The organism is Collinsella sp. LCP19S3_F2, from assembly GCF_052121015.1.
Taxonomy (GTDB): domain Bacteria; phylum Actinomycetota; class Coriobacteriia; order Coriobacteriales; family Coriobacteriaceae; genus Collinsella.
On the sequence record NZ_JBQKFA010000001.1, the window covers coordinates 1 to 57,671 of the forward strand.

The 57,671-nt window shown below is 59.2% G+C and carries 49 protein-coding genes, 1 tRNA gene and 2 rRNA genes (1 of these 52 running past the window's edge); 42 read left to right on the top strand and 10 right to left on the bottom strand.

What is annotated here, in order from left to right:
- The 8 genes from ACTQX9_RS00005 to tsaD form a co-directional block, all read left to right on the top strand.
- Positions 1-162: ribosomal RNA gene (locus tag ACTQX9_RS00005) — 23S ribosomal RNA — on the top strand; the annotation flags it as partial.
- A gap of 144 nt (positions 163-306) precedes the next feature.
- Positions 307-422, top strand: a 5S ribosomal RNA gene (rrf, locus tag ACTQX9_RS00010).
- Between the two features lie 175 nt (positions 423-597).
- Entirely contained in the window at positions 598-1,137 is a 540-nt protein-coding gene (gene acpS / locus ACTQX9_RS00015) for a holo-ACP synthase (RefSeq protein WP_427728961.1), read from the top strand.
- Entirely contained in the window at positions 1,138-2,754 is a 1,617-nt protein-coding gene (locus ACTQX9_RS00020; protein WP_154515164.1) for an NAD(P)H-hydrate dehydratase, read from the top strand.
- Between the two features lie 2 nt (positions 2,755-2,756).
- Positions 2,757-3,902 (top strand): alanine racemase, encoded by a 1,146-nt coding sequence (gene alr / locus ACTQX9_RS00025; RefSeq protein ID WP_154515162.1) that lies wholly within the window; start codon positions 2,757-2,759, stop codon positions 3,900-3,902.
- Positions 3,903-3,910: 8 nt separating this feature from the next.
- On the top strand, positions 3,911-4,531 hold the full coding sequence (locus ACTQX9_RS00030) for a uracil-DNA glycosylase (protein ID WP_154515160.1): 621 nt from the start codon (positions 3,911-3,913) through the stop codon (positions 4,529-4,531).
- Positions 4,532-4,543: 12 nt separating this feature from the next.
- On the top strand, positions 4,544-5,050 hold the full coding sequence (tsaE, locus tag ACTQX9_RS00035) for a tRNA (adenosine(37)-N6)-threonylcarbamoyltransferase complex ATPase subunit type 1 TsaE (RefSeq protein WP_427719841.1): 507 nt from the start codon (positions 4,544-4,546) through the stop codon (positions 5,048-5,050).
- Positions 5,037-7,421 carry a tRNA (adenosine(37)-N6)-threonylcarbamoyltransferase complex transferase subunit TsaD gene (gene tsaD / locus ACTQX9_RS00040; protein ID WP_441540156.1) on the top strand — a complete coding sequence of 795 codons (2,385 nt, stop codon included), beginning with the start codon at positions 5,037-5,039 and terminating at the stop codon, positions 7,419-7,421. Before tsaE ends, tsaD begins: the two co-directional genes overlap by 14 nt.
- A 249-nt stretch (positions 7,422-7,670) precedes the next feature.
- Here tsaD and ACTQX9_RS00045 read toward each other — a convergent pair whose 3' ends face one another.
- Positions 7,671-8,078 (bottom strand): type II toxin-antitoxin system RelE/ParE family toxin, encoded by a 408-nt coding sequence (locus ACTQX9_RS00045; RefSeq protein WP_441015903.1) that lies wholly within the window; start codon positions 8,076-8,078, stop codon positions 7,671-7,673.
- Positions 7,969-8,385, bottom strand: a complete 417-nt coding sequence (locus ACTQX9_RS00050; RefSeq protein ID WP_370513641.1) for a type II toxin-antitoxin system prevent-host-death family antitoxin — start codon at positions 8,383-8,385, stop codon at positions 7,969-7,971. Before ACTQX9_RS00050 ends, ACTQX9_RS00045 begins: the two co-directional genes overlap by 110 nt.
- A gap of 453 nt (positions 8,386-8,838) precedes the next feature.
- On the opposite strand from ACTQX9_RS00050, the gene ACTQX9_RS00055 reads away from it, so the two are divergent.
- Both ACTQX9_RS00055 and ACTQX9_RS00060 read left to right on the top strand, forming a co-directional pair.
- Positions 8,839-10,728: a carbon starvation CstA family protein gene (locus ACTQX9_RS00055; RefSeq protein ID WP_441540157.1), complete on the top strand. Its 1,890-nt coding sequence runs from the start codon at positions 8,839-8,841 to the stop codon at positions 10,726-10,728.
- Positions 10,729-10,911: 183 nt separating this feature from the next.
- Positions 10,912-13,074 carry a hypothetical protein gene (locus ACTQX9_RS00060; protein ID WP_441540158.1) on the top strand — a complete coding sequence of 721 codons (2,163 nt, stop codon included), beginning with the start codon at positions 10,912-10,914 and terminating at the stop codon, positions 13,072-13,074.
- 517 nt (positions 13,075-13,591) lie between these two features.
- On the opposite strand, the gene ACTQX9_RS00065 is transcribed toward ACTQX9_RS00060, so the two are convergent.
- The 4 genes from ACTQX9_RS00065 to ACTQX9_RS00080 all read right to left on the bottom strand — a co-directional run bounded on the left by ACTQX9_RS00065 (position 13,592) and on the right by ACTQX9_RS00080 (position 18,344).
- Positions 13,592-13,666, bottom strand: a tRNA-Gln gene (locus tag ACTQX9_RS00065).
- A 38-nt stretch (positions 13,667-13,704) separates the two neighbouring features.
- A complete protein-coding gene (locus tag ACTQX9_RS00070; protein ID WP_195838517.1) occupies positions 13,705-14,610 on the bottom strand; it encodes a peptidoglycan-binding domain-containing protein in 906 nt (301 codons plus the stop codon).
- 138 nt (positions 14,611-14,748) lie between these two features.
- Positions 14,749-15,762, bottom strand: a complete 1,014-nt coding sequence (locus ACTQX9_RS00075; RefSeq protein ID WP_441049363.1) for a polyprenyl synthetase family protein — start codon at positions 15,760-15,762, stop codon at positions 14,749-14,751.
- A 128-nt stretch (positions 15,763-15,890) separates the two neighbouring features.
- Positions 15,891-18,344 carry a PTS transporter subunit EIIC gene (locus ACTQX9_RS00080; protein WP_441540159.1) on the bottom strand — a complete coding sequence of 818 codons (2,454 nt, stop codon included), beginning with the start codon at positions 18,342-18,344 and terminating at the stop codon, positions 15,891-15,893.
- 224 nt (positions 18,345-18,568) lie between these two features.
- Between ACTQX9_RS00080 and ACTQX9_RS00085 the strand changes: the two genes are divergently transcribed.
- The 5 genes from ACTQX9_RS00085 (at position 18,569) to ACTQX9_RS00105 (ending at position 23,930) form a co-directional block, all read left to right on the top strand.
- Entirely contained in the window at positions 18,569-19,288 is a 720-nt protein-coding gene (locus tag ACTQX9_RS00085; RefSeq protein WP_441069047.1) for a GntR family transcriptional regulator, read from the top strand.
- A 276-nt stretch (positions 19,289-19,564) separates the two neighbouring features.
- The gene (locus ACTQX9_RS00090) at positions 19,565-20,881 is read left to right on the top strand and encodes an ABC transporter substrate-binding protein (protein WP_441535980.1); all 1,317 of its coding nucleotides are present in this window, start codon (positions 19,565-19,567) and stop codon (positions 20,879-20,881) included.
- An 87-nt stretch (positions 20,882-20,968) separates the two neighbouring features.
- Positions 20,969-21,823 carry a carbohydrate ABC transporter permease gene (locus ACTQX9_RS00095; protein WP_152073297.1) on the top strand — a complete coding sequence of 285 codons (855 nt, stop codon included), beginning with the start codon at positions 20,969-20,971 and terminating at the stop codon, positions 21,821-21,823.
- Positions 21,823-22,662 carry a carbohydrate ABC transporter permease gene (locus ACTQX9_RS00100; RefSeq protein WP_441540160.1) on the top strand — a complete coding sequence of 280 codons (840 nt, stop codon included), beginning with the start codon at positions 21,823-21,825 and terminating at the stop codon, positions 22,660-22,662. The genes ACTQX9_RS00095 and ACTQX9_RS00100 overlap by 1 nt, the downstream gene beginning before the upstream one ends.
- A 68-nt stretch (positions 22,663-22,730) precedes the next feature.
- Positions 22,731-23,930: an ABC transporter ATP-binding protein gene (locus ACTQX9_RS00105; protein ID WP_154515138.1), complete on the top strand. Its 1,200-nt coding sequence runs from the start codon at positions 22,731-22,733 to the stop codon at positions 23,928-23,930.
- A gap of 374 nt (positions 23,931-24,304) precedes the next feature.
- Here ACTQX9_RS00105 and glgP read toward each other — a convergent pair whose 3' ends face one another.
- From glgP to galE, 3 genes are all read right to left on the bottom strand, one after another.
- Positions 24,305-26,572 carry a glycogen/starch/alpha-glucan family phosphorylase gene (gene glgP, locus ACTQX9_RS00110; RefSeq protein ID WP_441540161.1) on the bottom strand — a complete coding sequence of 756 codons (2,268 nt, stop codon included), beginning with the start codon at positions 26,570-26,572 and terminating at the stop codon, positions 24,305-24,307.
- 128 nt (positions 26,573-26,700) lie between these two features.
- Complete coding sequence (malQ, locus tag ACTQX9_RS00115; protein ID WP_427728934.1) at positions 26,701-28,218, bottom strand: 4-alpha-glucanotransferase; 1,518 nt, start codon at positions 28,216-28,218, stop codon at positions 26,701-26,703.
- A 206-nt stretch (positions 28,219-28,424) separates the two neighbouring features.
- Positions 28,425-29,486, bottom strand: coding sequence for a UDP-glucose 4-epimerase GalE (gene galE, locus ACTQX9_RS00120; protein ID WP_441540162.1), 1,062 nt, complete (start codon positions 29,484-29,486; stop codon positions 28,425-28,427).
- 266 nt (positions 29,487-29,752) lie between these two features.
- Here galE and ACTQX9_RS00125 point away from each other — a divergent pair, with 266 nt between their 5' ends.
- Positions 29,753-30,958 carry a PcsB-like coiled-coil domain-containing protein gene (locus ACTQX9_RS00125; RefSeq protein WP_441540163.1) on the top strand — a complete coding sequence of 402 codons (1,206 nt, stop codon included), beginning with the start codon at positions 29,753-29,755 and terminating at the stop codon, positions 30,956-30,958.
- Between the two features lie 217 nt (positions 30,959-31,175).
- On the opposite strand, the gene murB is transcribed toward ACTQX9_RS00125, so the two are convergent.
- The gene (murB, locus tag ACTQX9_RS00130) at positions 31,176-32,138 is read right to left on the bottom strand and encodes a UDP-N-acetylmuramate dehydrogenase (protein WP_441015927.1); all 963 of its coding nucleotides are present in this window, start codon (positions 32,136-32,138) and stop codon (positions 31,176-31,178) included.
- A gap of 183 nt (positions 32,139-32,321) precedes the next feature.
- Here murB and ACTQX9_RS00135 point away from each other — a divergent pair, with 183 nt between their 5' ends.
- The 26 genes from ACTQX9_RS00135 to ACTQX9_RS00260 form a co-directional block, all read left to right on the top strand.
- The gene (locus tag ACTQX9_RS00135) at positions 32,322-33,350 is read left to right on the top strand and encodes a LacI family DNA-binding transcriptional regulator (protein WP_118388843.1); all 1,029 of its coding nucleotides are present in this window, start codon (positions 32,322-32,324) and stop codon (positions 33,348-33,350) included.
- A gap of 204 nt (positions 33,351-33,554) precedes the next feature.
- Positions 33,555-36,083, top strand: coding sequence for a phosphoketolase family protein (locus ACTQX9_RS00140; protein ID WP_441540164.1), 2,529 nt, complete (start codon positions 33,555-33,557; stop codon positions 36,081-36,083).
- A gap of 193 nt (positions 36,084-36,276) precedes the next feature.
- On the top strand, positions 36,277-36,420 hold the full coding sequence (locus tag ACTQX9_RS00145) for a hypothetical protein (RefSeq protein ID WP_441540165.1): 144 nt from the start codon (positions 36,277-36,279) through the stop codon (positions 36,418-36,420).
- Positions 36,421-36,487: 67 nt separating this feature from the next.
- Positions 36,488-37,222: a GntR family transcriptional regulator gene (locus ACTQX9_RS00150; protein ID WP_441540166.1), complete on the top strand. Its 735-nt coding sequence runs from the start codon at positions 36,488-36,490 to the stop codon at positions 37,220-37,222.
- A 296-nt stretch (positions 37,223-37,518) separates the two neighbouring features.
- The gene (locus ACTQX9_RS00155) at positions 37,519-38,982 is read left to right on the top strand and encodes a YfcC family protein (RefSeq protein WP_441540167.1); all 1,464 of its coding nucleotides are present in this window, start codon (positions 37,519-37,521) and stop codon (positions 38,980-38,982) included.
- A 10-nt stretch (positions 38,983-38,992) separates the two neighbouring features.
- Positions 38,993-40,555 carry an amidohydrolase gene (locus tag ACTQX9_RS00160; RefSeq protein WP_441540168.1) on the top strand — a complete coding sequence of 521 codons (1,563 nt, stop codon included), beginning with the start codon at positions 38,993-38,995 and terminating at the stop codon, positions 40,553-40,555.
- A gap of 17 nt (positions 40,556-40,572) precedes the next feature.
- On the top strand, positions 40,573-41,430 hold the full coding sequence (locus tag ACTQX9_RS00165) for a sugar phosphate isomerase/epimerase family protein (RefSeq protein WP_441540169.1): 858 nt from the start codon (positions 40,573-40,575) through the stop codon (positions 41,428-41,430).
- 101 nt (positions 41,431-41,531) lie between these two features.
- Positions 41,532-42,500: an SIS domain-containing protein gene (locus tag ACTQX9_RS00170; RefSeq protein ID WP_441540170.1), complete on the top strand. Its 969-nt coding sequence runs from the start codon at positions 41,532-41,534 to the stop codon at positions 42,498-42,500.
- 100 nt (positions 42,501-42,600) lie between these two features.
- A complete protein-coding gene (locus ACTQX9_RS00175) occupies positions 42,601-43,473 on the top strand; it encodes a PfkB family carbohydrate kinase (RefSeq protein WP_441540171.1) in 873 nt (290 codons plus the stop codon).
- Positions 43,474-43,529: 56 nt separating this feature from the next.
- Positions 43,530-44,330, top strand: coding sequence for a fructoselysine 6-kinase (frlD, locus tag ACTQX9_RS00180; protein ID WP_441540172.1), 801 nt, complete (start codon positions 43,530-43,532; stop codon positions 44,328-44,330).
- Between the two features lie 12 nt (positions 44,331-44,342).
- Positions 44,343-45,206: an amidohydrolase family protein gene (locus ACTQX9_RS00185; RefSeq protein WP_441540173.1), complete on the top strand. Its 864-nt coding sequence runs from the start codon at positions 44,343-44,345 to the stop codon at positions 45,204-45,206.
- Positions 45,206-45,634 carry a secondary thiamine-phosphate synthase enzyme YjbQ gene (locus ACTQX9_RS00190; RefSeq protein WP_441540305.1) on the top strand — a complete coding sequence of 143 codons (429 nt, stop codon included), beginning with the start codon at positions 45,206-45,208 and terminating at the stop codon, positions 45,632-45,634. The genes ACTQX9_RS00185 and ACTQX9_RS00190 overlap by 1 nt, the downstream gene beginning before the upstream one ends.
- A 76-nt stretch (positions 45,635-45,710) precedes the next feature.
- Complete coding sequence (locus ACTQX9_RS00195; RefSeq protein ID WP_441540174.1) at positions 45,711-46,520, top strand: BtpA/SgcQ family protein; 810 nt, start codon at positions 45,711-45,713, stop codon at positions 46,518-46,520.
- Between the two features lie 11 nt (positions 46,521-46,531).
- Positions 46,532-48,061 carry an FGGY-family carbohydrate kinase gene (locus ACTQX9_RS00200; RefSeq protein ID WP_441540175.1) on the top strand — a complete coding sequence of 510 codons (1,530 nt, stop codon included), beginning with the start codon at positions 46,532-46,534 and terminating at the stop codon, positions 48,059-48,061.
- A gap of 68 nt (positions 48,062-48,129) precedes the next feature.
- The gene (locus tag ACTQX9_RS00205; protein WP_441540176.1) at positions 48,130-48,789 is read left to right on the top strand and encodes an SGNH/GDSL hydrolase family protein; all 660 of its coding nucleotides are present in this window, start codon (positions 48,130-48,132) and stop codon (positions 48,787-48,789) included.
- 219 nt (positions 48,790-49,008) lie between these two features.
- Positions 49,009-49,497 carry a hypothetical protein gene (locus ACTQX9_RS00210; RefSeq protein ID WP_441540177.1) on the top strand — a complete coding sequence of 163 codons (489 nt, stop codon included), beginning with the start codon at positions 49,009-49,011 and terminating at the stop codon, positions 49,495-49,497.
- A gap of 38 nt (positions 49,498-49,535) precedes the next feature.
- Positions 49,536-50,303, top strand: coding sequence for a GntR family transcriptional regulator (locus ACTQX9_RS00215; RefSeq protein ID WP_441055349.1), 768 nt, complete (start codon positions 49,536-49,538; stop codon positions 50,301-50,303).
- Entirely contained in the window at positions 50,288-51,001 is a 714-nt protein-coding gene (locus tag ACTQX9_RS00220) for a GntR family transcriptional regulator (protein ID WP_427719867.1), read from the top strand. Before ACTQX9_RS00215 ends, ACTQX9_RS00220 begins: the two co-directional genes overlap by 16 nt.
- Before the next feature lie 193 nt (positions 51,002-51,194).
- Positions 51,195-52,310, top strand: a complete 1,116-nt coding sequence (locus ACTQX9_RS00225; protein WP_441540178.1) for an SIS domain-containing protein — start codon at positions 51,195-51,197, stop codon at positions 52,308-52,310.
- A gap of 60 nt (positions 52,311-52,370) precedes the next feature.
- Positions 52,371-53,432: an SIS domain-containing protein gene (locus tag ACTQX9_RS00230; RefSeq protein WP_441540179.1), complete on the top strand. Its 1,062-nt coding sequence runs from the start codon at positions 52,371-52,373 to the stop codon at positions 53,430-53,432.
- Between the two features lie 46 nt (positions 53,433-53,478).
- Positions 53,479-53,898 (top strand): PTS sugar transporter subunit IIA, encoded by a 420-nt coding sequence (locus ACTQX9_RS00235; RefSeq protein ID WP_427719849.1) that lies wholly within the window; start codon positions 53,479-53,481, stop codon positions 53,896-53,898.
- Between the two features lie 57 nt (positions 53,899-53,955).
- Entirely contained in the window at positions 53,956-54,438 is a 483-nt protein-coding gene (locus tag ACTQX9_RS00240; RefSeq protein ID WP_427719850.1) for a PTS sugar transporter subunit IIB, read from the top strand.
- 60 nt (positions 54,439-54,498) lie between these two features.
- The gene (locus ACTQX9_RS00245; protein ID WP_427794525.1) at positions 54,499-55,272 is read left to right on the top strand and encodes a PTS mannose/fructose/sorbose/N-acetylgalactosamine transporter subunit IIC; all 774 of its coding nucleotides are present in this window, start codon (positions 54,499-54,501) and stop codon (positions 55,270-55,272) included.
- Entirely contained in the window at positions 55,253-56,086 is an 834-nt protein-coding gene (locus ACTQX9_RS00250) for a PTS system mannose/fructose/sorbose family transporter subunit IID (protein ID WP_427719852.1), read from the top strand. Before ACTQX9_RS00245 ends, ACTQX9_RS00250 begins: the two co-directional genes overlap by 20 nt.
- 88 nt (positions 56,087-56,174) lie before the next feature.
- A complete protein-coding gene (locus ACTQX9_RS00255; RefSeq protein ID WP_427719853.1) occupies positions 56,175-57,065 on the top strand; it encodes a DMT family transporter in 891 nt (296 codons plus the stop codon).
- Between the two features lie 225 nt (positions 57,066-57,290).
- Positions 57,291-57,671: the beginning of a PTS mannose/fructose/sorbose/N-acetylgalactosamine transporter subunit IIC gene (locus ACTQX9_RS00260; RefSeq protein ID WP_035137735.1), read on the top strand. It continues 393 nt past the right edge of the window; 381 of the gene's 774 nt are visible here — the first part of the coding sequence; its start codon is at positions 57,291-57,293; its stop codon lies beyond the right edge, outside the window.

The window sequence follows — 57,671 nt, forward strand, 5'->3', positions numbered from 1 at the left end:
CGGCGCGGATAACCGCTGAAGGCATCTAAGCGGGAAGCCGTTCCAGGGATTAGTTCTCCTTCCGGTAAGGGCCCAGGTAGACTACCTGGTCGATAGACGGCAGGTGCAAGGCTGGCGACAGCCTCAGCCGAGCCGCACTAATCGCCCGAGCTCTTCCGGAACCGCACCTCGCGGCCCGCGGGACCCAGCGCTTGCGCGGTCCGGGCACGAGGATGCCCCCGAGTCACTCCCCCCTATGCGCCATGCGGCCCCCAGGGCACGCCAGACGACCCAGGACACCGAAGATACGGTGGGCGCCGCCCACCGGTCAGCGGCCAGAGCATGGGGGGCACGCCCGGTCCCGTTCCGAACCCGGAAGCTAAGCCCCATCGCGCCGAGAGTACTGCGGGGCCAGCCCGTGGGAGGCCAGGGCGCCGCTGACCGGTGGACGGCACCGAGCCGTGCGCTTGGACTGAGAAGGGGGAGGCCTCGCGGCCTCCCCCTATTTCGTTTCTCAGGCAATTTGTCTCACATAGTAGCTGTGTTTTATAACCCTCGTTTGTCGCATCTTCTTTGAACGGGCTACAATATCGTAGTCTGTGTAGCATGGAGGTGAACATGGCTGAAGCTGGTATCGGCGTTGATATCGTCGAGATTTCTCGAATGAAATCAATCCTTGAGAAGACGCCGTCGTTTGCCCGGCGCGTGTTTACCGATGAAGAGCGTGCGTATTGCGATGCGTCTTCTCGCCCTGCCGCTCATTATGCCAGCCGCTTTGCCTCTCGCGAGGCGGTACTTAAGGCACTTGGAACGGGGTTTAGTCAGGGCGTTGGACGTAAGGATGTTTCCGTAACACGCGATAGGCTCGGCAAGCCTAAGGCTCTGCTTTCTGGTCGCGCTCTCGAAATCGCCCAGGATTTGGGTGTTGTCGAGGTTGCTCTTTCTATTACCCTTACGGGTGACTTGGCTGTCGCTAATGCCATTGCGATCACCGAGGATGCTCGACCTAAGCCTAAGGAAGAAAAAATGAGCACCAAGGAGCGCGTTGCCCAGACATTTAAAGAGGCTCGTTCTGTATTGGATGAGCTTGAACAGCTGCAACAATCTGCTTTGTCGGAGCATTTGATCGATGATCCGCAAGATACGCAAGGAGCATAGATGAAACCGGTTTTGAGTACCGAGGAAGTCGTTCGCCTCGAGGATATTATCGAGCGCGAGGGCACCTCGAAGGCCGAGCTCATGGAGTTGGCAGGTGAATTTGCCGCCAACGAGATTTTAAAGCTCAACCCTGATCGCGTTCTTGTGCTGGTCGGCTTTGGCAACAATGGCGGTGACGGTTGGGTCGCTGCGGATATCCTAACCCATAAGGGCGTTGATGTTGATATCGTTTCTCCAGTTGAGCCGGATGAGATTCCTGCTGCCCTTGCTCGTCACGTTGCCCGTCGCACCGCCGGTCGCGACGTTCATGTGTGCGTTGGGCCTTCGCGAGACGAGCTAGAGGTTCTCATTAACAAAGCGGATGTCGTGGTCGATGCTATTTTTGGCACCGGTTTTCACGGCAACCTTCGTGCGCCGTTTTCTATTTGGATTCCTACGGTTAACGAGTGCGCCGATCACGTTGTTTCTATCGATGTTCCCTCGGGCCTGAATGCCGAGACGGGCGTTGTGGATGACGACTGCATCCGTGCCGAGCGTACCGTGACGATGATTGCCCCTAAGATCGGCCTCTACAGCGCTGACGGTCCGGAGTATGCTGGCGACCTGGTGTGTGGCGGTCTGTACGACCGCCTCGACGAAGTCATCGATGATGTCGATCATGCTGCCGAGATCGTTGAGCCCGGTGATCTGGTGGACTACTTTGCCCCGCTGCCCACGAATATCGATAAGTATTCGCGCGGCTCCGCGCTCATCGTTGCCGGGTCGGCACAATATCCTGGTGCCGCCATCATGGCCGCAAAGTCTGCCGCTCGTGCTGGTGCCGGTTATGTGGCCGTTGCGACGCCCGATGCGTGCGCCAACCTTATTCGTATGGCGCTCCCGTCGATTCCCGTTTTCGCCATTCCGTCTGATTCCCGTGGATCTTTTGGTGCCGCTGCGCGTATGACAGTGTGCGAGATTGCTAAGAAGTACAGCTGCGTTGTGTGCGGGCCTGGCATGACGACGTCTGCCGGATCGATGCAAGTCGTTTCGGGCCTGCTTGAGCTCGATGTGCCGCTTATCCTAGATGCAGATGCGCTCAACTGCCTTGCCAAGATTGCAATCGACGGCATCGACAGTAATCCCGAGATGTACCGTCGCGAGCAGCCGCTCGTTATGACGCCGCATTATCGTGAGCTTTCGCGTCTTGTTGCCGGCGACGAGGTCAATGATCTTGGCACTGCGATTGCCGCTGCTCAAAAGATTGTCTGGGCTGCCGGTTCCCATAATCTCGTTGTTATCGCTAAGGGCCCGACGACGGCCATTTGCGGCGTCGAGCGCGTGCTGCTGCCGCTTTCGGGCCCAGCGTCGTTGGCGACCGCTGGCTCGGGTGATGTCCTCGCAGGTATCCTTGCAGGAACGCTTGCGACCATGCGTGACGAGATGGACCGTTGGGAGCTGCTGTACTCGTATGCCGTCGCACTCCACAGCTATGCCGGCTTTGCTGCGGCGACGGAGTATGGCGAGAAGAGCGTTATCGCGACCGATCTTATCGACTTGATCGGTCCCGCCATGGAATTGGCGGCAAAGGATGCGCTCGATGATCTGGGAATCATGGACGAAGGGTCGGATGACTAATCATGAATAAAGCCGATTTGACGCGTTGGTCCTGGGTCGAGATCGACCGCGGGGCGCTCCGCCGCAATACGAGGGCCTATAAGAACTTGCTAGATCCGCGTCAGCGCCTGTGCTGCGTGGTTAAAGCCGATGCTTATGGTCATGGAGCCGTCGAGTGCGCCAAGATCATGTATTCGGCCGGTGCCGACATGTTTGCCGTGGCGACGGTCAGCGAGGGTATTGAGTTGCGCCAAGGCGGAATCACCAAACCCATCCTGATTCTAAGCGAGCCTCCCATCGAGGCTATTCCTTCATTGCTCGAGTTCGATATCATGCCCTCGGTCTATACGTCCGATTTTGCTCTTGCGTATGGCGAATGTGCCGTCGCGGCGGGCAAGGTGGGCAAGTATCATCTTGCCATCGAGACGGGTATGAACCGCATCGGCGTTCACTACACGCAGGTGCTCGACTTTGTCCGCGGTATTAATTTCCATCGCGGTATTCAGTGCGACGGCGTATTTACGCACTTTGCCACGGCCGACGAACCGTCGGGTTGGGACTACAAGCTGCAGTGCCAGCGCTTTACCGAGGCCGTTCAGGCCATTAAGGATGCGGGTTTTGAGTGCGGTATCGTGCACTGTGCCAACACGCCGTCCTCGATGCTCGACCCCTCGATGCATTTTGATATGATTCGCGCTGGCGTTGGCTTGTATGGCATGCAGCCGTGCGAGCTGAGCGGCCGCGTGATGCAGCTTGATCCCGTTATGAGCGTTCATGCGCGCGTGACGCGCGTGGCGCATCCTGCGATGGGCGAGGGCGTAGGCTACGGTTTTACCTACCGAGTACCGCGCACACGCGTTCAGATCTGCACGCTGCCGATCGGATATGCCGACGGCCTTTCGCGCACGCTTTCCAATCGTATGGACGTGCTGTATCGCGGTGAGCGCGTGCGTCAGGTCGGAAATATCTGCATGGATCAGTTTATGGTTGCCATTCAGTCCAACCCGGCTCACGAGATTCCCGAGGCCGAACATGGCGACGAGATGATAATTATCGGTCGCGATGGCGATGCCGAGATTACCATGGATGAGATGGCGCGCCTGCGCGGCACGATTAACTACGAGGTCGCCTGCGGCTTTGGCATGCGTCTCGACAAGGTCTACGTGTAGGAGCCGCTATGGGCGTTATGCACATCCCCGGCCATAGCCATCAGGCGCCGCGCGAAGTTGCACTCGAGGAGATCGAGGCCGTCCTGGGTGATTGCCGCCTTTGCCAGCTTTACCAGTCGCGCCACAATATCGTGTTTGGGGTGGGAAACCCCCGCGCTCGTGTGATGTTTATTGGTGAAGCGCCGGGCCGTAACGAGGATTTACAGGGCGAGCCCTTTGTGGGGGCGGCGGGTGAAGACCTCAACGGCATTCTGTCCCTGGCGGGTCTTAAGCGTGAAGATGTCTATATCGCCAATGTGCTTAAATGTCGCCCGCCGGGAAACCGCAATCCGCGTCCCGAGGAAGTGCTTGCTTGCTCACCGTTTTTGCGCGAGCAGATTCGAAGCATCTGGCCCGATATCATCGTGACGCTCGGCAATCCCGCAACGCACTTTGTGCTCAAGACCGAGATTGGCATTACCAAGCTGCGCGGCAGGTTCCATCAGATGGGGCACTTTGTGGTGATGCCGACGTTTCATCCCGCGGCGGCGCTGCGCAATCCGGCGTGGCAGGAGTTGCTGGAGGAAGACTTTAAGATGCTGGGCGACTATCTGGTGCGACATCCCGCGCCAGAGGGCGCCTCGGAATAATAAGGAGCGTATATGTCCCTGGAGCGCCTGGGGCTAGGTACCTACAAAACGGCTCGTACTGCCGATACGGAGCATTTTGGCGAGTTGGTCGCACCGTGTCTAGAAAATGGCGATGTGCTGATACTGACCGGCGGCTTGGGCGTGGGAAAGACCCACTTTACCAAGGGCGTTTCGCGCGGCTTGGGCGACGGGCATATGGTCACGAGTCCTACGTTCGCGCTCATGGCCGTTCACGACCAGGGGCGTATTCCGCTGTTCCATTTTGATCTGTACCGCTTGGAGCATGCCTACGAGCTCGAGGATACGGGCATTTTTGACGTGCTCGGCTATGAGGGCGCTTGCCTGTTGGAATGGGGCGAGCAGTTTCAGGACGAGCTGACGGATGAGTATCTCTCGGTGACGCTTAGGCGCGATGAGGACGATAGCGACGTGCGAACGATCGCGCTCGAGGCGCACGGCGAGCGCGCGACGGAGCTTTTCGATTTGATTGATAAGGCTGTACAAGATGAGCTTGCATAACGACAACGCGCTGGTAGTGGCGCTCGATACTTCGACCGACATGCTTGCCTGCGCGGCAAGCTGGATTGATGAGCAGACGGGCGAGGCGAAGCTGGTGAGCGGGGACCATCTGTGTCGTCGCCATGCCAACGTGGAACTTGTGAATACCGTCGATGGCGTGTTGGCACAGGCCGGGCTGAATCGCGGCGATGTCGGCTGTTATGTGGTTGGACGCGGCCCGGGTTCGTTTACGGGCGTTCGCATTGGCATCTCGACCGCCAAGGGTCTGGCGCGCGGTGCCAACGTGCCGTTGCTGGGCGTGTCGACACTTGACGCTTGCGCCTGGACGGCGTGGAAGGCTGGCGTGCGCGGCAAGCTTGGTGTTCTTGCCGACGCCATGCGTGGCGAGGTGTATCCGGCTCTGTACGTGCTGGGGGACGAAGGCCCCGAGCGTCTGTTTGAGCGCGAACACGTGGTCAAAGCCGCCGTGGCGCTTGATGAGTGGCGCCAGGCCGCGGACTGGGGCCAGGTTAAGCTGACTGGTGACGGTCTCGTACGTTATGGCAAGCTGCTGAGTGAGGACGAGACTGCGCGCTGCGTGGAACGAGACCTGTGGTGGCCCTCGGGCGAGGGCCTTCTGATGGCGCACGCCGCGGGCGACGGTAATCCGGCTCGCGTTTTGCCGATCTACACGCGTCTTTCGGATGCCGAGGAAAATGAGCGCAAGCGCCTTGGGCTTGCCGAGAGCGCCCAGAGCGAGATTACGGGTGTTGCCGACGAGCTCGCCGGCCGCCATCTGCAGTTCCGTCCCATGGGCGCGGCGGATGCCGAGGGCGCGAGCGCATTGGAGGCCGCCTGCTTTGAAGGCGCCGGACACGAGGCGTGGACGCCGGGCATGTTCCTGTCCGAGCTGGGCGAGGGCGTTGCCGCGCCGCGTAGCTGGTGGGTGGCGCACGACGACGGTCAGCTGCTGGGACTTGCCGGCGGCATGGTCGTCGACGGTGACGTTCAGATTATGGACGTCGCGGTTGATCCTGCTCATCGTCGCGAGGGCATTGCCCGCAAGCTGCTGTCGCACGTGAGCTATGACGCTCAGATGCTCGGCTGCACCACTGCTTCGCTTGAGGTTGAGGACGGCAACGAGGGTGCGATTGCGCTCTATAGCGCCTTGGGCTTTACCGAGGCGGGTCGTCGCCGTGGCTACTACGGCGTCGGCAAGGATGCCATCGTCATGACGGCGTCGCTGCCCCTGGTGCTTCCTCTCGACAATGCCTCGCCCGAGCCAACGGCTGCCGAGCAGCGCGTCTGGCCGCTGCCTGAGCCCGAGCGCACCGCCGAGGAGCGTGCCGAAATCGAGCGCCGTCGCCTAGTTCTTGCCATCGAGAGCTCTTGCGACGAGACGGCTGTTGCGATTATCGATGCGGACGGCAATATGCTGGCCAACCAGGTGTCGACGCAGATTGATTTTCATGCTCGCTTTGGCGGCGTGGTGCCCGAGATCGCCTCGCGCAAGCATGTCGAGGTGATTGTGAGTGTCGTAGATGCGGCGCTTGAAGATGCCGCGGTATCGCTTGGCCTTGAGGGTGGAGCGATTGCGCCAAGTGAGCTTGCCGCCGTGGGTGTGACGCAAGGCCCAGGCCTGGTGGGTGCCCTGGTGGTGGGCGTCGCCTTTGCCAAGGGCTTTGCGTATGCTGCCGGTAAACCGCTCGTGTGCGTCAATCATCTGGAGGGTCACCTGTTCGCCAACCTGCTGGCGCAGCCCGACCTTAAGCCACCGTTTATCTTTACGCTTGTCTCGGGTGGGCACACCATGCTCGTGCACGTAAAGGCATGGGGCGACTACGAGGTGCTTGGCGAGACGCTGGACGACGCCGTGGGCGAAGCCTTCGACAAGGTTGCCAAGGCGCTGGGCCTGGGCTATCCCGGTGGCCCCATCATCTCCAAGCTCGCCGAGACGGGCAATCCCCGCGCGATCGATTTTCCCCGTGCGCTTAACAGCAGGGGAGACTATCGATTCTCGCTTTCGGGCCTCAAGACGGCGGTGACGCTCTATATTGAGCAGGAGACCAAGGCTGGGCGCACGATTCACCTGCCCGACCTTGCGGCCTCGTTTGAGGCGGCGATCTTTGACGTGCAGTACAAGAAGGCCAAGAACGCCCTGCACGCCACCGGGTGCAAGGAGTATTGCATCGGCGGCGGCGTCTCGGCCAACCCGCATCTGCGCGAGATGATGATTAAGAAACTCGGGCGTCAGGGGATTCGCGTAACGGTGCCGCCTCTCTCGGCCTGTACTGACAACGCCGCCATGATTGCGGAGGTCGCTCGCCGCAAATTCGACCGAGGTGAAATCTCGCCGTTCGACGTCGACGCCGATCCAAACATGACGCTGTAGTCGTATGGGCGCGGTTCCCGACCGGAGGGGCCGGATATAAGGTTTCCTGCTCTACAGTCCTGCGCAAGACGAAGGCCACATTAAGTGGCCTTCTTTGCGTGCGGAACTCGCGATAAACCTTATATCCGGCCCCTCCGGTCGGGAACCTTTCTGTATCGATGCAGCTACTGAGCTGGTTCGGCGTCGACAACGTCCGGCAAGGTTAGCCAGCCTGCGTCGAATTTACGGCGTGCTTTAGCTGAGAGAAACCTACCTGATAATCGACTCAATATCTCGGCTTTTATATAGCAGTCGGCGGACTTCCATGACGTCGTCGATGACGACATAAAAAACCATGTAGTTGCCAACGTAGAAACGGTAATACGGGTGCGACCGTCTTCTTGTCGAAGGGTATGTTGGTGACATGGTTGGATTCTTGAGATGCTCGAGTATGCCTGCTTCAACATTGTCGACAAGCCTATTTGCTGCAGCGGGGTTATTGAGATCAAAGGCGATATATGACGCTGCTTGGCTGAGGTCCTCCCAAAATAGGGGAAGATAGCGGAGCTTATAGTGCCTGTTCATCGAGACCGCCGTCGAGCATTTTTCTGACAGAGCCAAAGACATCGTCGTGTGTATAGCGAAGTTGCATGCTGGCAGCCTGACGATCAGCGGCATCAAGTGCGCTCTCGATTGTATTGCACAGTGACTTGTACTGCTCAAAGCTCATGACGACCATAGAGCCCCGCCCGTTTTTAGTTAGAAAAACCGGACCCTCCTGTTCGACTTCGCGTTCAACATCCGGGTAGTGATTTCTAAGATCTGAGACTGGCCTAATATTCACAGCTACCTCCTGAGCTATCAGAATATTATCGTAATTATGATAACAGAGTTGAGATTTGGGATGGGAACTCCTCGGGGGCGGGGCGGGCGCCTGCCGCCATATATGAACTTTATCGCGAGTTCCGCACGAACAGGAGGCCACTTAATGTGGCCTCCGTCGTGAGCAGGACTGTCCGAGCAGGAAAGTTCATATATGGCGGCAGGCGCCCGCCCCGCCCCCGAGGAGCATCTCTCAAGCAAAAACTGTCGTTCGGTAAAGTCCGAGGTCAGTGACGTTTTATACCGAGAAATTCAAATAAAGTTGAAAATCCATTACATATTTGCGTTGACTTTAGGCAACTAAAGTTTCATACTCCTTTCCATCCACTGGGGGATGTGAACACGCACGGATCGTTCGCATCATGATTGAAGAGGATTTCTTAGACATGTTCACGCATCAGCTAAACATTATCAGCGTAGTAATTATCTGATGCGGGTTAGCACATACAGCTAGCCCGTACGATAACGGGCGGCTGATGAAGATGAGGGCCGTCGAGCGCAACCGACGGCCCTCATTTTTTATGTCTAGGAAGTTCTTTTTAGAGGAGGAAATGTAATGAACGGAGTTTTGCTCATGGTTGTGGCCACAGCGGTGCTCGCCTGCGGCTATCTGGGCTACGGCCGCTGGCTGGCTAACAAGTGGGGCGTTGATAAAGAGGCCCTCACACCTGCCAAGCGCATGAAGGACGGCAAGAGCTTCTCGCCCGTCTCCGCCTTCACCGCGTTCTCGCATCAGTTCAGCTCGATCTGCGGTGCTGGCCCTGTTACGGGTACGATCGTCGCCATGGCCTTCGGCTGGCTGCCCGTCGTGCTCTGGGTCCTCGTCGGCGGCATCTTCTTTGGCGCCGTTCACGACTTTGGCGCCCTGTACGCTTCGATGAAGAACAACGGCAAGTCCTTGGCTCAGCTCATCGAGAAGTACATCGGCAAGACCGGCCGTCGCCTGTTCCTGCTGTTCTGCTGGCTGTTCTGCATCATCGTCATCGCCGCTTTTACCGACATGGTCTGCAAGACGTTCATGTTCACCCCGGTCGTTGACGCCTCTGGCGCTGCCACCGGTGCCATCGACTTCACCAAGTCCTATGCCGCTGGCTGCGCTGGCACCATCTCCATCCTGTTCACCTTCGTCGCCATGGCCTTTGGTTGGGCTCAGAAGAAGTTCAACCTCACCGGCGCTGCCGAGTTCGTCACCGGCGTGGTGCTCATGGTCCTCATGTTCGCCGTCGGTATGCAGTTCCCGGTTTACCTGGACAAGTTCCAGTGGTTCGCCGTCGTCATGGTCTACCTGGTCTTTGCCGGTGCCATGCCCATCCAGATGCTCAAGACCCCTCGCGACTACCTCACTTCCATCATGATGATCGTCATGATTGTCTGTGCTGTCCTCGGCATCGTCGTCCTGGGCGTTAACGGCCAGGCCACCATCACCGCTCCGGTTTTCACCGGCTTTAGCAATGCCTCGGGCATGATGTTCCCGGTCCTGTTTGTCTCCGTTGCCTGCGGCGCTCTCTCCGGTTTCCACAGCCTCGTTTCTTCGGGCACCTCTTCCAAGCAGGTCGAGAAGGAGCAGGACGCCGTCAAGGTCGGTTTTGGCGCCATGATCGTCGAGTCCTTCGTCGGCATCCTCGCCATCATCGTCGCCGGCATCATGTTCTCCGACATGAACACTGCCGGTACCGGTGCCCTCAACGCTGGCGTCGCTTCCACCCCGTTCCAGATCTTCGCTGCTGGCATTTCTCGCGGTATGCAGGCCTTCGGCGTTGACGGCACGCTCGCTACCGTCTTTATGACCATGAACGTCTCCGCTCTGGCCCTGACCTCGCTCGACGCCGTCGCCCGCATCGCCCGCACCTCGTTCTCCGAGTTCTTTGCCCAGACCAACGACGCCCTGGCCATCGAGTCCAAGGCCGGTTACATGAAGGTCCTCGGCAACCCCTGGTTCGCCACGGTTGTCACCCTGCTCCCCGGCCTCGCCCTCGCCTTTGGCGGCTATGCCAACATCTGGCCGCTTTTTGGTGCTTCCAACCAGCTGCTCGGCGGCATGACCATGATCACCCTTGCCGTGTTCTGCAAGTGCACCGGTCGCAAGGGCTGGATGCTCTACGTGCCCGTCGCCTTCCTGCTCTGCTGCACCTTTACCTCGCTGGTCCAGAGCGCCATGGGCTGCATGACCGCCGTCCAGGCCTACGGCTTCTTCGGTACCATCCCGGCTACCGCCACCACGGCCGCCGTCTCCGTCGCCGCCACCAAGGGCCTGCAGCTCGTCTTTGCCGTCCTGCTGATGATCCTGGGCCTCATCGTTGCCGTCAACTGCCTCAAGGAGTTCTTCGGCAAGGAGGCCGGTTCCATGCCCGACGAGGAGCCCGAGTGGTCCGAGATGGGCAAGGCCGAGTATGGTCGCGCTGCTGCTGCCGAGGCTCCCGCAGGCGCCGAGGCCGCCAAGGCCTAATCGACCTAAGGGATTGAACGTCACATCTATATGACTCGGAAAGGCCGGGTCCGCAACTGCGCGGGCTCGGCCTTTTTTCCATACAAAAGCTAGTGTGCCCGGGTGTTCTCGCAGATGTTTTGCGTGGATAGGGGCGTGCGTTGTACCATATAGACATATATGTGTGCATATGAAAGGGGCCCCGTGGCCAAGACGGTATATTCCGATAACCAAAACAACGTCGATGCCCTGGCTGAGCGTCTGAGCAGCCAGACGTCGCTTTCTGCCGAGCGTGCCAAGCTGGTTGCCTACGACCTGCTCTGCCGCAAGGCGCTCAAGATCAAGTCGAGTGCGCTGGCACAGATTTTCCGTTCCGTCGATAAGGAATGTGACACCAAGGCGATGCGCGATGAGCTTATCGCGGCAAAGATCGTTACCAAGATCGAGGGCAGCGGCGTTAACGGGCGCCCAGCGTTCTATACCATTAATGCCGAGATTCGCGATGTTCAGGAGCAGCCTGCCGAGGCTGCCGAAGAGGCCGTCGAGGACGTTGTCGAGGCGCCTGTTGCGGTGGAAACGGCTCCGCGCGAGAACGTCGACACCGATGAGCTGCTTGACGAGAGCGTCGTTCGCGCCTTTACGGCCAAGGCGGGCCGCGGCGGTTTTGGCGGGGGCGGCAAGCGCGATGCGCAGCGCCGTGCCCAGCAGGAGCGCTTCCGTCGCGCCGTGGCTCAAAAGGATGCGACGGATGTCGAGCCCGTCGAGGATGAGGCTGTTACCGAGCCGCAGTGCGCCGCTGAGGTCCAGGAGCCCAAGCGTCGTCGCGGTGCTCACTTTAAGGCCGAGCAGGGAGGTGTTGTGTGCAACGTTCAGGAGTCCGTCGAGGCTGCTGGTTCACCCGAGGAGCCCGTCAAGAAGGCTCCGGGTTCATGCCGTCCCGGACGCGGCTTTATGGGTCGTGCGTATCCCGCAAGGCGTCAAGAAAAGACCGACCAGGCTCCCGCTGCACCAGCGGAGAAGGCTGAGAAGGCTGCCGAGCCGATGGTCCGTGAGCAGAAGCCTGTTGAGCCGCGGCCTGCGGGCGATGTCGAGCCCCGAGGCCAGCAGTCTGCGGGCGAGAAAGCGGGGGAGAGCGCTTCGAGCAAGCCTCGCCGTCGTCGTCACCGTGGCGGCCGTGGCTCAAATGCCGAATCCGTGGCCGAGCAGGCAGCGGGGCAAAACAAGGATGCGAAGGCTGAGATCCCGGCGGAGCAGCCCAAGCGCCAGCCAGTAAAGGGGGGCAAGCCTGAGCGTTCGCAAAAGGGCTCGTCCGCGCCAAAGCAAGAGCGCAATACTCGGACAGATTCCAAGTGCAAATCCCAGACGCAGCCCAAACCGACTGCAAACGATGCGACCGCCCAGCAGCCTGAGTCGACCGCTCATGGCGAGGTTTCGGCGTTTGCTCTGGCCCGTGTCCTGGGCAGGCAGCTGCTCAAGGTCGTTCCCACACCTGCTGCACTCTCCAAGATTAAGGAGCAACAGACTCAAATCGTTAAGGTTGAGGGCAAGGACGGCAAAAAGGTTTCGCAGCGCACTCAGCACAACGAGATGTCCAACCGCAAGATTGCCGAGGAGATTGCGATCATCCAGGCTTGGATTGAGCAGAATCGCGGTGCCGACACGCCGGTCGCTTCGCGTCGCCAGCGCGCCTACCAGATTTTTAACGATGAGAAGGCCTTTGACGGTAAACACGGCGAGCGCTTGATTCGGCGTATGACCGAAAAGGGCATCAGCATGCAGGCGATTAAGGTCGCCCCCAACCGCCCCGTGCACTTTACGGGCTTCTTTACGCTGGGCGCCGACAAGCCGTTCATTATGGTCGAGAACCTGGACACCTATGACGAGATCGTCAAGCTCCTGCGCGGCCGCAAGCACGCTAAGCTCTTTGGCACCAAGGTGGGTGGCGTGATCTTTGGCGGTGGCTGCAAGGCGAGCGTCTCGCACGCACTGGATGATTATCTGGCCGAGATCGGCTATCGCTTTAACTATGTCTACTACGTGGGCGATATCGACCGAGAGGGTGCGCGCATCGTCGAGCAGGCCCGCAATGCCAATGTGGTCGAGATTCGCTTGCATGCCGGCATGTATCGTGCCATGCTCGCCGAGCACAAGCGTCGCGTGAAAGCTGGCGGCGAGTGCGAGCCTGCGGCTGCCAATCAGGGTGTGCCGCAGAATTTGGCGGCGACGATCAAGGATCTGCCTATGGTCACGCGCGTGCAGTTCCGCAATGTGCTGCGCGAGGGAGGTCGCATTCCGCAGGAGATTCTGATGACCGCCGACTATCGGGATGGCGACTCGGGAAGCTTCGACCGCATGCTGAACAATTAGGGACGCGTGGCCCCGGCGGGCCGGGCATTAAGTTTGCTGCTCTACAGTCCTGCGCAAGAAGAAGGCCACATTAAGTGGCCTTCTTTGCGTGCGGAACTCGCGACAAACTTAATGCCCGGCCCGCCGGGGCCACGCGCCATTTTGTAGATGACGGCTCGCTTTTCGGAACGGGGTTGATATTACTTGATGTAAGGCGCTCTTGGTCCTTTCGGGCTTGGGGCGTCTGTCTTTTGAGGGTGGATGAGCCGGTACTTGGTGGCGTTCCTTTAGTGCCGGCACTTTGGGAACGTCCCCAAGTGCCGGTTGAGATACGGAGAGCCCGTTGTTGATATGGGACGGAGGGATTCCGCGTCCGCCTTCCGGCGGCCGCGCCCCGCTGCGTCGCTCCGCTCCTTGCGTGCTGCGCTGGAAAACGCTTCGCGTTTCCTCAGCTCCGCACCCTTGCGGGTTCGGATCCCTCCGCATGCCCACAAGAAAGCGCCCCGGGCTGATGAAAGCCCGGGGCGCTCAGTTACCTTGGCTGGGACGGAGGGATTCGAACCCCCAACAGCCGGCACCAAAAACCGGAGTTCTACCGTTGAACTACGTCCCAATGTGTGGTGCTGCCCAAAAGCAGCTCGTCTAGTTTACCTAATCTGCGAGGGCATCGCAAACGCCATCGAGCAGGCGTACGGCGAGTGTCTGGGCGTCGCTTGCGGTGAAGGTTCCGTTGTAGCGCGTCATGCCCGTGAGCTCAATGCGGATACGTGCAGGCTTTTGTTGCGCGGCGATATTGGCAGTGCGGATGCGCTGCGCCAGGTTGTGACATTCGGCAAGGGCGATCGTGGCGCGCGGCGCTGCATCTGCGGGCAGCTCATCGCTTGCGATTTCGAGTACCAGGTCCACGTCGGTCGGAACCTCGGAATCGCAAAGCATCATGCCGCTGTTGTCGGTCGTCGCCGTGGCGATGTTCCACATGCGCGATGCAACGCTGCGTGCGATGGGGTCCTCACCGATAACGGCAATCTGGAAGCGCTCGAGCACGTTGGCGGCGCGGGCAAAGCCGATGCGCGACTCGGCCTCGGTAACCGAGGGTTTGCCCTCCCACACGTGATGCAGACGGTTGATATAGGCGTAGGTATCCTGGAATGCCATGCCGTCGGCAAACAGGCCGACATTTTCTTGGAACTGCTGCAAGGCCGCCTCGGTGTGCGGGCCAAAGTAGCCGTCGTCCTCACCGCAGGCAAAACCCAAAACGTTGAGTGCCCTCTGCAGGGCCCGAACGTCGGCACCATGGAAATTGGGCATGCGCAGATAAAGCGTTCGGTCGCCCAGCTTATACGAGGCGTCTACCAGGGCGCTCCAACAGGGGATATCGACGGCGTAGCCAGCGGCAAGGCCGCTGTCGAGCCTAAAGGTGCCAACAGCCTGCTCGGTGGTGGTGCCAAAGCGCTTGTCGGCGACCTCGGCGTCATCGATTGTATAGCCGAGCTGCAGAAGGCGGGACTGGACGTCCTCGACGGCTGCTCCCTGCATGCCCGTTGTGATAGGTTCCATGAACGAACCCCTTTCGGCGTACCATTCGTACTATTTGAGCGTGTGTCGGATAGACAACGCAAAGGGTTGCATAAACATGCACTCAACAGTGTAGCAAGTTGTACCCAAATGCGCTGCTGACAGGTTTTATAACCCCCGCTAGTTAAGGCGCTCCACAAAGAAATCTGCCATGGAGTCGAACAGCTCGCGTGCATGCGGGTCGAGCTCGACACCTTCGATAGCGGCCTTGGCCTTGGCAGTCAGGTTGAGTGCGTAAGTGTGGGCGAAATCGACAGAGCCGGTCTGCTGGAAGATCTCCACGGCGCGTGCGAGTTGCACGGGGTCCTCGGTGCCCGAGGAAAGGATTGCCTCGACTTCGTCGTGATAACGCTCGTCTGACAGGGCATGCACGGCGACGAGCGTGCGCTTGCCCTCTGTGATATCGGTGCGGAAGTCCTTGTTGGCGGCCTCCTTGGTGCCAATAAGGTTGAGCAGATCATCTTGGATCTGAAAGGCAAGGCCCGTGTGCAGGCCAAAGGCACGCAGCGCCTCAATCTGGTCTTCGCTGCCGCCACCGATAATGGCTCCGGCGGCAAGTGGCGTGGCTCCGCTGTAGTACGCGGTCTTGTGCGTCGCCATGTCCAGATAATCGTCGACCGAGATGTCAAAGCGCCCATCGCGGACCCAGCCCAGGTCGAGCGCCTGACCCTCGATGGTGCGAACGATCATCTCGGTGAGCTCGTGGAGCACGCGGAGCTTCACGTCTGCCTCGAGCGTGGGGTCGTCGAGAACCGTCTTGGTAACCATGGTGAGCGCTAGGTCGCCGCAGTTGATGGCAAGTCCCGTACCCTCGGTAAGGTGCATACAGGGCTTGCCGCGGCGCAGCTGGCCGTTGTCGGCGATGTCGTCATGGATAAGCGCTCCCGACTGAAAGTGCTCGATGGCCGCCGCCGCGCTTCGGGCGCTCTCAAAGCTGCCGCCTACCGCGGTGGCGGCGAGCATGCAGATGAGCGGGCGGTGGCGCTTGCCGGCATTGGCCGTAAATGCCGAGAGCGGGCCATACAGGTAGCGCTCGATATCGGCAGAGGTCGCCTGTCCGTCAAAGAACGTGGCCAGATAGTCGTTAATCTGGTCAAAATGCTGGGCTAAAAAGCTGGTAAACGGACTGGACACGGGTTCTCGCATTCTTTCTTAGGTTGCATCGTTGCGTTATGCAGACAACATATTGCCACATTAGGGCATCGAGCGCGGCGGTTGAAGACGATTGAGCCATGTTGTCGCAAATGCGGCAAGAGGCGCGGCTAGATAAGTCCAAAGTGCTCGAGCGCGGTGACGACGCCGTCGTGGTCGAAGCTGTCGGTGACGTAGTCGGCCTTTTCCTTGAGGAAGTCCGGCGCGTTGCCCATGGCGACGCCAACATCGACCGCCTCCATGAGGGCGATGTCGTTGCTCGCGTCACCGATGCCGTACACAGTGCCGTGATCTGGCCCCAGGGCGTCAAGCACGGCCTTGATTCCGGCCCGTTTGGTGCACTCGCGAGGCGAGATTTCCGTGACCTCGAGTTCGAGCTCGTTGAGGCAGAGCAGAGGCCCAAGCTCTTCATCTTGGGCGATGCGGTTGGCGAGCGGTGTGGACATAAGAATTTTATAAGCGTTGTAGTGCTTGAGTTGCGTGACGGCGTCGCCCACGGTGCGCGCGTATCCGTACGTCTCGGGGGCATCTGCGCTCATGCGCACGACGCGATCGATGCCCTCAAAGCGAATGACCTCACCCGATTGTTCGAGATAGGGGGCGAGGCGCTGTAGCAGACCGGGGTTTATGGCCGCATTTCGTACGATGCGCCCCTCGAGTTCGGCGTAGCCGCCCGCGAGACATACGATGCCCGCCCACGGCAGCTCGAGCAGCTTGGGATGGATGCAGCTGAGGGTGCGCCCCGTGCAGATAAAGGCTTTGTTGCCGTTGGCGACGAACGTGCGAATTGCCTGTGCAACCGTTTCGTTGGGATAGGGGGAAAGGTCTCGCTCGCCCTCGGGGAGCTCTTGGGCAAGTTTGGGATCTTGCCAGGCAAGCGTACCGTCGATGTCGAAGAAGCAGATATTGCCATGCTTTTTGGCGTCATCGGCGGCATGAGAAAGCGGGGTGGCAAATGCAAAACCCGGTTCGAGTCCCATAATCTGATCAAAGTGCTCTTTGACGCGGGGGACCGAGACGCCGATGATTACCTGGGCGGTCTTGCCGGTGACGATGAGGCCTTTGGCGCCCGCTGCGACAAAGGTTGCGTTGTCCGCGACGATAGAAGGGTCCGCGACTTCGACGCGCAGCCGCGTGGCGCAGTTGGTTGCGCCCACAATGTTGGAGACGCCGCCCAGAAGCGCCACAACCTGCTCGGCGAGCAGACGATCTTGTGATGCCTGGCAGTCGGAAGCGCCGACTTCTGATAAGCGCTTTTCGTCAACGTCGTTTCCCGTCAAGCGCGAGAGCGCCGTGTTGCTGGCAATGTAGTCCTCGCGTCCCGGGGTTTTAAGGTCAAAGGTCAGGATAAGACCTCGAAAGCTCAGAAAGAAGATGACGCTAAAGACGAGTCCGATTCCGAGTGCCAAAAGGTAGGAGCCGGCATGCGTCCGCATGAGCGGGATAAAGTTGAAGGCAGCCATCTCCATAAGGCCACCCGAGAAGATGCCGACGACGCCAAAGAAGTTCATGGCCATGGCAAGGCAGGAGGATAGGACGGCGTAGAGCAAAAAGAGTCCGGGATAGGTGAACATAAAGAGAAACTCGAGCGGCTCGGTGACGCCGCAGACCATCGAGGCGACGATGGCGGGCAGAAGGATGGTCTTGAGGCTGGCACGGCGTTCGGGCTTGGCCGTGGTGTAGAACGCTACGGCGATGGCGGGAAGACCAAAGAGCTTGACCCAACCGGTGGCGGTGAAACCAGCCCAGGGCGCTAGCTCGTTGAGGGGGCGCGTGCTGTGCGAGAGGATGGGAAGCAAGTTGGTCCACGTGGCGTAGATGCCATCGGTAATAACCAAATTGTCGTAGTAGATTGGCATGTAGAGCAGGTGATGCAGCCCCACGGGCTCGAGTGCTCGCTCTAAAAACACAAAGGCGCCCACGCCGAAGGGACCGACGCCCGTAAGTGCATGGCGCAGTGTTTCGGTCATTGCGTATACGATGGGCACGATGGCGGCCGAGATAGCGGCAAGGGCGAATACGGCAAAAAAGCTAATGAGGTAGACCAACGAGGAGCCCGAGAAAGTACCGAGCCAATCGGGAACCTTGGCATCGTAGAAGCGGTCATGGATGGCGACGACGGTGGCCGATACCGCCAGCGGGCCGATAATGCCGGTGTCGAGCGTCTTGATGCCGTCGATGACGGTGATGCCGCTGGCGGAGGTCAAAGACGACGGGTACTTAAGTCCAAGGTTGTCGCCGCTCAGCTTAATGATCTCGCTCAAAAAGAAGCAATAGGCAAAATAGGCCACGAGTGCCTCGAAGCAGCAGCGCGCCGGTTGCTTTTGGGTAAGGCCGATGGGCAGCGCTACGGCAAAAAGCAGTGGGAGGCGTTTAAAGACCGTCCACGAGCCGCGCTGGATGATAGCCCAAAAAACATACCAAGGGGTTCCGTATACGGCGAGGTCGCCGACGATGTCCGCAGACGTTGCGAGGGCGGAGACGCCGACCATAAGGCCCGATATGGAAAACAGCATGGCGGGCGCGAACATTGCCCCGCCAAAGCGTTGGATTTTCTGCAGCATAATATGCCTTCCGGATGCAACATGCTGTGCGAGCAAGAACGTTTAAACAATGAACTCATTGTAGAGGACTGGCTGCTTGCCGCATTGACGGTTTTGATTCGGTCCGATTTGGGTGCCGGGGGAACCGTCGACGGTAAATAATCCGTGCTTTGCCGATAGACGGTTTAAACAACCTCAAGAAATGCTATCGTGCCTAGCCATACATATTCATTAGAGGTGAAGCCATGCCAAAAGCGATTTACGAAGGAATCTACCGCGAGATCCGTTCGCGCATCATTAACGGGACCTATGCGTTTCAGGAGATGCTGCCAACCGAAGCCGAGCTGACTGCGGAATTTGGCTGCACGCGCAATACCGTCCGCCGCGCCTTGAGCATGCTGGCCGACGAGATGTTTGTGCAGCCCATACACGGCAAGGGCGTGCGCGTTATTTGGCTCAAGGGCGAAACCGGCATGCTGGGCGCGCTCGAGGAAGTCGAGTCGTTTGGCGAATTTGCAAAGCGCAACAATGCCGTTGCATCGACGGACGTTAAGTCCTTTGAACATCTGGTCTGCACCGAGCAGCTCTCTCGTCGCCTGGGCTTTAAGGTGGGCGAGGAGCTGATTCGCGTAGTGCGTGTCCGAAGCCTCAACGGCAGCGCGCGCCAAGTGGACCATGGCTACTTTTTGGAGTCGATTGCCAAGGGTCTGACCCCCGAGATCGCGGCAGAATCTATCTACGACTATCTGGAGCACAAGCGCGGCATCAAAGTGATGGCGAGTCGCCGTACGGTGAGTGTCGAGCTCGCCAACGATGAAGACTGCAGCTATCTTGACCTCGGCAAATACAACTGCGTTGCCGTCATGGAGAGTCAGTCGTACACCTCGGACGGCATCTTGTTCGAGGTGACGCATGCTCGCACACACCCCGAGATCTTCCATTACCGCATCAATTCCAAGCGATAGGTAACAGACGCATAAGCTTGCGTTTCGATATGAAGCGCCCCGTGCGGTCGATGGGATATCGGCCGCACGGGGCGCTCTAATTGTTTAGACAATATTTGTCAAGTACGAATGTATTAAAAACCGTTCACCGAAGTTTTTCTACCGCTCTAACAATACTTGTTCAAACAACTAGCCAAATAGCGTATTGTACAAATCAGAAAAAGGGGCAAAGTCCCCGAACCAATCTCCGAAGGCGACGGCAAAGGGTGCCGCCACGGTGTGAAAGGGTGGATTGTAATGAAGAACGAAATGAGCAGAAGGCAGTTCCTGGGCTTCGCTGGCTCCGCGGCCACAGTCTTTGGCCTGGGTCTCGTGGGCTGCGGTGGCTCCGCCGGCTCCGGCTCCTCTGCTTCTGGTGATGCTGCCGAGGTCTACTTCCTCCAATTCAAGCCCGAGGTCGACAAGGAGTGGAAGGAGATCGCCAAGGCATACAAGGAGGAGAAGGGCGTCGAGGTCAAGATCGTGACCGCCGCCTCTAACACCTACGAGGAGAAGCTCAAGTCCGAGATGTCCAAGAGCTCCGCTCCGACCCTGTTCCAGGTCAACGGCCCCACCGGTCTTAAGAACTGGAAGGACTACTGCGCCGACCTGTCCGATACCAAGGTCCGCGGTGAGCTCGTCGACGACTCCCTGGCTCTGCAGTCCGACGGCAAGGATCTAGGTATCGACTGGGTCCAGGAGAGCTACGGCATCATTTACAACAAGGAGCTCCTCGAGAAGGCTGGCTACAAGGCCGAGGACATCAACTCCTTTGACAAGCTGAAGGCTTGCGCCGATGACATTCAGGCCCGCAAGGACGAGCTTGGCGTTGACGGTGCCTTCACTTCCGCCGGCATGGATGACTCCTCCAGCTGGCGCTACACCACCCACCTCGCCAACCTCCCGCTCTACTACGAGTTCGAGAAGGAGCACAACCAGGAGGATGACGAGATTAAGGGCGAGTATCTCGACAACTTTAAGCAGATCTTCGACCTGTACATCACCGACTCCACCTGCGATCCTTCGCAGCTTGCCTCCAAGACCGGCGACGACGCCACCAACGAGTTCGCAACCGGCAAGGCCGTCTTCTATCAGAACGGCTCTTGGGCCTACGCCGACCTCATCAAGGCCGGTATGACCGACGATCAGATTGGCATGATGCCCATCTACATCGGTGTCGACGGCGAGGAGAACCAGGGCCTGTGCTCCGGCGGCGAGAACTACTGGTGCGTGAGCTCCCAGGCTTCCGAGGATGCCCAGAAGGCTACCGAGGACTTCATGTATTGGTGCGTCACTTCTGAGACTGCCACCAGCATCATCGCTGACAAGATGGGTCTGACTGCCCCGTTCAAGAGCGCCAAGGACACCACCAACGTCTTCTCGCAGCAGGCTGTTGCCATGGCTAAGGACGGCAAGAAGACTGTCGCTTGGGACTTCGTTTACATCCCCTCTGAGGAGTGGAAGAAGAACCTCAAGCAGGCTCTGATTGCCTATGCTGCCGATAACACCAAGTGGGACGGCGTCAAGAATGCCTTCGTCGATGGCTGGAAGACCGAGAAGGCTGCTTCCGAGTAAGCAGTTGCTGCCCAAGCTATCTGATTAGCGACAGGGGGCGGGCAGACGTCGGTTTGCCCGCCCCCTGCATATTGAAAGGACCCTTCTATGGGCAAAGCACTCAAGCGCTGGTGGCCGCTCTTTATGCTGCCCACGTGCCTGGCGTTTATGATCGGGTTCGTGATCCCCTTTATCCAGGGTTTCTATCTCTCGTTCTGCCAGTTTATTACCATTAACAACACGCACTTCGTCGGTATCGAGAACTACGTGCGTGCACTGTCCGATCCGCAGTTTGCCACGTCGTTCTTCTTTACGGTGGCGTTTGCTTTCCTGTCGACGGTGCTCATCAACGTGATCGCCCTCGCCATCGCGCAGGCGCTCACCCGCAAGGCGCTCAAGGGCACCAACATCTTCCGTACGATCTTCTTCATGCCTAACCTGATCGGCGGCATCGTGCTGGGATACATTTGGCAGATTCTGATCAACTGCCTGCTCTCCAACATCGGTGCCGACCTTATCGCCCTTAACTCTGCTGCTGGCTTCTGGGGCCTTATCATCCTGACCCTGTGGCAGCAGGTCGGCTACATGATGATCATCTACATCGCCGGTCTGCAGTCCATTCCGTCAGACTACATCGAGGCCGCCAAGGTCGACGGCGCTACGGCATGGCAGACGTTTTGGAAGGTTAAGATCCCCAACCTGATGCCGACGATCACCATCTGCCTGTTCCTGTCCATCACCAACGGCTTTAAGCTGTTCGACCAGAACCTCGCCCTTACCGGTGGCGCCCCGGCGCACTCCACCGAGATGCTCGCCCTGAACATCTACAACACGTTCTATTCGCGTGCCGGTATCGCATGGCAGGGCATCGGTCAGGCCAAGGCGGTTATCTTCTGCATCCTGGTCGTAGCAATCTCCATGATCCAGCTTAAGGCCACGAGGTCCAAGGAGGTGCAGCAGTAATGAAACGCGATAAGGCTATCAACCGTGCGCTCTCGATTTTCTTTACGATCCTGTCGCTCGCATGGATTTACCCCGTGTTCATGATTGCGCTCAATTCCTTTAAGAAAGGGACCGCAATCAGCACCACCACGGCATTCGATCTGCTCACGCCCGAGACGTTCAACGGCCTTGCAAACTACGCGCACGCCCTTAACGAGCAGGGCTTTGCCTCGGCGTTTATGTACTCGCTCATCATCACGGTCACGTCGGTCGTGCTGATCTTGGTGTGCTGCTCCATGTGCGCTTGGTATGTGGTGCGCGTCAACAGCAAGATCTCGAACTTCTTCTATTACCTGTTCGTGTTCTCGATGGTCGTACCGTTCCAGATGCTCATGTTCACGCTGTCCAATTTGGCGGACCGCATCGGCTTCAACACGCCGTTCAACATCTGCTTTATTTACCTTGGATTTGGCGCGGGCCTAGCGGTCTTTATGTTCGCCGGCTTTGTAAAGAACATCCCGCTCGAGATCGAGGAGGCGGCCATGATCGACGGCTGCAACCCGGTCCAGGTGTTCTTTAAGATCGTCCTTCCCATCATGAAGCCCACCTATCTTTCGGTCGGCATTCTCGAGACCATGTGGGTCTGGAACGACTATCTGCTGCCCTACCTCACCCTCGACTCCACCAAGTACAAGACCATTCCTATTTTGATCCAGTACTTCCGCGGCGGCTACGGTCACGTCGAGCTCGGCCCCATGATGGCCTGCATCATGATGGTCGTTGTCCCCATCGTCCTCATGTACATCCTCTGCCAGAAGTACATCATCGACGGCGTGGTGGCAGGTGCCGTCAAGGGCTGATGCCGTAACTGTTTTGCAAGTTTCTGCGGCGCCCCTCAGCGTGGCGCCGCGTATCGAAAGGTAGAGACATGGCCGAGATCGTTCTCAAACATGTACAGAAGGTGTATCCCAACAACGAGTCCAAAAAGAAGGGCTTCTTTGGCAAAAAGAAGAAGACCGAGGAGAAGAAGCACAACCTCAAGGTTACCGAGGATGGCGTGCTCGCTGTAGAGGACTTCAACCTCACTGTTCACGACCAGGAGTTTATCGTCCTCGTTGGTCCCTCTGGCTGCGGTAAGTCCACGACGATGCGCATGGTTGCTGGCCTGGAGGACATTACCTCGGGCGACGTGCTCATCGACGGCAAGCGCGTCAACGACGTGGCACCCAAGGACCGTGACATTGCCATGGTGTTCCAGAGCTACGCTCTGTACCCCAACATGACGGTGTACGAGAACATGGCGTTTACGCTTGAGCTCAAGAAGGTCCCCAAAGACGAGATTGACCGCAAGGTTCGCTCCGCTGCCGAGATTTTGGGTATCACCGAGTACCTCGACCGTAAGCCTAAGGCGCTTTCGGGCGGCCAGCGTCAGCGCGTTGCCATCGGCCGCGCCATCGTGCGTGACCCCAAGGTATTCCTGATGGACGAGCCGCTGTCCAACCTGGACGCCAAGCTTCGTAACCAGATGCGTGCCGAGCTCATTAAGCTTCGCCACGAGATCAAAGGCACATTCATCTATGTTACCCACGACCAGACCGAGGCTATGACCCTCGGCGACCGCATCGTGGTCATGAAGGACGGCGTTGTTCAGCAGATCGCCACGCCGCAGGAGGTCTTCAACCATCCCGCGAACATCTTTGTCGCCGGCTTCATCGGCGTGCCGCAGATGAACTTCTTCGATGCCCAGCTGGTGCGCTCGGGCGAGGGCTTTACCGTCAAGACCGACGACATGAATGTCGCACTGGCCCCCGAGACCTGCGCTCAGCTTGCGCTTAACTGGGACGGCGAGGACATGAAGGAGATCACGGCCGGCGTTCGTCCCGAGCAGATTCTGCTTGCCGACAAGGGCGAGGAGGGTGCGCTTCAGGGCACCATCGAGGTCACCGAACTCATGGGTTCGACCGAGCACGTTCATGTGACGTCTCCCGACGGCCAGTTTGTCCTGATCATCCCTGTCGTCGACCTCGAGGCCAGGGGTTCGCTCAAGGCCGGCGACCCCATCTGGTTCAAGTTCGAGAAGAATGCGACCCACCTTTTCGATAAGGTCTCTGGCAAGAACCTTATCTAGACCCGATTCAATCAGGCCCTCCTTTTGGGCGACTGCGGTTTTGCCATCCTTTTGCCGTAGTCACATATAAGGCTCCCCTCTCGTCCGCTGAGCGAGAGGGGAGCCTTTCTTTGTGCTGGGGCTGTCTGGCCGGTCGTTTGTCTCGATCTGTAACAGGAGGAGGGCCAAATTGGGCCTAGATGTTACAGATTGAGACGGTTTCCCGGAACAATTCTGTTTGTCTCATTCTGTAACAGGTTGACCCAATTTTGCCGGCTAGATGTTGCAGGCCGAGTTTTTTTGGTCGAGGCAGGTCGCGGGTAACACGAGGGCACAAAAAGCGGAGCCGCGTTGCCGCGACTCCGCTTTCAAAAGGATGGGTAATGGAAGCGAAATTAGCTCAGGTGCCAAATCTCGTCGTTGTACTGGGAGATTGTGCGGTCGGACGAGAAAGTGCCGGCGTTGGCGATGTTGATCAGCGCCTTGCGCATCCAAGCGTCCTGGTCCTCGTAGTCTGCCAGCACGCGCTCCTTAGTCTGGATGTACTCCTCAATGTCGAGCAGGGACATAAACCAGTCCTTGCCCTTGATGTCGTCGTGCAGACGCTGCAGGCGCTCCGCGTTGCCGGTCGCCATAAAAGCGGGGTTGGTAATAAAGTCCACCAGTAGCTTAATACCGGGCTTGAGGTAGAGTGCGCCGGCGTTATAGCTGCCGTCGGCGTAGAGCTGCTCGACCTGTTTGGACGAGGCGCCAAAGGTGTAGATGTTCTCGTCGCCCACGAGTTCGGCGATCTCGACATTGGCGCCGTCGAGCGTGCACAGGGTCAAAGCACCGTTGAGCATGAACTTCATGTTGGAGGTGCCGCTCGCCTCCTTGGAGGCCAGGCTGATCTGCTCGGAGATGTCGGCGGCGGGAATCACGCGCTCGGCAGCGGTGACGTTATAGTTCTCGATCATGACGACTTGCAGGCAGGGAGCCACGTCGGGATCGTTTGCGATCCACTGCGACAACGTCAGGATCAGATGGATGATGTCCTGGGCGATAGTGTAGGCAGGTGCCGCCTTGCCGCCAAAGATGATGGTGACGGGGTGCTTAGGTCTATTGCCGTTCTTGATGTCGAGGTACTTCCAGATGATGTAGAGCGCGAGCATCTGCTGGCGCTTGTACTCGTGGATACGCTTGACCTGAACATCGATGATCGCGTTGGAGGGAATGGTCACGCCCTGCTCGAGCGCCATGAACTGGCGCATGATGGCCTTGGCCTTGACCTTGGTGGCGGCCAGGCGCTCAAGAACGTCCTTGTCGTCGGCGAATTCGGCGAGCTTGCTCAGGTCGCCGGTGCTGCGCCAATCGGTGCCAATCACATCGTCGAGCAGGCTGGCAAGTGCGGGGTTGGCTCCCTGGATCCAGCGGCGGAAGGTGATGCCGTTGGTCTTGTTGGAGAACTTTTCGGGATAGATCTCGTAGAACGGGTGAAGCTCGGTGTTCTCCAGGATCTTGGTGTGGAGTGCGGCTACGCCATTGATGGAGAAGCCAAAGTGAATGTCCATGTGGGCCATGTGGACGGTGCCGTACTCGTCGATGATGGCGACACGCGGGTCGCCATGCTCGGCCTTGGCAATCTCATCGAGTTTGACGATGATGTCGGCGATGGCGGGGGAGACCTTCTGCAGGCTGGTGAGCGGCCATTTCTCGAGCGCCTCGGCAAGGATTGTGTGGTTGGTGTAGGCGACCATGGATCGCACGATGGTAACGGCTTCGTCAAACTCGATGTCGTGCTCGGTGGTGAGCAGCCGGATGAGCTCGGGAATGACCATGGTGGGGTGCGTATCGTTAATCTGGACCACGGCGTAGTCGGCCAGATCGTGCAGGTTGCTGCCGCGCTCTACGGCCTCGTCGATCAGGAGCTGGGCGGCATTGCTCACCATGAAGTACTCCTGGTAGATGCGAAGCAGGCGGCCCTGCTCATCGGAATCATCCGGATAGAGGAACAGGGTGAGGTTCTTGGCGATCTCGGTCTTGTCGAAGTCGATGGAGCTGCCGGGGACCAGGCCGTCGTCGACGCTTGCCAGGTCAAACAGGCGCAGGCGGTTCTTGGTGGGCTGGCCATAACCGGGCACATCGATGTTGACGAGCTTGGAGGTGACGGCAAAATCACCAAACTCGACGGTGTAGGAGCGGTCGTCATCGATCAGGATGTCCTGCTCGCCGAGCCACTCGTCAGGGACGGCCTTCTGCTGGTTGTCGGCAAAGCGCTGGCGGAACAGGCCGTAATGGTAGTTGAGGCCCACGCCGTCACCGGTGAGGCCCAGCGTGGCAATGGAATCCAGGAAGCATGCGGCCAGACGACCCAAGCCGCCGTTGCCGAGCGAAGGCTCGACCTCGAACTCCTCGATCTTGTTGAGGTCGTGGCCGGCGGCGACGAGCTGGTCCTTAACCTCGTCATAGATGCCGAGGTCGATCATATTGTTGATGAGCAGCTTGCCGATCAAAAACTCGGCAGAGATGTAGTAGAGCTTTTTCTTGCCGTTGTTGAGCGGACAGGCGGCAGAGCGCTCCTGCACGAGCTTGACCAGTAGCTTATAAATACGACGGTCATCGAGCTGCTCGAGCGAGGTGCCAAAGGACTGCTCGGCGAGTTCTGCGAGGCTTATACGGGGCATGTTTCCTCCTGTGGTGAGTCGACTACATGTCAGAAATTCAAAAGAAGCCCGCGCGAGGGATTGGGATGGCCTCGCGCGGGAAAAGCGGTCGCGTCCACACGGTGGGGTGGGGTCGGGCGCGGTGGCTCCTATTGAGGAAGCTCGATTTCGGCTTCCGACGGGATGCGGAAGTAGGTCTCGGTCCAGTCGGTGAGCTTGCGCTCGAGTTCGCGGGTGATGGCGCCATCAAGCATGCGCCACGTCCAGTTACCGCCCAGGGTGGCGGGGGTGTTAATGCGCGCCTCGTTGCCCAGATTGAGCAGGTCCTGCATGGTGTAGATACAGGTGTCACTCACGCTGGCGGCGATGGTGCGGTTGAGCGCGTCGGCCATGGACTCGCCTGCCTGCTGGTGGGTGTACAGGGCCGCCTGCTCGCGCTGACGCGGGGTGGCCGTTCCCTCATACCAGCCGCGTGCCGTTTCGTTGTCATGCGTTCCGACGTAGGCGACGGTGTTGGCAATGTAGTTGTGGGGCAGATAGTAGGAGTTGCTGCCTTCAAAAGCGAACTGCAGAATCTTCATGCCAGGGAAGCCCGTGGTGTCGCGCATGTCGATGACGCCGGGGGTAAGAAAGCCCAGGTCTTCGGCAATGATGGGAAGCGTGCCGAGCTTTTCCTCGAGCACCTTGAAGAGCTTGAGGCCGGGTCCCTGCGTCCATGAACCATATGACGAATCGGGAGAGGAGAACGGCACCTCCCAAAAGGCTTCAAAGCCGCGGAAGTGGTCCAGACGGATGATGTCGTACATGTCGAGGGCGGCTCGGACGCGGTCCTCCCACCAGGAGAAGCCGTCTGCTTCCATGGCATCCCAGTCATAGATGGGGTTGCCCCAGTACTGGCCGGTGGCCGAGAACTGATCAGGCGGCGTTCCCGCGACGCTGACGGGATTGCCGGCGGCGTCGATCTTAAAGAGCTCGGGCGTGGCCCACATCTCGACGGAGTCGCGCGAGACGTAGATGGGCAGGTCGCCGATGATCAGGATGTCGTGCTCGTTGGCATAGGCCTTGAGGCGGCTCCACTGGCGATCGAAGAAATACTGCGTCATCTGGTGGTAGAGCATGCGCTCGGGATGGGTGGCGCAGACCTTGGCGGATGCCTCGCCGCGGCGGCGGAGCTCCTCGGGCCACTCCCAAAAGGCTTTGAGTCCGCACTCCTCCTTCACGGTCATAAACTCGCAGTAGGGAATGAGCCAGTCCTCGTTTGCCTGGATAAAGTCGTCGAAATCGGCCGGCTTGTCGGCAGCAAAGCGCTCAGCGGCTCGATCGAGAATCTGACGGCGGCCAACAAAGATGGCACCGTAGTCGACGTTGCTGGGGTCGGAACCAAGGAAGACGCCGTCGATGTCACGCTGCTCCAGATAGCCGGCTTCGATAAGCTCGGCAAAGTCGATCAAGTTGGGGTTGCCTGCGCGGGCCGAGAACGACTGATAGGGCGAATCGCCATAGCTGGTCGTCGTAAGGGGCAGGATTTGCCAGTAATGTTGTTTGCACGAGGCGAGAAAATCGACGAAGTCGTAGGCATTCCAGCCAAAGCCGCCGATTCCGTATGGTCCGGGCAGAGATGAGACGGGCATGAGGACGCCGCTTGCACGCTCCATGAATGCGCTCACCAACCTTCTTGTTGTGGGGTCGGCCTGCCGATGGGTGTGCAGTCCGCCTCCGATGTTCTGATTCGATACACCTATTGTATACATGTTGTTTAAACATGTATAGGCAAGATAAAAAGTTGGTCGATTTTCGGCGAATGGTTACATGCCATGAAAAAGCCCCGGTCTCACATCGTGAGATCGGGGCAAGAACGGTGTGTAGGTTTTTGCTACTCGGCGTCGGCGAAGCCGTTGGGGTTGTGGCTCTGCCAGTTCCAGCTATCGCGGCACATGTCCGCGATGTCGTACTGTGCCTTCCAACCCATCATGCGCTCGGCCTTGGAGGCATCGCACCAGTTGGCGGCGATGTCGCCGGCGCGGCGCTCGCGAATCACGTAGGGCAGCTCTTTGCCACAGGCCTTGGAGAAGGCTGCGACAACCTCGAGCACCGAGGTGCCGGTGCCGGTGCCCAGGTTAAAGATCTCAACGCCGGTCTTGCCGTTCATCCAGTTGAGGGCGGCCACATGGCCCGATGCCAGGTCACACACGTGGATGTAGTCGCGCACACCGGTGCCGTCGGGGGTGGGGTAGTCGTTGCCAAAGACCTGAACGGCCTCGAGCTTGCCCACGGCAACCTGCGCGACATAAGGCACCAGGTTGTTGGGGATGCCCTTGGGGTCCTCGCCGATCAGGCCCGACGGATGTGCGCCGATGGGGTTGAAGTAGCGGAGCAGCACAACGTTCCACTCGGGGTCGGCGGTGTGAACGTCCATAAGGATCTGCTCAATCATCCACTTGGTCCAGCCATAGGGGTTGGTCGCGGGCTTCTTGGGGTCTTCCTCGGTGACGGGCGGGTTATCCGGATCGCCGTAGACGGTCGAGGAGCTCGAGAAGATGATGGACTTGCAGCCATGGTTGCGCATAACGTCGACGAGCACCAGGGTGTTCTCGATGTTGTTGTGATAGTATTCGACGGGCTTGCTCACCGACTCGCCGACGGCCTTAAAGCCGGCGAAGTGGATGACGCGGTCGATCCGATGGGTATCGAAGATCTTGTTCATGGCATCGCGGTCGAGCACGTTGGCCTCGTAGAAGGTGAGGTTCTTGGCGGCCTTGTCGCCCACGATGGTCTTGACACGGTCGACGGCGACGGCGCTGGAGTTGGAGAGGTCGTCGACGATGACGACCTGGTAGCCACCCTCGAGCAGCTGAACGACGGTGTGCGAGCCGATAAAGCCGGCGCCACCGGTTACGAGGACGCAGGTGTCTTTGGGGTCGAGTGCTTTGGACATGTAGTCTCCTATCGAATCAGGAACACTTCCTGAGGGAGTATAGCGCAGGCAGGGGCACCCAAAACGTGCGGGGAAGGAAAAGCAGACGAACATGCTAACGTACTCATGGAAATGTTTGGCGTGGGCATAACCTTGACTTTGACGTTTGCATACGAGCCGCCGACCATGGGGTTTCCTGCCGTTCGTGGAAATCGTTGGGACGCGGCGGATGTACGCTAATATGTATGAGTTGAGCGACATATAAATAAACATGTAACGGAGTAGATATGTCACCAAACAGCGATTCCATCCTTTCCCAGGAGCTTTCGCGTCGCACTGCCCTCAAGGCCTTGTTCGGCGCCGCTTCTGCAGCCGTTCTTTTTGGTCTGCCCGCTCGCGCCCATGCTGCGGAGGCCACCAAGGAAACCACCGACAAGCTCAATGCGGCCCAGGCTCAGCTTGACGAGGTCCAGGCCCAGCTCGACAGCATCGCAAATGAATACGCGGCGCTGGCCAACAAGAACGCCCAGACCCTCAACGATATCGAGAGCGTACAGGGCCAGATTGACAGCACGCAGGCGCAGATTGACGAAAAGAAGGCCGAGCTCAAAAAGAAGCGCGGCGATCTTTCCGATCGCGTTTCCGCCAACTATAAGTCGGGCGGCACCAACATCCTGTCGCTGCTGCTCGCCTCGGGCTCGTTTGAGGAGCTCGTCGCCAATGCGCACTATGTTGAGAAGATCAACAAGAGCGACCGCGACGCCATCGAGGATATCCAGACCATCCAGAAAGAGCTCGATACGCAGAAGTCCGAGCTCGAGTCGCAAAAAGCCGACTTGGAGAAGCTTAAGGACCAGCAGACTGCCCAGATGCAGGACATGCAGGCCAAGCAGCAGGAGGTCCAGACGGTTCTGAACGGCCTCTCCGACGATGTCAAGGAGCTCATGGCCCAGCGCGATTCCGAGATTCTCGCTGCCGCCCAGGCTGAGGAGGCTGCCAAGAAGGCTGCCGCTGCTGCGGCTGCCGCAAACAAGAACAATTCCTACTCGGGTAGTTCAAACTCGGGTGGCGGATCGTATGCGCCCGGAAATCCGCAACAGAATGCCGGATCGGGCAAGCAGCAGGCTGTCGTCAACGCATGCTACTCCACGCCTTCGCCTGGCCTGAACTGGTGCGCCGCCTGGGTCACCAACGTCTTCCGCAACGCCGGCGTGGGCTACTTTGGCGGCAACGCGTGCGACATGTTTAACGCCTGGTGCTACAGCTCCGATCGTTCGGCGCTGCAGGTGGGCATGATCGTGGCCGACTCGTCGCACAGTGGCACCGGTATGCCGGGTCTGCTGTACGGACACGTGGGCATCTATGTTGGCGGCGGCATCGTTATGAGTAACGAGGGCGCCATCACGTCGAGGTCGCTTGACTCGTTCATTAGCTTTTACGGCACTGGCTCTGGTGTGCGCTGGGGCTGGCTTGGCGGTATTGCGCTGTCGTAGCTGCGGCTTGGTCCGGGACTGCGGGCGAGGCATAAGGTTGCCTGCTCTACAGTCCTGCGCAAGACGAAGGCCACATTAAGTGGCCTTCTTTGCGTGCGGAACTCGCGACCAACCTTATGCCTCGCCCGCAGTCCCGGACCTTCCGGGTTCAAGGCGCGACACACCGGACTGGTTGTCTGAATTAAAGAAAGTGAAGGCCCCTTTCGGGGCCTTCTTTTTATAAAAATTCGCCTACTCGGTGGACTTCGGGTTCTAGGTCTACGCCGAATTGGTCTTTGACGGTTGCTTGGATGTGGCGGATGAGTTCGTCGACGTCGGCGGCGGTGGCGTGGTCGGCGTTGACGATGAAGCCGCAGTGCTTTTCGCTCACCTGGGCGCCGCCGACAGCGTGGCCGCGCAGCCCGGCGTCCATGATGAGCTTGCCGGCAAAGTGGCCCTCGGGGCGCTTGAAAGTGGAGCCGGCGCTCGGCATGTCGAGCGGCTGCTTGTCCTCGCGGCGTTGGCGGTAGTCGTCCATGTCGGCCTTGATCATCGCGGCGTTGCCCGGGGCGAGATTGAAGGTGGCCGAAAGCACGATGAAGCCGTCGTCGGCGATGCGGCTCTTGCGATAGCCCAGATTGAGCTCGTTGACATCGAACTCGATGATGCTGCCGCTACCGCGGGTGCCGTCGTCGAGCATGTGGGCGGGCTTGTAGACGCGTACAGACTCCAGCACGTCGGCCATGCAGGCACCGTAGGCGCCGGCGTTCATGTAGCAGGCGCCGCCGACCGATCCGGGGATGCCCGAGATGGGCTCCATGCCGGTGAGACCGGCCTCGGCTGCCGCGGCCGCAACATCCGAAAGCAGTGCACCGGCTGCTGCCGTAACGTGCGTGCCGTCGACGGTAATGTCGGAGAGGCCCTCGCCTAGCGCTACGACGACGCCGCGTATGCCCTTGTCGCCGACGAGTAGGTCGGAGCCGTTGCCCACGATGGTGAGTGGCAGATCGCAGCGATAACAGGTATCAAGCGTGGCGACGAGGCTCTGCTCGGTGTCGGGCGTGACAAAGACGTCGGCCGGGCCGCCAATCTTAAACGTGGTGTGCTCGCGCATGGGCTCGCTCATCAACACGTTGTCCTCGCCGGCAACGCCAGCGAGCGCGCACAGCAGGTCCTCGTTAAAAAAGTCGTTCTCGTGCATCCGAATATCCGCCTTTTGGTGGTCGTTGTCATCAATCGATTGCAATATACCCCACCTGGACGTATTTGGTGCGCTGGCGGCGATAAAACAGCCGTCTACCGGATTGGTAAAGTGTTTATCATCGAGGTAGAGGGGCAGTCGCTATACTTTCAAGAGATTGCGCGTAAACCCGGAAGGAGCGAGATGGCCAACAAAGTCACCCTCAAGCAGATCGCCCAGGAGGTGGGGCTTTCCCCCTCGTCGGTCTCGCTTGTTCTCAACAATCGGCCTTGTCGCATCTCGGAAGAAAACCGCAAGCTCATCAAGGAGGTCGCGGCGCGCAACCACTATGTTCCCAACCAGATTGCGCGCAGCCTGGTCATGCGCGAGTCACGCACCCTGGGTCTTATCGTTCCCAACATCGAGAGCCGATTTTTTGCCTCACTTGCCGGTAGCTTGGAAAAGCGCTGCCGCGAGGACGGCTATGCGCTCTTTATTACCAGCTCGGGCGGAAGCGCCGACGACGACCTGGAACTGCTGCGCCAGCTGGTGACGCGCGGCGTCGATGGTGTCTTCCTGGTGGTAGGCGACGAGTTCTCGGACGACCGTGCCCTGCGCGAAGAGGTCAGCCATCTACCCATCCCTGCCGTGATGGTCGACCGCGCCATTGAGGGGCTCGAGTGCGACAAGGTGATGTTCGACCACGAGATGGGTGGCTATATGGCTACCCGCTATCTGATCGAGCAGGGCCACCGTCGTATTGCCTGCTTGGTTAATGCGCGTCGTTCCAATACGGGTCGCAAGCGACTTGCCGGCTATGAGCGCGCGCTGCGCGAGGTTGGCCTGCCTATCGACGCGCGTTTGGAGTTTGAGAGCGAGTACTACATTCCGAGCGCCTACGAGGCCTCGGAGGCGGTGCTCGCAACCGATGCCACTGCCGTATTCGCGAGCTCGGACAACATTGCCCTCGGTTTGCTCAAGCGTTTGCACGAGATGGGGAAGAGCATCCCGGGCGATATTTCGGTGGTGAGCTATGACAACTCGGCGGCCGACGTTCTCTTTGAGCCGGCGCTGACCGCCATTGAGCAGGATCCTGGTGTCCTCGCGGAACATGCTTTTGGCTGCATGTCCAAGCGTCTTGCCGGTAGGGGCGGTAGGCGTGCCGAAGAGGTCGTCCTGGAGCCGGCGCTTATCGTTAAGGGCAGCGTGCTCGAGCTTACTAAACACAACTAAACACGTTTATCAATTTGCAGAGACCGAATGTGGAGCACCTGTGGCAGACAATGCCGCAGGTGAATGTCGCGTTTTGTTGATCGATGTGATTGATAAGGGTGATAAAACGTTTTTTCACCATGATAAAACGTTTTAGCAAATATACTAGTCCCAACGAATGGTTGCCGTATTGGAGGGCGACCGCACAGCGGAGGGACATAAACAATGGCTAAAACACTGGGGACGCCGTGGAAAAAGCTGGGCCACGAGGTGCCGGCTTCCGAGCTCGAGGGCGTCGACCTGTATTGGCGTGCATCGAATTATCTGTCCGTCGGTCAGATCTACCTTCGCTCTAACCCGCTCATGCGCCCCGACTTTGTCGATGAGAAAACCGGCGAGGTGCGCGACTTTGGTCGCCCGGACGTTAAGCACCGCCTGGTCGGTCACTGGGGCACCACGCCCGGCATCAACTTTCTGTTCGGTCATGTCAACCGCCTCATCGCCGATCACAACCAGAACGCGATCTTCTTGATGGGCCCGGGTCACGGTGGCCCCGCTGGCACCGCCCAGTCGTTGCTCGATGGTACCTACCGCGAGATTCGCCCCGACATTACCAATGACGAGGCCGGCCTGCAGAAGTTCTTCCGCCAGTTTTCCTACCCCGGCGGTATTCCGAGCCATTTTGCGCCCGAGACGCCTGGCTCCATCCACGAGGGCGGCGAGCTCGGCTACACGCTCAGCCACGCCTACGGTGCCGTCATGGATAACCCGAGCCTGCTGGCCGTGGCTGTGGTGGGCGACGGCGAGTCCGAGACCGGTCCGCTCGCGACCTCTTGGCAGTCTAATAAGCTCGTGAACCCGGCAACCGATGGTATCGTCCTGCCGATCCTGCACCTCAACGGCTACAAGATCGCCAACCCCACCATTCTTGCCCGCGTGTCCGACGAGGAGCTCACCAAGTTCTTTGAGGGCATGGGCTATAAGCCGCATTTCTTTGTCGCCGGCTTTGACGACGAGAGCCATGCGAGCATTCATGCGCGTTTCGCCGCCCTGTTCGAGCAGGTCTTCGATGAGATCTGCGACATCAAGGCCACCGCTATGGCTCAGGCCACTGCGGGCGAGACCGTGGTCCGTCCGGCCTATCCCATGATCGTGTTCCGTACGCCCAAGGGTTGGACCTGCCCCAAGCAGATTGATGGCAAGAAGACCGAGGACTCCTGGCGCGCCCATCAGGTGCCGCTCGCGAGCGCCAAAGATACCCACGAGCACTTCCGCGTGCTGCGCGAGTGGCTGCGCTCCTACAAGCCCGAGGAGCTCTTTACGCCCGAGGGCCAGGTGCGCCCCGAGGTGACGGCCTTTATGCCGACCGGCGAGCTGCGTATCGGCGCCAATCCCAACGCGAACGGCGGCAAGGTACGCCGCGAGCTCGAGCTTCCCGATATTCACGCTCACGAGATCCCCATCGCAAGTAAGGGCCACGGCTGGGGCTCCACCGAGGCCGCCCGCGTCTTTGGTGAGTACACTGCCGATGTTCTGGCCAAGAACATGGATGATTTCCGCATCTTCGGTCCCGACGAGACCGCGTCCAACCGCCTGCAGGCTGCCTATAAGGTGACCAAGAAGCAGTGGGATGCCGGTTTCTACGAGGACGACGCCAACGACGAGCTGCTGGCCGGTTCCGGTAAGGTTGTCGAGCAGCTGTCCGAGCACCAGTGCGAGGGCTTCCTCGAGGCCTACGTGCTCACCGGCCGCTCCGGTGTGTGGAGCTCCTACGAGAGCTTTGTCCACGTGGTCGATTCCATGGTCAACCAGCACTGCAAATGGCTCGAAGCGACCAAGCGCGAGATTCCGTGGCGTGCTCCTATCAGCGGCCTCAATATTTTGCTGTCGAGCCATGTCTGGCGCCAGGACCACAACGGCTTTTCGCACCAGGACCCCGGCTTTATCGACCTGCTGCTCAACAAGGCCAACGACACGCATGTCGTGAATGCTTATTATCCGGCCGATGCCAATATGGCCCTTGCTGTGGCCGAGCGCGTCTACCAGTCCACCGACTGCGTCAATGCCATCTTCTGTGGCAAGCAGCCCGCCCCCACCTTCCAGACGGTCGACGAGGCCAAGTCTGAGCTCGCCGAGGGCGTAGCGACCTGGGAGTGGGCATCGACTGCCGACTCGCTCGCCGAGGCCGACGTCGTGGTCGCTACTTGCGGTGACGTGCCGACGCTCGAGGCACTGGCCGCAACCGATATGCTGCGCGGGCTGGGCATCAAGGTCTGGTTTGTCAACGTAGTCGATCTGCTCAAGATCCAGAACGTCTGCGAGAACGACCAAGCCATCAGCGATGAGCGCTGGGCTGAGCTGTTTGGCCGCGGCGAGAAGCCCGTGCTCTTCGCATTCCACGCCTATGCCGGCACGATTCGCCGCCTGATCTGGAACCGTCCCGGCCACGATGCCTTCCGCGTCCACGGCTACGAGGAGAAGGGCTCCACGACCACGCCGTTTGACATGCTGCGCCTGAACAACATGGACCGCTGGGCCCTGGCCGCCGACGTGCTGCGCATGGTTGACGCCGATAAGTTTGCCGAGCAGATTGATGAGTGGGAGGCCTTCCGCACCGAGGCCTTTGAGTTCGCGTGCGACGAGGGCTTCGATCACCCGGCCTTTACCGACTGGGTCTGGCCCGACGCCGCAGCCGCAACCGCTGCCGACGGCGTACTCTCCGCAACCCAAATGACCGCGGGCGACAACGAGTAACTTTGTTACGCGGTTTTACCAAACCGCGTAAAGGCTCGACGCTGCGCGGGTTCCAAGCACCCCATCTCGCCGTTCAAACCGTCGCTCGCGTACAGAAGTACGCGTCGCTCCTCTTTCACGGCGACCTGGGGCACTTGGAACCCGCTCGCTGACTTTTGCTCAACCAGCGGCGAGCGGCAGCTCGGGGGTGCTTGTGCTGGACGGTCTCGCGCTGGGGCCGCCTCCGGGCGGGTTCGCCAAGCGCGAGGAGCGTTTTGGTTTTTCGCAAGTAAGCGCGGACGAAATCATCGACCAGATTCCCGATCTGCTCAAACATGCAGAGCTCCTATATGTTTAGCCCCATTTTCCCATGTGCGGTAGAATGAAGTCTATGAGATCAGGAACGCCGTAAAGGGAGAGTTTTTGTGGATGCGCATCTGGATGGGGGCTCTTCCGCCCCGCTGTATCAACAGGTGCTCGATTTGCTTAAGAGCGATATCGAGCAGGGGACATATCCCGTTGATTCGCAGATCCCAACGGAACTTGAGCTTTCTAAGATGTACGGCGTGGGAAGGGTCACGGTTCGCCGCGCTATAGAGGGGCTTGTGGACGAGGGGTATCTCACCAAGCGGCAGGGGCGTGGTACGTTTGTGACCGCGACCAAGATAATTCGCAAGGTGCATCAGAAGGACGATGTTCAGAGTTTTACCCAAGCATGCGCTGAAAACGGCCAGAAGGCGGGCGCTCGCGTTGTCGCCCGCAGGGTCGTTGCCGCCGATCGCGACCTCGCTTCTTTCTTTGGCCTGGATGAAGGCTCTGACCTCATCTTGGTCTCACGCGTGCGTACCGCAGACGGCGTGCCGGTCCTGTTCGAGAACAACTACTATCCTGTCGAGGGATTCGAATTTCTCAAAGATATCAGTCTCTCCAATTGTTCGATATTCGAGACTGTGGGGGAGCGTACGGGCAGGTATCCCTGTTCGTCCGATCCCTGCAGGTTGGAGATTGCCCGTGCGGGAATCGATACCGCCCGCGAGCTCAAGGTCCCAGTAGGGGAGCCGCTCTTCTTCATGAACGTGGGCTTTCTCGATTCCAACGGAGAACCCTTCTGCTACGGCAGACAGTACTACGTGGGTTCACGCTACAGCTTCGATATCTAGCGAGTCCCGTGGAGGCTGCTCCCGCCTCTTGGAGCCTTGCATCCCTTTATGCATAACCGGAACGCGCGAGGCTTCTCGGGAGCATCCCTTATCGAGCCTCCCTGCCTTCTTGTGCCGCGCCGCCCTCACCATCGCTGCAACGGGTCCGTTTAGCGCGTAAAAGCAACCGTTTATAGAACAATCTAATATGTTTCTTGACCGGCACCTTCATGCAGGTTATACATAGGACAACCTAAGATGTTTGCTTATACATGAGGATTTATGGCAAGCATCGTTGTTCTGACAGGAGGTCAAGAATGTCGGATACCAAAAAGGAGAAGCCCAAGCGCAGATTCCGCCTCCAGCTTCCCCATGTGTACACCATCGCGTTCATGCTGATCGTATTCTTCGCGGTGCTCACATGGGTCGTTCCATCGGGTCAGTTCGACCGTCAGATCATTCAGACGGCTGCGGGCGAGCGAGAAGTCGCTGTAGCTGGAACGTACCAAGAGGTCGATAAGGTCTACACCGATCCGGAGACGGGGGAGACCGTCGATTTGCGACAGGGCATCGATGCCGTTCTGCAGGCTCCCACCCAGGGCATCCAGGCTGCGGCCGATGTCGTCGCGTTCGTCCTGCTGATCGGCGGATCGTTCGCCATCGTCACCAAGACCAACGCCCTAAACGCCGGTATGAGCCGCGTGATCAAGAAGTTGAAGAACAAGGACATCTTGATCATTCCCATCACCATGATCCTGCTCTCGATCTGCGGTTCCACGTTCGGCATGTCCGAGGAGGCGCTGCCGTTCTACGCGATCTTCATCCCCATCATGCTGGGCATCGGGTATGACTCCATGACCGCGTTCATCATCTGCTTCCTCGGTCCCAACCTTGGTTACTGCGCATCCACCATCGATCCCTTCAACGTGCTGATCGCCCAGGGTGTTATCGGCATCGAGGGAAATCCCCAGCTGTGGCTCCGCGCCATCCTGTGGGTCATTTTCACCGCCGCGGGCATTTTCTGGGCCATGCGCTACGCGCACCGCGTCAAGCTCAATCCTAAGTCTTCCATCACCTATGAGGATGATAAGCAGAAGCGCATCGAGTTCTCCGTCACCGACGCCTCTGTCGAAGAGGAGTTCACGCTTCGCCACAAGCTCGTCCTCATTGATTTCGCGGTCGGCATGGGCGTTATCGTGTGGGGCCTCGTTACCCAGGGCTGGTATATGAACGAGATCTCTATGGTGTTCCTGGCCATGGGCCTTCTCGCTGGCATTCTCGGCGGTTTGGACGAGAAGACCATTGCGGAGGAGTTCGTCCGCGGAATCGCTGACTTCGCCTACGCAGCCTGCATCATCGGTATCGCCCGCGGCATCCTGGTCGTCGCAGAGGGCGGAATGATCATCGACTCTATTCTTAACGGGCTTGCCGGACTCCTTGCGGGCGCTCCGTCCTTCATCTATACCACGTTCATGTACATCGTCCTTGGCCTGCTTTCGCTGCTCGTTCCTTCCAGCTCCGGCCTCGCTGCACTCACCATGCCCGTCATGGGCCCGCTGACCGAGCTTATGGGTCTCAATCCCGAGGCCGCCGTCACCGCTCTGCAGTTCGCGAACCAGACCATCAACACCATCAGCCCCGTTGCGGGCATGACCGTCGCGGGTCTCGCCGTAGCGAAGATTTCCTTTGGGCAATGGTGGAAGACCATCTGGAAGTTCTTTATCTTCATGGTTCTGTTCGGATTGGTCGCGACTACGATCTCCGGCCTGCTGCCGATGTAGGAGGTGCCCAGTGTCTGATCGTTCGCTCGTATTGCTGTCCCGCAGCATCTTTACCGGCCTTTCTGATGAACCGATCGACGGATATGTCTCGATTCGCGGTAATCGCATCGAATCCGTGGGTGCCTCTGATCGGGCTGCCGAATATATTAAGCATGCGGACGAGGTTCGCGACCTTGGCTCCAGAACCGTCATGGCAGGCCTTGTCGACGTGCACACGTTCTTTACCGGCTGGGTGCTTCGTCGCATCGGCGCCGATCTTATCGATGTGGCCTCGGCAGATGATGTTCTCACCGCGATGTCGAATTGGAAGGAGGAGCGGCCCCAGGCCCCTATGGCGTTGGGCATGAACCTTCCAGACGCTCTCATGGGTGACGACCTGGTCGATATGCTGGACGAGAAGTTCTCATCCACGCCTGCCGTCGCCTTTACTGCCGGCGCGGAGACCTGCGTGCTCAACTCTGCCGCTTCCGAGCGCTACGGGTTCACGCCCGAAGCCTGCTATGCCGAGATGATTTGGCGTCTTATGCGCGACTACCTGCCCCTTCGGGAGGTTCGTGATGCATATGGCGACTATATGGCCATGCTCAACTCCCGTGGCGTCACCGCCATCAAGGAGATGTGCTTCGACGATTATTACGGGTTTGCGGACGAGATGTATCGCCGCGAGCAGGAAGGCGAGCTCACGGTTCGAGTCGACATGATGAGCCAGCCCGTCGGGCGCGGAGCCGATCTTGATTACGCCTGCTCGGCGCGCAATCGCTTCCAAGGAGACTTCGTCAGGTTCTCCGGCTTCAATCGCATGACCGATCGCGGCGTGTGGTGCGGCCTGGCCGAGATGATCGATCCCTACGAGGAGGGGGCCGATGCGGGCGCCGGCGGAAAGACCGTGGTCGAGGAGCCCGAATGGGACCTCATTTCTCGCGAGCTGTCTAAGATCGATGCCCAAGGATTCCGTTACTCCCTTCATTGTCAGGGGGATGGGGCCGTTCGCAAGACAATCGACCTGTATGAGCGCCTGCCGCGCGACGAGTCGGGAAGGCTCGCTCGCAGGCATTCGATTACGGACCTTGAGAACTCCGATCCGATCGATCTGGCGCGCATGGGCGCCATCGGCGGAATCTGTGAGGTCTACCCCCAGATCCTCACCCTTGATAAGCGCGAGGATTGCCTTTCGACCATGCGCCGCCAGATAGGAGAGAAGAGGCTTTCCCGCAGCTGGAACCGTCGCGCCATGGTGGATAGTGGATGCGTGCTGTGCTGCGGCACCGACCTCCCCCTTCTTATCCCGCATCTGGGAGATTCGATCTACAGCGCCTGCGGAGGGTATTTCGCCGACGGATTGGACGTCAACCCGCAAAATACCGTCAGCGTTGCCGAGCTGCTGCGGGCATGGACTGCCGGGGGTTCCTACGATCTGGTTCGCGAGGACGATTTCGGTACGCTCGAGGCGGGCAAGCTCGCGGACATCTGCGTTCTCGACCGCGATGTGTTTGCGGTAGACCCCAAAGATGCCCGAGACATCCGGGTCTCGCTCACGCTGAGCGATGGCCGGGTCGTGTACGAAGATTGCTAGGAGAGGAGATGCCTAACATGGATTTAAACGCTTCTGTGCCCCGTCTGCATCGCGAGCAGGTCGCCGGCATGAACATTCACTACATCATGTGGTCGCTCGATTACTTCCTTGATGTCCAGCAGCGCCTTGGCTTCAAAACCATCGAGCTGTGGGCGGCAGAGCCGCATGTGACGCTGGACCACACGGGGTATTTCGAGGCCGACGAGCTCCGCCACAAGATCGAGTCCCGCGGCCTCTCCGTGAGCTCCCTGTGCCCGGAGAACGTGGTGTATCCGTGGCAGTACGCTGCTAGAAAGCCCCTCCACGCGCAGCGGAGCCTTGCGTACTTCAAGCACGGCATCGAGCTCGCCGAGGTGCTCGGCGCCCCGTATATGTCCATCAACTCCGGTTGGGGCGACTGGGACGAGGACCGCGAGGAGGCTTGGAAGCGCTCTGCCGAGCACTTGGCGATTCTTGCGGACTATGCCGGCGAGCACGGCGTGACTCTCTGCATGGAGAGTTTGCGGCCGGAAGAGAGCAACTTGGTGGTTACGCTCGCAGACGCTAGGCGCATGCTCGACCAGGTAGCCAGCCCGCACCTTACCCCAATGGTGGACACTACCGCTATGGGAGTCGCCGGCGAGAGCCTTGAAGAGTGGTTTGCCGAGTTTGGCGACGGTGCCATAAAGAACATGCACTTCATTGATGGCGACCCATACGGCCATCTGGTTTGGGGCGATGGAAAGCACAGCATGGACGATTTCGTACGCGTCCTCAACGCGCATGGGTTCGAGGGCTATCTTGGCCAGGAGATCACCGATGGAAAGTATTTCGATGATCCTGCCGCCGCGGACCGGCGCAACATGGACGCCTTCGAGAAGTATTTTGTCGATTAGCGCGTAGCTCCCCATTCGCGCGGGGCGATCAACACGCGCGACGTGAAGACTTGTAGTAAACGCTGGCGGACTCGTCCGCCGTATCGAAAGGAAGAACAACAATGAACGCACATGATCTCATCGCCGACGCAATCGCTAAAAAGGGCCGTTTCGATAGCGTCTTTTGGGTCGCCTGCGGCGGTTCCCTCATCGACCTGCTGCCTGCTCACGAGCTGCTGAAGCGCGAGGCGACCACGTTTACCAGCGAGGCGTATACCGCCCGCGAGTTCGATATCATGCGCCCCAAGCGCTTGGGCGAAAAGTCCCTTGTTATCGCTTGCAGCCATTCCGGCAACACGCGCGAGGTAATCGACGCGTGCACGATTGCCAAGGCGGCGGGCGCAACCGTTATCGCCCAGACCGACAACGCCGGCTCCGGCATCGATAACGGCGAGTGGACCTGCTGGGTGTATCCGTGGGGCGAGGGAGTTCCGCAGGCGGAGGTGCCCGCCGGCATCTCCCTGGCTCTTGCTGCCGAGGTCTTGGACCAGCAGGAGGGCTATGCCGACCTTGCGGACATGTACGAAGGCATCGCCAAGATGGATCAGATCCTGCCCGCAGCTCGCCAGAAGGTCAACGCCGAGCTTTGCGACCGCTTCGCCGCCCTGTGCCAGGACCACAAGTTCCTGTATATCTTGGGATCCGGTCCCGTGTTTAGCCAGACCTATGGCTTCGCTATCTGCTCGCTTATGGAGATGCAGTGGCAGAGCTGCGCCTATATCCACTCCGGTGAGTACTTCCACGGCCCCTTCGAGGTGACCGAGCCCGGAGTCTTCTACTTCCTGCAGATGTCCTCCAGCGAGTGCCGGGCTATGGACGAGCGCGCCCTCGCGTTCCTCGAGACCCATACCGACACCCTCATGGTGCTCGATGCCATGGAGTACGGCATGGACCAGATTCCGGCAAGCGTCCGCGCGTTCCTCGATCCAATCCTGTTCTACGCGATGAACTGCGAGCTGCGCTCCGCTCGCGGCAAGGTGTTCGACCATCATCCTGACGTCCGTCGCTACATGGGCATCGAGAAGTACTAACGGCTTTTAAAGCGGGGTGCCGGGCACGTTGAGCCGCGCGAATCCCTCGCACCCCTGCTGCTCGCCGTAACCGCGGCGATATACCCGAATGGAGTTAACCATGGCAGCCTATCCTATAAGCGTGCTCGGCTTTGGAGACAATGTCGTCGATAAGTACGAGCACATCAAGACCATGTACCCCGGCGGCAATGCGGTGAACTTCGCCGTCTTCGCCAAGAAGCTCGGCGTCGACCGCAGCGCTTACATGGGAATCTTCGGATCCGATCAGGAAGCAGAGCACGTTATCGCGTCGCTTGAGGACGAGGGCATCGAGCTTCTTCGCTGCCAGCAGGCCCTGGGCGTCAACGGCGCTGCTCGCGTGACCGTTGACGAAACCGGGGACCGCATCTTCCTCGGTTCCAATGAAGGCGGTATACGTGGCGACATGCGCTATGTGATAGACCGCTTCGCCGCCGAATACGTCAGCGGCTTCGACCTGGTGCACAGCGGCAACTACTGCTTCACCGAGCGCGAGCTTCCCAAGATCAAGGCTGCCGGCGTGCCGATCAGCTTCGACTTCTCCGATGACTCCACCGACGAGTACTTCGAGCAGATTGCGCCATTTGTGACGTACGCCTTTATGTCCATGGGCGACGCTTCCCTGGAGGATATCAAGACGAAGCTCGAGTGGGTGAAGGCGCTTGGCCCCCAAATCGTATGCGCGTCGCGCGGGAGCAAGGGCTCCGTCGCCTATGATGGCGAAAACTTCTACGAGCAGGGCATCAAGCCCGTGGCGCCCGAGGACCTCAAGGACGCTATGGCGGCCGGCGATTCGCTGCTGACGGCGTTTTTGGTCACCTATCTTTCCAAGAAGAAGGCCGGCGAGTGCGGCGAGGCCGCGATTCGCGAGAGCTTGGACTTCGCTGCCGGTTTTGCGGCGGAGACCTGCAAGATCGAGGGCAGCTGGGGCCACCCGCTGGTCTACGAGAACTAGGCTGTTTGTCGTGGCGGGGTGTCTTGGAGGCGCCCCGCCTTGCGTTAGGAGTCAAAATGACCGTTCGTGCCTGCGCAGTAGGGTTTTGCTGCGCCGATGTCTACCAGAACCTGGATGTCTTCTATCCCACGGGCAACGGAGTCGATTGGGGCGTGCACCTCTCGAGGATGGGCGTACCCGTCTCGGTCGTTTCCGTGGTGGGCGAGGATCGCTACGGCGAGAAGATGCGCGAGGCGCTCGCCGCAGAAGGGATAGATATCTCCCACCTGCGAGTCGAGCAGGGCGATACCAGCGTGATGCTCATGGCGCTCAAAAACGGAACCGACCGCGTGCATCTGGAGGCGATCGACGGGGTGATGGAGAATTACTTCCTTACAGATGAGGACGAGGCTTTCGTGCTCGAGCACGACATCATCCATACCGATTTGTTCGGTAATTGCCTCGATCGCCTTCCAGAATGGCATGCCGCGGGCAAAACGGTGGTAATGGACTTTTCCGTGTTCAGCCAAGATCCCGAGTATCGCTGCGAAGAACTGTTTCCGTTTGTTGACTACGCCTTTATGTCGTTTGAGGAGGATACGCCGGAGCTTTGCGCGTGGCTGGAAAAAGTCCAGGGCTACGGACCGCGTGTAGCCGTCGCGACCCTTGGCGAACGAGGAAGCGTCGCGTTCGATGGCGAGCGGTTCCATGAGTGCGGCATTGTCGAAGCTGCAGAAGTTGTCAACACGGTCGGGGCGGGGGATTCCTATATCGCCGGGTTCACCCACGGACTGATACTCGGTGGCGGCGTTGATGAGTGCATGAGCGAGGGCGCGGAGCTCTCATCGCGCGTCATCGGTCGCTTCGAGCCCTACTAGGAGGCGTTTGCGATGTTAATCGACATGCATGTCCACCCCATGCTGTACAAGGAGATCTATACGCCGGGCGATGCGCCGGATGGGTTCTCGTTTTGGGAGCGAGAATTTGGCATGGGGCACATGGGCCCTATGGAATGGGATGAGATCGAGGTCGAGCTCGACGTCTGCAGCGTGGACAAGAGCGTGCTCATGCCCTTGGATGTCACCAGCGCCCTGGGAGGCCATTTTGGGACGAATGAGCAGATCTCTTCGCTGGTCGCCGCGCATCCCGACAGGCTCTGGGGATTTGCGAGCGTGGATCCCGCGCTTGACGACGCGCCGGAATCCCTGGAACGCGCCTTTAAGGATTTGGGGGCAAAGGGTTTATTCCTGCATCCCGCGAAACAGGGATTTGACCCCAACGACCCTCGTGCCCAGCGGCTCTATCGTATCTGCGAAGATTACAACATGCCCGTCATGTTCGATGCCGGATTGTCGTGGGAGCCTTCCGCTCCGCTTTCCGCCTGTCATCCGCTTGCTTTCGAACGCGTGATCATGACGCATCCCCATGTGAGGTTTTGCCTCGCCCATTTCGCATGGCCATGGGTTCGCGAAATGGTGGCCATGATGCTCAAATATCCCAACTGCTACACCGAGACCTCGATCACGTATCTGGATTCACCCGAAGAGATGATGATGCGCCTGTTCACTCAGGACATGGGTCCGCTGTGGTACGAGAGGAGCCTGTCGCACCAGGTGATGTTCGCGAGCAACACGCCCCGGTTCCGTGCGTTCAAATTGAAGCGCGCCCTTGATGCCGTGCCCATGCGCGAGGACGCGCGCGAGAGACTATATGGCGGCACGGCGCTTCGATTCCTGGAAGGCGGAGACTTGTGATGGTTACGCTTGAGACCCTATCGTATCTGAGCGATAAGCCCGAACAGTTTATAGATATCACCAGCGATGTGCATGCCGCGATCGAGCGAAGTGGCGTCACCAACGGCTTGGCGGCGATCATCTTGTCGCACACCACCTGCGGAATCGTGGTGAATGAGGGCCTTCCCTGCGTCGAGACCGACCTTGCGGAAACCCTCGATCGCATCGCGCCCCTGGACATGCCCTACGCCCACGCCCACTTCCTTCCCAGCTACGGGGCGACGGGCAATAATTCCTGTGGTCATATCAAGAGCATGATCACCGGCAACAGCTGCTTATTTCCCGTCCAAGACGGAAGGGTGGTCTGCGGCGGCGCGCAGAATATCTACCTTGTCGAGTTCGATGGGCCTCAGCGTAGGAAGATCTACGTTGAGGTCTTGGGAGAGTAGACGGATTCGGGACCGGCGGCATTTAAAATCCCGCCGGTCCCGTTGTGCATGGAACGACGTTTAGATGGGAGTTGCCATGTCATTTTTGACCGAGTTGTTTGGTACCGAGAAGCCCATTATCGGGTTGCTGCACCTCAAACCGTTGCCCGGAGACCCCTTGTACTATCCAGGTGGAACCATTGCTTCGGTTGCGGAGGCCGCCAAGCGCGATCTCGATGCGCTGCAAGAAGGCGGGGTCGACGGCATCTTGATCACCAACGAGTTCAGCATGCCGTATCAAAAGCGCGTGTCGGCCGTGACGCTTGCCGCGATGGGGCGCGTTATCGGCTCGCTGTCCGATCATATTTCGCTGCCCTGGGGCGCGGAGGCGATTTACGACGGGGACGCAACAATCGAGTTGTGCGCGGCAGTTGACGCGCAGTTTACGCGCTGCATGTTCACCGGTGCATGGGCGGGCGACCTCGGCGTCATCGATCGCGATTTCGCCCATACCATGCGGCTCAAAAGCGCCTTGCGCCTAGATGACCTCAAGCTCTTCCATTTTGTCACCAGCGAGGGAGAGGTGTATCTCAACGACCGCACCACGGCCCAGATCGCCGATTCCATCATGTTTAACTGCATGCCTGATGCCCTAGTTGTGGGAGGGGAGGCGCCCGGACGCGGCCCCTCCTCGGAGCTGGTCGGTTCCGTACGCGATGCCGCTTCCGAGGTTCCCGTGGTGTGCGGCACCGGTTGCAGGGCCGAGACGGTGGCAGATGTACTCTCGCACTGCGACGGCGCCTTTGTGGGAACGTGTCTCAAACGCGATGGTGTATTCTCCGCACCTATCGATGCCGACCGCGTCGCCTCCTTTATGGCGGCTGCGCGTGCGGCTCGCGGCGAATAGGGGGCCGGGCGATGACGTATTATTTGGGCATCGATATCGGTACGGGCGAATCGAAGGGTGTGCTCATAGATTCCGACTGCAACGTGGTGTGCTCCGTCGCGTGCTCGCACGAGACCCGCAATCCCCGTCCCGGTTGGTTCGAACATGATGCTGAGCAGGTCTGGTGGGGGGATTTCTGCAAGCTCTCCCATGAGATCATCGCACGTATGGGTATCGAGCCCTCATCTATCGGCTGCGTGGGATTCTCGGCGCTGGGGTGCGATTGCGTATCGGTGGATGGCGAGGGCCGCGCGCTCGCGCCGGCAATTCTCTATGGAGTCGATGCGCGGAGCCAGCCCCAGATCGAAAAGATTCTTTCGGCGTATGGCGAAGAGCGGGCGAGGGAGATGATGGGACACGATCCCTGCTCGTCCGACATAGCCCCTAAAGTGATGTGGTTCTATGACAACATGCCCGAGATTGCCACCGCCGCCGCTAAGTTTCTGACGGCATCGTCCTATCTCTGCGCGAAGCTGACCGGACGATTCTGCATCGATCGATATCTTGCGGAGGACTTCCTGCCCTTGTATAACCGGGAGACCTGGGAAGTGGATGATGAGGGCTGTAAGGGGTTTTGCCGTCCCGATCAGATGGCGGAGGTCATGAGCGCCACGGATATCGCGGGCGCGGTGACGCCACAGGCCGCCGCCGAGACAGGGCTCGCCGCCGGGACGCCGGTGCTGGTCGGAACCGGGGATTCCGGCGCCGAGGCGATCTCAACGGGTGTGGCGGTGCCCGGAGACCTGATGGTTCAGATGGGAAGCAGCTGTTATTTCATCTATATCAGCGATCGCATGGTGGAAGATGCCAGGCTGTGGCCCGGGACCTTTATCATTCCCGGTACGTATGGAATCTGCGCGGGAACGAATACCGCGGGCACGCTGACCAAGTGGATTAGGGACGAGTTCTACCGAGATGCGCTGGCCGATGAGCTTTCTGGGGGACCGAACGCATTCGAGGTCATGGCGCGCGAGGCGTCCGAGGTTCCGCCTGGAGCGGATGGTCTGATCTGCCTGCCCTACTTTGCGGGTGAGCGCACCCCCTTGAACGATCCCTTGGCGCGCGGCGTATTGTTTGGACTCACGGTCGGGCATACTCGCGGGCATGTGGCACGCGCGGCGTTGGAGGGTATCGCTTTCACCGTGGCGGCGCATGTGGATATCTTGGAACGGGAGCACGGCCTTGCCATCAAACGTCTTATGGCGGTGGGCGGCGGTACCAAGAATCCCGTATGGCTGCAAGCGATCGCGGACGCATGCGGTAAAGAGGTTCGTACCGCGCGCGTGACGATGGGTGCATGTTTTGGGGACGCGCTGATGGCGGCGCTGGCTGACGGCGCGTGCGCGGACTGGGACGAGCTTGTCGAGCGTGTCGGTGCGGGCGGGGTGGTGGCACCCGATCCGGCTGTCCATGCGCTTTATCGGGAGCGCCGAAAGGTGTTCGATATGCTGTACCAAAGGAACAGCGACCTTATGCACGAGCTTGGAGCGAGCGTCGGATGATGGCGGAGAGCGCAAACGGGGCGTCGCGGCACGGTGAGCGGGGGTCCCGAGAGATGGAAGAGGGCGCGATGAGCGTGAGAACGGTATTGTGTTTTGGTGACAGCAACACCTATGGATACGATCCCGAGGGCGTTGCGAGCGGGACGAGGTTTCGTTATCCGTTCGATGTGCGATGGCCGGGCGTGCTGCAGGGGTTGCTGGGACCGGAGTGGCTGATTGTCGAAGAGGGCCTATGCGGCCGGACCACGGTTCATCGCGACCCGTTCGAGGGCGGTTTGTGCGGTTTGGACGATATATCGGTTGCGCTTGCCAGCGCGCAGCCCATCGATTGCGTGGTTTTGATGCTGGGGACTAACGACATGAAGACCTGCTTCAATCTATCCGCAAACGATATCGCTCGCGGCATCGAGTCGCTTGTGCTCGCTGTCAAACGTTTCCCTTGGGCGGTGGGGTGCCCCTCGCCCAAGGTCTTGATCGTCTCCCCGCCGCATGTTGGCAAAGGTGTGGATAAGGTGGTCCTTTCGTCGTTTGGCGATCATTCGGTTCGGGTCTCGCATGAGGTGGCGCGGTCCTATCGCGTGATTGCGGAAGAGCAGACGTGCGCGTTCCTGGATGCCGCCGGCGTCTGCGATCCAAGCCCCGTCGACCATATCCACTTGACTCCCGAGGGCCATGAGGCGCTTGCCCATGCTGTCAAGGGCACTCTGGAAGAGCTATTTCGTCCATAGATGGATGCCGCGCTTGGGGCGGGCGCGCTCGACCGTTTCGATATGCGGGGTCTGATTATTTTTAAGTAATGGAGACTTTGCTGATGCCGCCCCGGCCCTCGTCTGTAAACTCTTCCGCTGGGCGAGTTTTACGTGCCATGCACCGATGAACTAAAGTAACAGCTTGAAATTGGTGCTATATTCGGCTTGAGTTGTTTAATGCTAGTACGGGAGGCTGATATGGGGCTGTTCAAGAAGAAAAACCCGCAGGACGCCTTTGATCCCGATGTGTTTACCATCACGGATACTATTTTGGACCCGCCGCGGTTTACGTTTTTGCCGGCCATCTACCAGGATGCCACGCGTCGCAAGTGGGCCGTGCATCAGCGCGGTGCGCAGCCGAAGATCTTTGACTATGCGGACGTTTTGCAGTGCGAAGTGGCCGAGGCGGGCGATCCGGAGGCCGAGGAAGTGGTCTCAAAACAGGAATTTGCCCAGCGTATCCTGGCAAATCCTGCCAAGGCGGCGAAAATAAACGCTGCCAAGCGTAATATGTGTCTTGGTATGGGCGTTGTTGTGGCGGTTCAGACGGGAAAAGACGAGGTTTCCAAATTAGAGATTCCCGTTATGACCGACGAAGTCAAACGCGATTCAAGTCTATATAAGTCGTATCGGAATGTTGCCGAGAAGATCAAGGCCGAATTTGATGCCATGGGAGGGCTGGTCTAATTTTGGCGGCATACGTTTCTGAATGAGGAGTCTGTGCAATGGCAGGCGAATCTTATGCAATTCCCCCCAAAGATCGTGCTGTTGAGGGAATTCTTTGGTATATCCAGCACCACCAGCTTGCCGGCGGCGATCGCCTGCCGGCCGAGCGCGTGCTGTGCGAAGAGATCGGCGTTTCGCGTACAGCGTTGCGCGCCGGTATCACGCGGCTCATCTCTTGTGGAACGCTCGAGAGCCGTCGCGGATCGGGTACGTATGTGTGTCCTCCCAAGCCGCTGAACATCTTCCAGGAAACGTATAACTTCTCCGATGCTGTGCGGACTGCCGGCCTGCACCCCTCTTCTCGTCTGGTTTCCACCGGGACCATCGAGGCGGATGAGGCGCTTGCCGACAAGCTTGGGGTGTCTGTAGGCGCTCCTTTGCTCCGCATGCAGCGCGTTCGACTTATTGAGGGCGAGCCGGCGTCAATCGAGACGGCTCACGTTAACCTGTCCCTGTGCCCATCGCTTACCGAGCACGATTTTGAGTGCGAGAGCCTTTACGATGTCTTGCTCAAAGAAGGTGGCGTGCGTGTTGAGCATGGACGTGAGCATATCTCCATCTCGCGTTTGAACGTCGAGGAGGCCGAGCTGCTCCAGCAAGAAGAGGGAACGCCGGTGTTCTATGAGAGCTCGATCGAATTTGATAAGGACATGCGTTTTGTGGAGCATTGCAAATCGGTGATTTTGCCCACAAAGTTCCGCTTTGCCGATAACGGCGAAAAGAACGGAATGAGAAGCGTGGCAGGTGAACAATGGCTGAAACAGTAGATGCCACCCCGGTTTATATGCGCATTCGACGCCGCATCGAGGAACGTATCGAGCGCGGTATATATCCCACGGGTTCCATGATTCCGTCCGAAAAAGACCTCGCCGAGGAATTTGGTACGACACGCTTGACCATCCGAAGCGCTGTCGATGAGCTGGTTCGGCGCGGGCAGATTCGACGCGTCCGCGGAAAGGGCGCGTTTGTGGCGCAGAAAGTACCCGTTGCCTACGAGCGAACAGGAGGCTTTCGCGAGTCGGTTCGTGCTTCGGGCGGCGAGCCGTCCGTCCGTATCCTCGCGCGTTCCAAGCGTTATGCGGGCCCATATTATGCCAACCTGTTTGGCATTGCCGAGGACGATTTGTTGTATTCGATTCGGCGTTTGAACTGCGTCAACGGCGATCCCGTATCGATTGAGATGGCGTTCATCCCGTGCCGGCTGTTTCCCACAATCGAAGATATTGACGTGTCGGTCTTCAGCTTGTACGAGACCTATGAGATGCTAGGCCGAAAGCCGGTCATGGCTCAGGAGAAGCTCGATATCGAGGCGGTGGGCGCACGCGACGCGGGCTTGCTTGGCTTGGAACAAGGGGATCTTGTTTTGCTTTTGGAATGCGTGAGCTATGACGCGAGCGGTCAGGCTATCGAGTATGTAAAGTCCTTCAATCGTGGCGATGCGGGCGGCTACACCTATACGTACTAGCTGGGGCTTTGCATCGCGCGCGGTAACAGCCGGTCTGTTTGGGCAATTTGACCGACTGTATATACAACCTTACATGGCTCAAAATCGACCGTTCGCCGAAGGGGATTAATTAATCGACAAAGAGGTATCAAAAAGCCGTAACCTGTAACTGTGATTGGTATCAAATACTAATGATTTGTTACGAGGTGAGACGATGAAGATGCTCGATTACGTTCAGCTTGCCCATGTGCGTATGGGAGAGAACCTCGAGCGTTCGTCTGAGCTGGTAGCGCAGCTCGTTGATATTTTCCAGTCCGGTTCTTTTGACGCGCTGCGCATCGTTGCTTCGGGTTCGTCGCGCCATGCTGCGGATTGCGCCCGCGATTACCTGCAAGATGCGCTGCAGATGCAGGTGTCCGTTGTGACGCCCGAGGCCTTCGTCGATTTTGAACACACCTATCCACAGCATGCGCTCAACATCGCCGTCTCGCAGAGCGGCTATTCAACCAATACGATTGCGGCGCTCGATTACATGTGCGCACACGATATGGCTGCAGTTGCGCTCACGGCAAACGTCGAGGCACCCATCAAGGAGCACACTGACATCGTTCTTGACTACGGTGTGGGCGTCGAGTCGGTGGACTTTGTGACTCTGGGCGTTGAGGTTCTCGTTGAGTACCTGGTGCTCTTTGGTATTTACGGCGGTCAGGCGCGCGGAACGATTGACGCCAGGGGCGTTGCCCAGCGTCTTGACGACCTGCGCGAGGCTATCCATGCCAATGCCGTGATGTGCAAGACCGCCGAGGCATATGTCCAAGACCACATGCTCGATCTTTCTGAGCACACGCCCGCCATGGTCGTCGGCAACGGACCCAACTACGGTGTTGCCGAGGAGGCGGCGCTCAAGCTGAGCGAGACCATCAAGATTCCTGCCATGCACCACGAAGGCGAGGAGTTCGTCCACGGTCCCGAGATGCAGATTGTTCCGGGCTATCTGGTGTTTATCGTCGACGATCCGCAGGGGTCGGAGCGTCTTGCGAATATCGCCGATGCGCTATCGAACGTTACGGCAAAAACGGTGCTGCTCACGGCCCATCCCAAGGGTAAGGCTCACGAGGTTGTGGTGCCTCAGGTGGCTCCGCTGCTCAGCGCAATTCCCAATCTTGTGTTCTTCCAGACGATTGCGGCCATGATCGCCGAGCGTCTGAAGTCATGGGACGTGCACCCGTATCTCGATGCCGTCTCCAAGCAAATGGAGGTCAAGGCAGAGGGCTACGAAGAGTCAGTCAATGCGCTTAAGGCCAAAGCGGCTGAGTGTTACGGAATGTAAGCGGGTTTTGATGCCCGTTGGCATGGGGGATGTGAAGACAACCCCAGAAAGGAGAGACAAATGAAGGAAACCGAGAAGATCGAGATCATGCATTTCGACCAGGAGGGCTACCTCGAGGACGGCAAGGCGCTCTACGAGACCGGCAAGAAGATGACCGCGCTCGCCGACAAGGTCGCCGACGAGGGCTACGACGCCGTGTTCCTGATGGGCGTCGGCGGCACCTGGGACGAGCTCATGCAGCTCGAGTACCTCATGAACAAGTTCGGCGACCGCGACCTCGAGGTCTACCTGATCCACGCCGCCGAGTGGAACGTCTCCGGCCACAAGCGCATGACCGAGAAGTCCGTCGTGCTCACCGCCTCCGAGTCCGGCACCACCCCCGAGGTCCTCGAGGCCGTCAAGAAGATGAAGGACATGGGCGTGCGCGTCTACGCCATGACCAAGCCCGAGGGCCCCATCGGCCAGGCCGTCGGCGCCGAGAACTGCGTCGCCATGGCTTCCGACCATGGTTCGGGCGGCTGCGAGAAGGGCTACTACCTCGCCGACTGCTTCGGCCTGCGCCTGCTCAACCGCCGCGGCTGCTTCCCCAAGTTCGACCTGTTCATCGAGCAGACCAAGGACATCTGGAAGGACATGCTCGACATCCGCAAGCGCTTCGAGCCGCGCGCCGAGGAGCTCGCCAAGAAGTACGCCCTGGCCCCCTACACCATGTTCATCGGCTCCGGCGCCCTGTGGGGCGAGACCATCCTCTTCTCGATGTGCATCCTCGAGGAGATGCAGTGGAAGCGCACCCGCTACATCACCTCGGCCGACTTCTTCCACGGCACCCTCGAGCTCGTGGAGCCCGGCGTCCCGGTCTTCCTGTTCATGGGCGAGGACGAGAACCGCAAGCTCGACGAGCGCGTCCGCGCCTTCCTGACCCGCGGCGTGACCGGCGACACCGACGTCAACGTCATCGACACCGCCGAGTTCGCGATCCCCGGCCTTGACGACGAGTTCCGCGTCATCGTGTCCCCGTGGATTCTGACGGTGCTCGTTACCGACCGCCTGGCTCGCTACTACGAGACGGTCACCAAGCACAACCTCAAGTATCGTCGCTACTATCACCAGTTCGACTACTAAAGAAAACGGGTGCGGGAACGCGCCGGGCTATTGAGAGGAACACAGAATGAGACAGTACATCATCGCCAGCCATGCGCACTTCGCTACCGGCATCAAGGAGAGCATCGAGCTACTCTCGGGCGCTCGCGACAACGTCCACGATCTTTCGATGTTCGTCGATGACCGCATGGACGTGGCCGAGGAGGCCCAAAAACTGCTGGCAGGCATGGCTGCCGACGATGATGTCGTCGTGTGCACCGACCTCTTTGGCGGCAGCGTCAACAACGAGTTCACCAAGATCGTCCAGACGCGCCCCCGCACGTACCTCGTTACCAACATGAACCTTCCTCTGCTCATTCAGCTGCTGTTCTCTGACGAGTCGGTGCCGGTTGAAGAGACGATTCGCACCATCGTCGCTGCGGACGATACGCGCGTGAAGTTTGTCAACGATCTTTTGGTCGATGACGACGAGGAAGAAGAGTTCTAATCCGCAGCACCTACTGACACGCCGTAAGACGGCACAAGACCTTTGGGGGGTCACATTATGATTCAGCTACTTCGCGTCGACCATCGCCTGCTTCATGGCCAGGTCGCAGTTTCCTGGGTTCAGGGCCTCGGCTCCAACTGCATCTTCTGCGTGGGCGATAAGGTCGCTAACGACCCGGTGTGGAAGACGACGCTCAAGATGGGCAAGCCTGCCGGCTGCAAGCTCGTCATCAAGGATATGGCGAATGCCATCGAGGCCATTAACTCGGGTGTGACTGACAAATACAAGATGATTATCTGCGTCGCCACCATCGCTGAGGCAAAGCAGCTTGTTGAGGGCTGCCCGCAGATCAAGTCGGTCAACCTGGGCAACACCAAGCCCAAGGACGAGAAGCGCCCCGATGCTCGTCAGGTCTCTCGTCAGATCTTCCTGACTGCGGCCGAGGAAGCCGATGTGCGCGAGATGCTGAGCCGCGGCGTCGAGGTCGAGATTCGTCCTCTGGCCGACGACCCCAAGGTCGACTGCGCAAGCGTGCTCTAGGCGTTTAATTTCGAAGAGCCTGCGGGTTCTTCGTAGTGTCCTATTAGGAAAGGGGGATGTATGCTTACCCAAGCAATCCTCATCGGACTTATCGCCGCGTTTGGTAAGTTCGACTACCAGCTCGGTACGCTCTATGCGTTCCGCCCCATCGTCCTGTGCCCGCTCGTGGGCCTGGTGCTGGGGGACCTGCAGTCCGGCCTCGCGATCGGTGCGAGCCTGGAGCTGCTGTTCATGGGCTCAATCTCCATCGGTGCCTACGTGCCGCCCGATGAGACGATCGGCGGCGTGCTCGCCTGTGCCTTCGCTATCCAGCTGGGCCAGAGCACCGAGGCAGCCATCGCGCTCGCTATGCCCATCGCCACGCTGTGCCTTGCCATCAAGAACATCCTCAACGCCGCCCTGCCGATTTTGGTTGACCGCGCCGATGTTTTCTCTGCCCGGGGCAACCTTAAGGGCGTCTATGCGATGCACTTCCTGATCGGTTCCACCGGTATCATCATGGCGTTCCTGTTGTGCTCGCTGTCGTTCTATCTGGGTGCTGACGCTATCCAGGGCGTGCTCGACTTTATCCCCGACTTTGTCCTTGCTGGCTTTGGCGTTGCCGCCAACATCCTGCCTGCCATGGGCTTCGCCATGCTCGGCCGCCTGGTGCTCACCAAGCAGCTCGTGCCCTTCTACTTCCTGGGCTTTCTGCTGTGCTCCTACGCCAACGTGCCCGTCCTGGGCGTCGCCCTGATCGCCATCATCATCGGCATCGACAAGTTCGACCTGCTCGGCCTGGGCGGAGCCCAGCCCCAGCTCTCCGCGGAAGGGGATGAGGACGATGACTTCTAGTCCCGAGAACAAGATCACGCGCTCCGACCTCATCAAGAGCGCCGTCAACACCGGCGCCCTGGGCATGGAGTTCTCCTGGACCTACTACAAGCAGATGAACATCGCCTTCTGCCTGATGGTCGCCAACATGCTCAAGAAGATCTACGCCGGCCGCCCCGACGACTACGCCGAGGCCCTGCACCGCCACTGCGCGTTCTTCAACATCACCGTCCAGTTCGCCCCGTTCGTCGGCGGCATCGCGATGGCCATGGAGGAGAAGGTCGCCCGCGGCGAGATCGAGCCCGAGAGCGTCAACGACGTCAAGGCCGCCCTCATGGGCCCGCTGTCGGGCATCGGCGACTCCATCTTCCTGTCGACGCTGCGCGTGGTCGCCGCCGCGGTGGGCATCAGCCTGTGCCAGGCCGGCAACCCCTTCGGCCCCATCGCCTTCCTGCTCATCTACAACGTCCCCGGCTTCGCGCTGCGCATCTGGGGCGCCGTCAAGGGCTACGAGCTGGGCGTGGGCTTCCTGGACGAGGCCCAGAGGACCGGCCTCATGCAGAAGATCATGACCTGCGTGGGAATCGTGGGCGTCATGGTCGTGGGCGCCATGTGCAAGGACATGTTCTGGGCCAGCATCCCGGTGGCCATCGGCTCGGGCGAGGACGCCCAGACCCTCCAGGACATCCTGGACGGCATCATGCCCGGCATGCTCGGCATGCTCGCCTTCTGGCTGTACTACTGGCTGCTGTCCAAGAAGATCAACCCCATGGTGCTGATCGTGGCCACCATGGCCGTGGGCATCGTCGGCGCGTTCTTCGGCGTGCTGGCGTAGGTTCCTGCGTTCTATTCTGCCCCCAAGGGAAACGGCGACCCATTGCGGTCGCCGTTTTTTATTACCGAAAGCTAGCTGGAGGTGCTTCGTGATTCGATCTGACAATCCACCCGATAATGGCGTGAGCGGGGCGATGTATCTATTTGGCACGGCGCTCTTGTGGAGTTTTATCGGCATCCTCGTTCGCGCCAATTCGCAGTCAGCTCTTTTGATAGGTGCCGTTACGGCAATATTTATGGCGCTCTTTATCCTGCTCGTCGGCAGGCCCGTCTTTCGCGTCAGCCGTCTTATTGTCCTTGTGGCCGTCTGCAACTTCGTGACGGGCACCACGTTTAACTTTGCCAACCAGCTCACGACGGTCGGCAACGCGATCGTTCTGCAGTACACCTCGATGATTTTCGTTATCGTGTATCAATCGCTCGCAACTCGCACGTTGCCCTCGCCTGCGAAGATTGCCTCCGTGGTGGTTGCTTTTACGGGTATGGGACTTTTCTTTTTAGGTGATTTGAGTGCCGAGGGCATGCTCGGAAATCTGCTTGCCGTCATTTCGGGCGCCACCTTTGGGCTGTGTTTCTTTTTAAACTCTCGCCCCGATGCGTCGCCTATGGTGTCCTCGCTCATCTCCTGCGGCATCTCGATACTTCCGATCGTCTATTTTGCCGGCGACCTAGGCTCCGTGAAACCCTTTGAGTGGGGGCTTATGCTGGTGCATGGCCTTTTTTGCAGCGGCCTTGCGAGTGTGCTGTATGCCAAGGGGATTGCGCGCACCAACGCGTTTGCGGCCAACTTGGTTTGCATGAGTGAGGTCGTGCTCGCTCCCTGCTGGTCGGCGCTCCTCTTTGGCGAGGTCTTTCGCTGGAACGAGTTTTTGGGCGCAGCGATTATCGTTTTGGTGATTATGGCCAACTTGGCATCCGATGCCTTTGGCGATGGCTTTCTGGTGACGCTTGTCCTCCATCGAAACAAAGAGCGCGCCTGACGGGATACGTCTGCCGTTTACGGTAAAAAACACTCCGCTGAGCGAGTGGTATTAAATAGTAAGAACCTGCATACCTATAATTGGTATCAAATCATTTGTGCCTGGCATGGGTGTTAGCAGCACACCAGGTACGCTTCGAGCCGTGGAATCGAACTCCCGGAATTGATATCAACAACGCGCGCGACGGGAGTGACGACGGTTCGAGATTCCTTATTGGGAGGAATTATGCTTGTCCAAGCAATACTCGTCGGCTTAGTCGGAGCGTTTGGATGCCTCGACTACCAGCTCGGCACCCTCTACGCGTTCCGCCCCATCGTCCTGTGCCCGCTCGTGGGCCTGGTGCTGGGGGACCTGCAGACTGGCCTTGCCGTTGGCGCCAGCCTGGAGTTGCTGTTCATGGGCTCGATCTCCATCGGCGCCTACGTGCCGCCTAACGAAACCGTCGGCGGCGTGCTCGCCTGCGCGTTTGCCATTCAGCTCGGTCAGGGTACCGAGACGGCCATCGCGCTCGCCATGCCCATCGCCGTCCTTGCACTGACGATCGGCAACATTACCAATGCCTTGTTCCCTGTGTTTGTCGATATGGCAGACAAGTTCGCCCTCAAG

Bases quoted from the DNA above. Each gene is read 5' to 3' on its own strand.
- ACTQX9_RS00125 (WP_441540163.1), top strand. From the start codon at position 29,753: ATGTCACCAAACAGCGATTCCATCCTTTCCCAGGAGCTTTCGCGTCGC.
- acpS (WP_427728961.1), top strand. From the start codon at position 598: ATGGCTGAAGCTGGTATCGGCGTTGATATCGTCGAGATTTCTCGAATG.
- galE (WP_441540162.1), bottom strand. From the start codon at position 29,486: ATGTCCAAAGCACTCGACCCCAAAGACACCTGCGTCCTCGTAACCGGT.
- frlD (WP_441540172.1), top strand. From the start codon at position 43,530: ATGACCGTTCGTGCCTGCGCAGTAGGGTTTTGCTGCGCCGATGTCTAC.
- ACTQX9_RS00210 (WP_441540177.1), top strand. From the start codon at position 49,009: ATGGGGCTGTTCAAGAAGAAAAACCCGCAGGACGCCTTTGATCCCGAT.
- alr (WP_154515162.1), top strand. From the start codon at position 2,757: ATGAATAAAGCCGATTTGACGCGTTGGTCCTGGGTCGAGATCGACCGC.
- ACTQX9_RS00245 (WP_427794525.1), top strand. From the start codon at position 54,499: ATGCTTACCCAAGCAATCCTCATCGGACTTATCGCCGCGTTTGGTAAG.
- ACTQX9_RS00185 (WP_441540173.1), top strand. From the start codon at position 44,343: ATGTTAATCGACATGCATGTCCACCCCATGCTGTACAAGGAGATCTAT.
- ACTQX9_RS00055 (WP_441540157.1), top strand. From the start codon at position 8,839: ATGAACGGAGTTTTGCTCATGGTTGTGGCCACAGCGGTGCTCGCCTGC.
- ACTQX9_RS00090 (WP_441535980.1), top strand. From the start codon at position 19,565: ATGAAGAACGAAATGAGCAGAAGGCAGTTCCTGGGCTTCGCTGGCTCC.
- tsaD (WP_441540156.1), top strand. From the start codon at position 5,037: ATGAGCTTGCATAACGACAACGCGCTGGTAGTGGCGCTCGATACTTCG.
- glgP (WP_441540161.1), bottom strand. From the start codon at position 26,572: ATGCCCCGTATAAGCCTCGCAGAACTCGCCGAGCAGTCCTTTGGCACC.
- ACTQX9_RS00105 (WP_154515138.1), top strand. From the start codon at position 22,731: ATGGCCGAGATCGTTCTCAAACATGTACAGAAGGTGTATCCCAACAAC.
- ACTQX9_RS00170 (WP_441540170.1), top strand. From the start codon at position 41,532: ATGAACGCACATGATCTCATCGCCGACGCAATCGCTAAAAAGGGCCGT.
- ACTQX9_RS00195 (WP_441540174.1), top strand. From the start codon at position 45,711: ATGTCATTTTTGACCGAGTTGTTTGGTACCGAGAAGCCCATTATCGGG.
- ACTQX9_RS00030 (WP_154515160.1), top strand. From the start codon at position 3,911: ATGGGCGTTATGCACATCCCCGGCCATAGCCATCAGGCGCCGCGCGAA.
- ACTQX9_RS00200 (WP_441540175.1), top strand. From the start codon at position 46,532: ATGACGTATTATTTGGGCATCGATATCGGTACGGGCGAATCGAAGGGT.
- ACTQX9_RS00235 (WP_427719849.1), top strand. From the start codon at position 53,479: ATGAGACAGTACATCATCGCCAGCCATGCGCACTTCGCTACCGGCATC.
- ACTQX9_RS00240 (WP_427719850.1), top strand. From the start codon at position 53,956: ATGATTCAGCTACTTCGCGTCGACCATCGCCTGCTTCATGGCCAGGTC.
- ACTQX9_RS00205 (WP_441540176.1), top strand. From the start codon at position 48,130: ATGAGCGTGAGAACGGTATTGTGTTTTGGTGACAGCAACACCTATGGA.
- tsaE (WP_427719841.1), top strand. From the start codon at position 4,544: ATGTCCCTGGAGCGCCTGGGGCTAGGTACCTACAAAACGGCTCGTACT.
- ACTQX9_RS00080 (WP_441540159.1), bottom strand. From the start codon at position 18,344: ATGCTGCAGAAAATCCAACGCTTTGGCGGGGCAATGTTCGCGCCCGCC.
- ACTQX9_RS00135 (WP_118388843.1), top strand. From the start codon at position 32,322: ATGGCCAACAAAGTCACCCTCAAGCAGATCGCCCAGGAGGTGGGGCTT.
- ACTQX9_RS00175 (WP_441540171.1), top strand. From the start codon at position 42,601: ATGGCAGCCTATCCTATAAGCGTGCTCGGCTTTGGAGACAATGTCGTC.
- ACTQX9_RS00215 (WP_441055349.1), top strand. From the start codon at position 49,536: ATGGCAGGCGAATCTTATGCAATTCCCCCCAAAGATCGTGCTGTTGAG.
- ACTQX9_RS00045 (WP_441015903.1), bottom strand. From the start codon at position 8,078: ATGCCGCTGATCGTCAGGCTGCCAGCATGCAACTTCGCTATACACACG.
- ACTQX9_RS00155 (WP_441540167.1), top strand. From the start codon at position 37,519: ATGTCGGATACCAAAAAGGAGAAGCCCAAGCGCAGATTCCGCCTCCAG.
- ACTQX9_RS00250 (WP_427719852.1), top strand. From the start codon at position 55,253: ATGAGGACGATGACTTCTAGTCCCGAGAACAAGATCACGCGCTCCGAC.
- ACTQX9_RS00085 (WP_441069047.1), top strand. From the start codon at position 18,569: ATGCCAAAAGCGATTTACGAAGGAATCTACCGCGAGATCCGTTCGCGC.
- murB (WP_441015927.1), bottom strand. From the start codon at position 32,138: ATGCACGAGAACGACTTTTTTAACGAGGACCTGCTGTGCGCGCTCGCT.
- ACTQX9_RS00070 (WP_195838517.1), bottom strand. From the start codon at position 14,610: ATGGAACCTATCACAACGGGCATGCAGGGAGCAGCCGTCGAGGACGTC.
- ACTQX9_RS00095 (WP_152073297.1), top strand. From the start codon at position 20,969: ATGGGCAAAGCACTCAAGCGCTGGTGGCCGCTCTTTATGCTGCCCACG.
- ACTQX9_RS00165 (WP_441540169.1), top strand. From the start codon at position 40,573: ATGGATTTAAACGCTTCTGTGCCCCGTCTGCATCGCGAGCAGGTCGCC.
- ACTQX9_RS00230 (WP_441540179.1), top strand. From the start codon at position 52,371: ATGAAGGAAACCGAGAAGATCGAGATCATGCATTTCGACCAGGAGGGC.
- ACTQX9_RS00220 (WP_427719867.1), top strand. From the start codon at position 50,288: ATGGCTGAAACAGTAGATGCCACCCCGGTTTATATGCGCATTCGACGC.
- ACTQX9_RS00225 (WP_441540178.1), top strand. From the start codon at position 51,195: ATGAAGATGCTCGATTACGTTCAGCTTGCCCATGTGCGTATGGGAGAG.
- ACTQX9_RS00140 (WP_441540164.1), top strand. From the start codon at position 33,555: ATGGCTAAAACACTGGGGACGCCGTGGAAAAAGCTGGGCCACGAGGTG.
- ACTQX9_RS00100 (WP_441540160.1), top strand. From the start codon at position 21,823: ATGAAACGCGATAAGGCTATCAACCGTGCGCTCTCGATTTTCTTTACG.
- ACTQX9_RS00020 (WP_154515164.1), top strand. From the start codon at position 1,138: ATGAAACCGGTTTTGAGTACCGAGGAAGTCGTTCGCCTCGAGGATATT.
- ACTQX9_RS00190 (WP_441540305.1), top strand. From the start codon at position 45,206: ATGGTTACGCTTGAGACCCTATCGTATCTGAGCGATAAGCCCGAACAG.